Genomic DNA, 54,157 nt, shown 5'->3' with positions numbered 1-54,157 from the left:
GAGGATGAACACGACGCCGGTGAGTGTCGCGCCGATCGCGAATGTCGTCACCAATGTCAGGGCGAAGATGATTGCGGCCTGGCTTCCGCCGTGATCGAGCAGCTTGGCGACGGCGGGATTGGACAGGATCAGCGTGAGGCTGAAGGCGAGGCCGAGGGCTGCGCCCATCATCGCATGCGTCATCAGCTTGATGAGGCCGGTGGGAGAGATCAGGTCCGACGACTTTTTTGCGCGCATGGGAACCGCATCCCGAACTGACATGCAAACGCGGGCCATATTCGCCGGTTCCAAACGCATGAAGGAATTGTCATCACCGGCTTCATCCGACGTTCATGCCGGGCCTGCGAGGATGAGCGTCAGCAAAACGGGAACATTCGATATGGGTAAGGTAGTCTTTCTTTACCGCTCACTGGCCTATCGCAACGCGGCTGCGGACATGCTGCGCAAGGCCCGCAAACTGCCGCGCGGTGCGGAGCGAAGTGCGGCCCGCCGCTACGCGAGGGCGCTACGCGACCTCGCTCAGACGGAAGCCTGGCTCGAAGGACGCCTCGCCGAGGAAGCGCGGCCGCCGCGGCAAACCAGGATGGCGGCGTCGGGCTAAAGCATGATCCGGAAAAGTGCGCAGCGGTTTTCCGAAAAGATCATGCTCAAACAACAAACCAAAGCGCGATGACGCTTCATCCTGATCGCATCGCGCTTTAGCCCGAGGCGCGTTGCAATTCGGCTGAGCTGGGGGCGTCGAATTTTCCGGGGGCGGCCGTCGCCGTCTTGCGTGTCAGCGGCACCTTGAGGCGGCACAACAGTCCTTCGGCTCGCCAATCGAATTGCGCCTGTCCACCGAGCTGGGACTCGACGCTCGCAAGCAGGCTCCGCGTGCCGAAGCCGCGCGATTTCGGCGTCATGACGAGCGGACCGCCGGATTCCTCCCAGCTCAGCGTCAGCAGCTGGTCCTCGACCTGCCAGCCGATCGTGAGCCGTCCCGACCTGGTCGAGAGTGCGCCATACTTGGCCGAGTTGGTGAAGAGCTCGTGCAGCGCGAGCGCCAGCGTCTGGGCCGTCGCCGGCAGCAACTGGACCTCCGGACCCGCCAATATGATCTGGCCGCCGAGCGAATAGGGCGCAAGCTCCTCGTCGATCAGCTTGGAGAGCTCCGCGCCCTGCCAGCTCGACAGCGACAGGATGGTGTGCACGCGCGCCAGCGCATTGATGCGTCCTTCGACGGCGCTGACATAGGCCTTGACCTCGTCGGCGCGGGTGAGGCGGACGATCGACTGCGCCAGCGCCAGAGCATTCTTGGCGCGGTGATCGACTTCCCGCGCCAGCAAATTCTGCCGTTCCTCGGCTCGCTTGCGTTCGGTGATGTCCACGGTGACACCGCTCACGCGCACGACGCGACCGCTGTCGTCGACCGTCGCGGCCGCCGTGCCGACGCACCAGCGCACCTCGCCGTCGGGCCGCACAATGCGGAACTCGGTCTCATAGGCACGCGTGCCCTTGTTGAATTCGGCGATCGCCTTGCGCAACTGATCGACGTCGTCGGGATGCAACAGCGCCTGGACGTTGGCCGGATTGACCTCGAAGCTCTCCGGGCCGACGCCAAAGATGCGATATTGCCCCTCGTCCCACATCCAGTCGCCGCTGATCCAGTCCCAATCCCAGGAACCCATCTTGCCGGCCGCGATGGCCATGCTGCGCCGCTGCTCGCTTTCGCGCAGCTTCGCGGTGGAGTTCTCCAGTTCCGCCGTGCGTGCGCGGACGCGATCCTCGAGCTCCTGATTCAGCCGTTCCAGCTCGCGGGTCTTGCGGTAGAGCTCGGCAAACACCTTGATCTTGGCGCGCAGCACCTCCGGCACGACCGGGACCGGCACGTAGTCGACCGCCCCCATCTCGTAGCCGCGCAGCCGGTCGATGTCGCTGACCTGGATGGCGGAGATGAAGATCATCGCGGTCTTCTGGAAGCGCGGATGCTCGCGGATCATCGCGGCAAGCTCGAAGCCGTCGAGCTCGGGCATGCAGACGTCGACCAGGATCACCGCGATCTCGGTCTTGAGCAGCACCTCCAGCGCCTCGCGTCCGGACGAAGCGACCACGAGGTTCTCGCCGAGTTCCTTCAGGATCACCTCATAGGCGAGCAGCTTGGCCGGCTGGTCGTCGACGAGGAGGATGTTGACCTTTTCGTGGTCCATTCGCGGATCCAAACTCATCGGTGCAGCCACATGCGGATCGCAAGCAGCAATTGATCGGTGTTGACGGGTTTGGCGAGATAGTCGGACGCGCCGGCCTCCAGGCATTTTTCCCGGTCACCCTTCATCGCCTTGGCGGTCAGCGCGATGATCGGAAGGCGGGCGAAGGCCTGGTTTTCGCGAATGACGCCGATGGTCTGGTAGCCATCCATCTGCGGCATCATGATGTCCATCAGAACGATGGCGATCTCAGGATTGGATTCGACCAGGGTGACGGCTTCACGGCCGGTCGTGGCGGTCAGCACCTTCATGCCGCGCCGTTCCAGCACGCTCGACAGCGCGAAGATGTTGCGGGCGTCGTCGTCGACGAGCAGCGCGGTCTTGCCGATCAAATCCTCGTCGGAACTGTTCAGCTTCTCCAGCATGCGCTGCTTCTCGACCGGAAGCTCCGTGATCACGCGGTGCAGGAACAATGCGGTCTCGTCGAGCAGGCGCTCCGGCGATTCCACGCCCTTGACCACGATGCTGCGCGCCATGGTGTGGAGTTCCGCATCCTCCTCCGCCGAAAGCTCGCGGCCGGTGAAGACGACGACCGGGACGTTGGACAGCGCCTCGTCGTTGCGGATCTGGTCCAGCACCTCGAAACCGCTCATGTCGGGCAGCCTGAGGTCGAGCACCACGCAATCGCAGGGCGCCTCCCGCAGCGTCGAGAGCGCGCCGGCGCCGGTGTCCGTCGTCACGATCTCGATGTCGTCGTGGTGCAGCAGCTCGCGGATCGAAAGCTGCTCCGCCTCGTTGTCCTCGACGATCAGGAGCCGCTTGCGCCGCGGCCGTGCATACTCCTTGATCTGCGTCAGCGCGGCCGAGACGCCCTCGGTCGTCGTCGGCTTGTTGACGAAGGAGAACGCGCCACGCGCCAGCGCATGCTGGCGGTCCTCGTCGAGCGTGATGATCTGCACGGGGATGTGGCGGGTCAGCGGATTGTGCTTGAGCTGGCTCAGCACGGTCCAGCCGAGCATATCGGGCAGGAACACGTCGAGCGAGACTGCTCTCGGCTGGTATTGCTTGGCAAGCTCCAGCGCCTCCGCACCGCGGGCGGCGACCAGGACCTTGAATCCCTTGTCGCGCGCGAGGTCGACCAGTACACGCGCGTAATGCGGGTCGTCCTCGACGATCAGAAGGATGCTGTCGCCAGGCTCGAGGTTGAGCCGGTCGTCGGGAAGCTGCTCGATGACGCGCTGCTGCTCCGGCGCGGCGGCGGGCTGCAGCGCAGGCGGCTGATTGTTTTGCTGCGGCGCGGGTGCGGCGCGCGGTGCGAGCGTCGGGCCGGAATATTTGAGCGGCAGATACAGCGTGAACGACGAGCCTTTGCCCGGCGAGCTGCGCAGATGAATTTCGCCGCCGAGCAGGCTTGCCAATTCGCGACTGATCGCAAGCCCAAGGCCGGTGCCGCCATATTTCCGGCTGGTGCCGGCATCGGCCTGCTGGAACGCCTCGAAGATCAGCTTCTGTTTCTCCACGGGAATGCCGATGCCGGTGTCGGACACTTCGAGCGCGATCACCGCCGGCGCGGAATTCAGCACCGGATGATCGGTTCCCCAGCCGCTGACCGCGGCGGTGACATTCAGGCGCACCTCGCCTTCGGCGGTGAACTTGAAAGCGTTGGAGAGCAGGTTTTTCAGGACCTGTTGCAGGCGCTTGGAGTCGGTGACGATGCTGCGTGGGAGGTTCGGATCGACGTCGATCTTGAACGAGAGATTGCGGTTGTCCGCCTCGTGCCGGAACGGCCGTCCGACGGTCTCCAGCAGGTTCGCGGTGAGGATTTCCTCGGCGTCGACCGTCACCGTGCCGGATTCGATCTTGGATAGATCCAGGATGTCGCTGATGAGATTGAGCAGATCGGTGCCGGCGCCGTGGATGGTGCGGGCGAATTCGACCTGTTTGGCCGAGAGGTTGCCGTCCGGATTGTCGGTGAGCTGCTGCCCCAGGATCAGGATCGAGTTCAGCGGCGTGCGCAGCTCGTGGCTCATATTGGCGAGGAATTCGGACTTGTACTTCGAGGTCAGCGCAAGCTCGGTCGCCTTTTCCTCCAGCGCGCGGCGGGCCTGCTCGATCTCCTGGTTCTTGCGTTCGACCTCGACGTTGCGCTCGGCGAGCTGCTGCGCCTTCTGCTCGAGCTGGTCGTTGGTCTGCTGCAATTCGCGCTGCTGGGTCTGGAGCTCGCCGGCAAGCTGCTGCGACTGCTTGAGCAGGCCTTCGGTCTGCATCGTCGCTTCGATCGAATTGAGCACGATGCCGATGGAGTCGGTGAGCTGCTCCAGGAAGGTCATCTGCGAGGTCGTGAAGGAGACGAGCGAGGCGAGCTCGATCACGGCCTTGACCTGGCCCTCGAACAGCACCGGCAGCACGACGAGGTTCTTCGGTGCGACGCGGAACAGCGCCGAGTTGATCGGCACCACGTCGGACGGAATGTCGGCGACCACGCGCGGCCGCTTGTCGAGCGCGCACTGGCCGATCAGGCCGTCGCCGAACTGCAGCACGCGCTGATACGGATAGATGCCGTCGCTGGCGTAGGAGGCGAGCAGCAGGAGCTGCGGATTGTCCTCGCTCTCGATCTGGTAGATCACGCCGGTATGGGCGTTCACCAGCGGCGACAGCTCGGTGAGCAAGAGCCGGCCGACGGTGGTGAGGTCGCGCTGGCCCTGCAGCATGTTGGTGAATTTGGCGAGGTTGGTCTTCAGCCAGTCCTGCTCGGTGTTCACGTCCGTCGTGAGACGGAGATTCGTGATCATCGTGTTGATGTTGTCTTTCAGCTCGGCGACTTCGCCGCGGGCATCGACCTGGATCGATCGCGTCAGGTCGCCCTTGGTGACGGCGGTCGCGACTTCGGCGATCGCGCGCACCTGCGAGGTGAGGTTGGCCGCCAGGAGGTTCACGTTGCCGGTGAGGTCCTTCCAGGTGCCGGCCGCGCCCGGCACGTTGGCCTGACCGCCGAGCCGGCCTTCGACGCCGACCTCGCGTGCCACCGACGTCACCTGGTCGGCGAAGGTGGCGAGCGTCTCGGTCATGTTGTTGATGGTGTCGGCGAGCGCAGCGACCTCGCCCTTCGATTTCACGGTGAGGTTCTGCTTGAGGTCGCCATTGGCGACCGCGGTCACCACCTTGACGATGCCGCGCACCTGCTCGGTCAGGTTTGCCGCCATGAAGTTGACGGTGTCGGTGAGATCCTTCCAGGTGCCGGCGACACCGGGCACCTGCGCCTGGCCGCCGAGCTTGCCCTCGGTGCCGACCTCGCGCGCCACGCGCGTGACTTCGCCGGCGAAGGCGTTGAGCTGGTCCACCATGGTGTTGATGGTGTTCTTCAGCTCGAGGATTTCGCCCTTCACGTCGACGGTGATCTTGCGCGACAGGTCGCCGCGCGCGACCGCCGTGGTCACTTCGGCGATGTTGCGGACCTGGGTGGTGAGGTTCGCGGCCAAGAGGTTGACGTTGTCGGTCAGATCCTTCCAGGTGCCGCCGACGCCGGGCACGACGGCCTGACCGCCGAGCCGGCCCTCGGTGCCGACCTCGCGGGCGACGCGCGTCACTTCGGCGGCGAAGGAGCGCAGCTGCTCGACCATGGTGTTCAAGGTGTCCTTGAGCAGCAGGATCTCGCCGCGCACGTCCACCGTGATCTTCTTCGACAGGTCGCCGCCTGCGATCGCGGTCGCGACCTCGGCGATGTTGCGGACCTGGGCCGTCAGGTTCGAGGCCATGAAGTTGACGTTGTCGGTGAGGTCCTTCCAGGTGCCGGCGACGCCGGGCACCTCGGCCTGTCCCCCGAGCTTGCCTTCGGTGCCGACCTCGCGCGCCACGCGCGTCACTTCGCCGGCGAAGCCGTTGAGCTGATCGACCATCGTATTGATGGTGTTCTTGAGCTCGAGGATTTCGCCCTTCACGTCGACGGTGATCTTGCGCGACAAGTCGCCGCGCGCGACGGCGGTGGTCACTTCGGCGATGTTGCGGACCTGGGCGGTGAGGTTGCCCGCCATCGAGTTCACGCTGTCGGTGAGATCCTTCCAGGTGCCGGCGACGCCCGGCACGTTGGCCTGACCGCCGAGGCGGCCTTCGGTGCCGACCTCGCGCGCCACGCGCGTCACCTCGCCCGCGAAGCGGTTGAGCTGGTCGACCATCGTGTTCAGCGTGTCCTTGAGCTGCAGGATCTCGCCGCGCACGTCCACGGTGATCTTGCGCGACAGGTCGCCGCCCGCGATCGCGGTCGCGACCTCGGCGATGTTGCGGACCTGGGCGGTGAGGTTGCCCGCCATCGAGTTCACGGAGTCGGTCAAGTCCTTCCAGGTGCCGGCGACGCCGGGCACGCCGGCCTGGCCGCCGAGCTTGCCGTCGGTGCCGACCTCGCGGGCGACGCGCGTGACTTCGCCGGCGAAGGCGTTGAGCTGGTCGACCATGGTGTTGAGCGTTTCCTTCAGCTGAAGGATTTCGCCCGACACGTTCACTGTGATCTTCTTCGACAGATCGCCCTTGGCGACCGCGGTCGCGACCTCGGCGATGTTGCGGACCTGGCCGGTGAGGTTCGAGGCCATCGAGTTGACGCTGTCGGTGAGGTCCTTCCAGGTGCCGCCGACGCCGCGCACGACGGCCTGGCCGCCGAGCTTGCCTTCGGTGCCGACCTCGCGCGCGACGCGCGTGACTTCGCCGGCGAAGGCGTTGAGCTGGTCCACCATGGTGTTGATGGTGTCCTTCAGCTCCAGGATCTCGCCGCGCACGTCCACCGTGATCTTCTTCGACAGATCGCCGCCGGCGACCGCGGTGGTCACCTCGGCGATGTTGCGAACCTGCGCGGTCAGGTTCGACGCCATCGAGTTGACGCTCTCGGTGAGGTCCTTCCAGGTGCCGGCGACGCCGAGCACGTTGGCCTGGCCGCCGAGCCGGCCCTCGGTGCCGACTTCGCGCGCCACGCGGGTCACTTCGCCGGCAAACGCGTTGAGCTGGTCGACCATGGTGTTGAGCGTCTCCTTCAGCTGAAGGATTTCGCCCGAGACGTTCACCGTGATCTTCTTCGAGAGGTCGCCGCTCGCGATGGCGGTGGCGACGTCGGCGATGTTGCGGACCTGCGCCGTCAGGTTCGAGGCCATGAAGTTGACGTTGTCGGTGAGATCCTTCCATGTGCCGGCGACGCCAGGCACCTGCGCCTGTCCGCCAAGCTTGCCTTCGGTGCCGACCTCGCGCGCGACGCGCGTCACTTCCGAGGCGAACGAGTTGAGCTGGTCCACCATGGTGTTGATGGTGTCCTTCAGCTCCAGGATCTCGCCGCGCACGTCCACCGTGATCTTGCGCGACAGGTCGCCGCGCGCCACGGCGGTGGTGACGTTGGCGATGTTGCGCACCTGTGCGGTCAGGTTGCCGCACATCGCGTTGACGGAGTCGGTGAGGTCCTTCCAGGTGCCGGCGACGCCGGGCACGATCGCCTGGCCGCCCAGCTTGCCGTCGGTACCGACCTCGCGCGCCACGCGCGTCACTTCGGAGGCGAAGGAGCGGAGCTGGTCCACCATCGTGTTGATGGCTTCCTTGAGCTGAAGGATCTCGCCGCGGACGTCGACCGTGATCTTCTTGGAGAGGTCGCCGTTGGCGACCGCGATCGTCACCTCGGCGATGTTGCGAACCTGATTGGTCAGGTTGTTCGCCATCGAGTTGACGCTCTCGGTGAGGTCCTTCCAGACGCCGGTCACTTCCGGCACCTGGGCCTGGCCGCCGAGCTTGCCCTCGGTGCCGACCTCGCGCGCCACGCGCGTCACCTCGGAGGTGAACACGCCGAGCTGCTTGATCATGGTGTTGACGATGGTCGCCGACTGCAGGAATTCGCCCCGGAGCGGACGGCCGTCGACGTCGAGCTTGACGGTCTGGAGCAGGTCGCCTTGCGCCACCGCCGCGACCGCACGCGTCACCTCGCGGGTCGGCCACAGCAGGTCGTCGATCAGCGTGTTGACGGAGCCTTCCATGTCGGCCCAGGAGCCGCTGGCGAGGCCGAACTTCACGCGCTGGCGCGTTTTGCCTTCGCGGCCGACCACCTGGCCGACCAGCTCGAGCTGCTGCGCCATGCGCTGGTTGGCGGCGATGATTTCATTAAAAGTGTCGGCGATCTTGCCGTCGATGCCGAGATAGTCGCCGCTCATGCGGACGGAGAAATCGCCGCTGCGCATGGCCTGCAGGGCGAGCAGCAATTCGGCCCGGGAATCCGGATCCGATACACCGTTGGGCTTTGGCTTTGGGACGCGACGACCGGACCGTGATGCAGATCCGGGATCGAGGTCGCTCATACTGATTCCCCCGCAGGTGTCGGCCGAATCTATGGCCAGACGCGATTGGTCAACATAGAGCGTCAGCCAAATTCGAAATCAAGCGCCAACCTTGCGGCGCCAGCAAATGGAACCTGCTTTGCTCAGCCCGGCAAATATAACCACGATCCGCCGAATTGGTTCCATCCGAATTCGAAAAGGGCTGGCGTCCGCGATCCTGCGGCCCGCTCGTTCGTCCCCGCCACCCTTCGGAACGAGCGCCAACCCTCGCGGTTAGCCCGCAAAGACATGGAGAACGGATATGAAAGCAGGACTTGCCGCGATCGTCGTCGTGCTGTTTGCCGGGTCGGCCTTGGCGCAGGGCGGAGCGCCCAGCGGCCGCGGGGCGGTGACCGGCGATCCCGCCGCGAGCTCCGCCAGCCCGAGGGCGGATACTCCGACGACGGGGGCGGCGACCCGGTCGAACCCGAGCGGCAGCGGCACCTCGTCTTCGGGCGGCAAGGACGACAATGGCGATGCGGGCCGGGACCGGATGCCGGAGAGCGACCGCACCGTGCGACCGCAGAGCCAGCAACATCATCCGAACGACAAATAAATAGAGGGGGCTACTTGTCCGCCATGGTGCGCCCGGCGTCCTTGACCTGTGCGCGCAGCATCGGGAGCTGCTCGCGCGCAAACGTTGCGAGCGCCGCGTTATCGGGCGCCTTCAAATAGCGTTCGAGCAGGTCAATGGCCGATTCATATTCGGGAATCTGCGAGGCATAGAAGCTTCGGACGTAAGTCGGTCCGTCGGACGTTTCGGGCTCGACCAGGCCCGCGCTGACCGACGTCGTCTTGCCGATGCGCGGCTCCGCGCCGATCGCCTCCTGGATCTGCTTCAGCGCCTTGTCGCGCTTGGCCGCTTCCTCTGCACGCAAGGCGGCGAGGTTCTTGACCTCGGCGTTGCCCTTCAGATCGGTGCTCTCCAGGAGGCCCTGCTGGAAGCGGCTGAAATCATAGAGGCCGCTGATGACGTCGGTTGCGCTCGGAGGGCGGCCGCCAGACTTTCCGTTCACCGGTGCTGTCGGCAAGCGCTGCGGTGCTGATGAATGCCAGGGTGATCGCGACAAGAACTCGCATCGATATCAAACAGCCAATGGCGTGCGGAGTTCCCTGAACATTACGATCCGGCAAGCGGGTTGCGACCCGAGAGTTCCGTCCCCACGTCTTCAATATGAAACAGTCTGACATCTTCAGGGATAATGCCGACAACTGTCTTCAGCTCGCCGAGCGCGCCGAGGGACAACCCGCCCACAAGCGCTTTTCGCGCATGGCGGACGCCTGGACGGCGCTCGCCCACGAGCAGGATTGGCTCGACGGGGAAATTCCGCCTCTCGTAGTCCGTTTCCCTCAAAAGCGGGATGCGTGAGGGCTCTGCTTTTCGTGAATCCGCGTGTGAGACCGCTCACGGAATGCAAGCGACCAATCCAGGATGCTCAGGGGACAGTCGATCGCGTTGGTTTTCGCTTCCAGAAGGAGGTTTTGTGATGGCGCCACGTCTGGCTCTTCTTTCACTCATTCTCGCCTTTGGTGTCTCGGTCGCGTTCGCGACGGTGACGACGGTGCGCCAGGTTCATCTGGGGAATGCGTCGGCTGCGGTCCACGCGGCGCACAGCTAGCGCCTCGCCGGAACATTCGACGCCGCAGTGCGTAAGCGCTTCGACACATAGGAGAGGTGAAAGCACATCATGGCCCATTCCGACCACGGCATCGTCAAGGACAAACGGGCGGAGGAACAGCCGCGCGACAAGCAGCGCGCACAGTCCGTGCACAAGACGGATCCGCAACAGACGGGTTCGAAAGGCTCGCCGTCGCGGGAGGCGACGCGCGATCCCAAGCTCAACGACAACAGCAAGACGCCGGGCTCCGGCATGACGCCGGACGATTCCGGCGACGCGCCGAGCGGCTAGACGCAACGGATCAGCGCGAGGAACGAATCCTCGCACGACGAGTCGACAGGTTGCTCCCGGTTGTCATGCCCCCGGTGCGCCGGAAGCAATCTCCAAGACGGCCCTGGCACGCCCCGTGCCGGGGTCGTTTGCTTATGAACGGCTCCTGTGGGTCAGCCCCCGGTGCCGTTTTCGGGATCCTCCTGCGTATGCCCGTCGGGCCCGCGGCCGAACACGCCGAAGCTGCTCGACTTCACACCCGCAGTCGCGTCGACGCCGATGGCGGCCAATCCGAACTTGAGCAGTTCGCGGACCGCTGCCGCCCGCGTCGGCATGCGATGTTTGAACCGGAAATCGTCAACGGCGGCCAACTCTTCCGGCGTGAGCATGACCTGTAGGCGCTCGGCGCGAAGGTCGTTCATGGTCGATCACACAAATTGAGCAGGTTGAGTAGGTTACTCAACGAACCAACTTGGCGGGAGTTCCACAAGAGTCGAGAAAGACGCCAAATGAGTAAGAAAATACAACAAAATCAATGATTTATTATTGAAACGACTCCGGCGGTGGCGCATTCTCATGGAAAGGGAGAGAAGCCATGACGGACGAAGTCAGGTTGCCTCGCAAGCTTTCCGAAGAGCCGGAAGCCCCCAAGCCGGTGCGTCCCAGCCACCAGAAGGTCATCGAACAAGTCGAGCGCTGGGCCAACAGCCCGGGACTGCAGCCACCGAGGACGGAAGATGCGAAGACGATCTGAGCCACATACATTCGAACAGCGTCTCGGGGCGCAGAAGCTGCGGCTCGAGCATGAACTGTCGGGCCTGCCGGACGGCCGCCAGCGCGAAATTGTTCTTGCGCGCATCGATCAGCTTCAGACGGCCGCCGAGATGTACGGCTTTCTGATGCTACGGGAAGAGGTCGCGGCCCCTCGCTGATGGCCCCATGCGTTCGGTCTGCACGGTCCTCGAGGTGATGCGAAGCTTTCGCCGCAGCCACCAAGCCGACACCGACACGGCCGCCCATACCAGGATGGCGGTGACGAATGCGCCGATCACGGTTGTCGAAACCACGAGATAAAAGACTGCAGCGAACGCTGCGAGACCGATGCTCCCAAGGCCGGCCCCGGCAGCATCGAGCGCTGCGGCCTGCTGCCCGCGTCTGTCTCCGCTGAGGCCGGCCTTTTCCTTGGCGCGGCGCTCATGGCTTTCGATCAGCGTTGCGCTGGCGCAGAAGATGGCGGGGAGCGCGAGGAAGAGGCCGCCCACGGAGACGCCGAAACCTGCGGTCACGGCTCCCGCGAGGACCGTCGCCAGTCCGCCGAGCAGAAAGCGGATACCGTACTCGTACCACCGAGTCTGTTTCAGCGCCGATGCAGACATCTTGACCAGCATCAGGCAGCACCTCCGAAACCCGCGAGCAGAGCGAAGGCGACGACGAGCCATGCGGCAAAAGCGAGAATGGTGGCTGGCAGTGCGGAGAAATGAAACCTCATCAGGAGATGGCAGACGACGATGCTGTAGCAGCCGAGTGCGATGGCACCATAGATCATCGTCCAGCTTTCGGCGGCGACATATTGCGGGCCGTGCTGGACGACGGCGATGCTGAGGGTGGCCAGAGCGACCGACGGCGCCGCGCCGAGCAGGCCAGCAAAGCTCTTCGGCCGCAGCATGTCGCCCAGGATCGAGAAGGCAGAGACGATCAGGCCGCCGGCGATGAAGCGCAGGAGATATTCGGTCATGGCCGTGTCCGTGAGGCCTTGGGCCGCTGCTTCGCCAGCGTGAACGGCCTGAACAGTCGCTCAACGGCGACGCCGAGCGTGAAACCGGCCACCACATCGCTGGCCCAATGCGCCAGCACCACGATGCGCGTCAACGACAGCGCCACGGCAACGAAGCGGACCGCCTGACGCCGGGCAGGCGGCAACAGGTCGGCCGCCGAGGCGAGGGCGCCCATGTGCACGGCGTGACCGGAGGGAAATGCGTCGCGTGATCGCCCCGAGAAGGGCACGCCGCGCCAATGGCCCGTGACCGTCAGCCGGTCCGGCCTGGTCTGATCGAACACGGATTTGAGGACATGCGGCAGCACGGCTGTCGCCAGCGAGACCATGAGAATGTGATCTGCAACGCGACGCTGCTGCGGTTGCCGCAGCCGGGTGTAGAGCCATCCCGCGGCGGCCAGCGCGATGAGCACATGCTCGTCGGCTCCCCAGGTCAATGTCTGGGCGGCATGCTCGAGGCCGGAGTTGGTGTGGTGCGCGATCTCGTTCGCGATCGCCGTATCGATCCGGGTGGGTTTGACTGTTACGAGCGCCATCGGTTCGCAGGCGAGATGTTCTTCATGACAAATTTGTAAAGCCCGGAATCAACGAAGGTTCCTGAGTTCGGCCGCGTCGGCACCAGGCCCGCGGGGCGCCGGCCACGCCGGCGCCCTCGTTCGAGGTTTACTTCGCCTGGCCGACGCTCGGCGCCTTGCCGAGCTCCTTGGCCATGTCGAGATGGTGCTTGAGCGCCGGCAGAGTCTTGCCGGCCCAATCCTTCAGCGCGGAATTGTCGCCGCCCTTGGCGTAGCGCTCGAACAGCGACACGGCATCCTCATGGGCGCTCACCTGGTAGGAATTGTAGTCCGAGCTGAAGTCCTTGCCATTCGCGCTCTTGAGCTTGTCGAGCTTGCTCTGGTGCGAGCTGTCGAGCGCCGTCGGAAGGGTCGCCTGCACCTTGCCGTCACCGACGAGACCCTTGAGCTCGGTGCTGGTCTTGGTGTGGTCGGTCACCATCTGCTGCGCGAAGCTCTTCTCCTGCGCGTTGCCCTTTTGCGTAGCGAGCTTGCTCGACTCGATCTCGAACATGTCGCTGATGGCGGCCTGCTTGACGAAGTCGGCAGTCGTTGGCGCGACACCGAGCGCCGAATTGACGCCGGTTTTCTCGCCAAGAGATTGGGCGAGCGCGGGCCCTGCGACAAGCAGGCAGGCAAGGGCGATGATGGTGCGTTTCATGGTTCGGTCCCTCCGAGTGGGCGCGCGGCCTCTTGCCGCGCGATATTGCGCCGATCAACACGTCGTATGCGCCGAGGTTCCTAACGACTAATCCGCCGGATTCCGCCCGGTGCGCGGATTGATGGGATCGGTCGGCTTGCGTCGCAGCCGCTCGGGGAGAAACGGCTCGGCGGCGACGGCCGTGGCTTCGGCACGCACATCGGCATGGCGCTGCGCGCGCTCGTGCGGAGTCTTGTTGTCGTTGAAATGGTACGTTACATCGACGCCATCGACGGGATCGTTGACGCCGTGCTGGATGTCGCGAAAGTCGCTCATGGTTGACCTCATTGCTTTCCGGGCAGGATCGTTTCGAGCACCTGCCGCGCTGCTCCCTTGATCATCCCGCTCTCGTTCGGATCGCCCTTCAAGAGGGCGAGCGAGAAGTTCTTGGCCTGCTGAAGCGTGATATGCGGCGGCAGCGGCGGCACTTCGGGATCGGTCTTCACCTCCAGCACGACGGGCATCTCGCTTGCCAGCGCCTGCTCCCAGGCCGAGCCGAGCAGCTGTGGGGTGTCGACGAAGATGCCGCGCAGGCCGATGAGCTCGGCGAAGCGTGAATAGGAGACGTCGGGAATGCGCTGCGAGGCTTCGAATTTGGGATCGCCGTTGATGATGCGCTGCTCCCAGGTCACCTGGTTGAGGTCCTCGTTGTTGAAGACGCAGACGACGAAGCGCGGGTCGCGCCAGGAGCGCCAATATTTCGCGGCGGTGATCAATTCGGCCATGTTGTTCATCTGCATCGCGCCGTCGCCGACCAGCGCGATCACCGGACGGTCCGGATGGGCGTATTTGGCGGCGAGCGCATAGGGTACTGCGGCGCCCATCGAGGCGAGGCCGCCGGAGAGCGAGGCCGTCATGCCGCGGCGCATCTTCAGGTCGCGGGCGAACCAATTGGCGCAAGAGCCGGAATCGCTGGTGATGATCGCACGGTCGGGCAGGCGCGGGGACAATTCCCAGGCGACGAGCTGCGGATTGACGGGCGCCGCCGGCTGATGTGCCCGGCCATCCAGCGTCTTCCACCATGTCGCGACGTCAGCTTCGATACTTTGGCGCCAGGTCCCGTCGCTCTTGGGCTTCAGCCGCGGCAACAGAGCGCGCAGCGTCTCGGCGGCATCGCCCACGAGGCCGACCTCCATGGGAAAGCGGATCGACATCATGCCGGCGTCGATGTCGATCTGCACGCCGCGGGCCGCGCCTTCCTTCGGCAGGAACTCGGCATAGGGGAAGGCAGAGCCGACCATCAGCAGCGTGTCGCACTCCATCATCATGTTGTAGCTGGGCTCGGTGCCGAGCAGGCCGATCGAGCCGGTGACCCATGGCAGGTCGTCGGGCAGTGCTGCCTTGCCGAGCAGCGCCTTGGCGCAGCCGGCCGAGAGCCGGTCAGCGACGGCGATCACCTCGTCGGTGGCGCCAAGTGCGCCGGCGCCGACGAGCATCGCGACCTTCTTGCCGGCATTCAGCACTTCCGCGGCGCGATCGAGATCGGCCTCACGCGGCATGATGCTGGGCGCGCTATAACCAATGCCGGAATGCAGCGTGCCGTGTGCACGTGGCGGGCTCTCGTAAGGCTCTTCCTGCAGGTCGTTGGGCAGGATGATCACGGTCGGGGTCCGCCGCGCCAGCGCGATCCGCACGGCTCGGTCGATCAAGTGTCGCACTTGCGCAGGCGAGGATGCCTGCATGACGTAGGCACCGGCGACGTCCTTGAACATCGAGAGAAGGTCGATCTCCTGCTGATAGTGCCCGCCGAGAGCGTTGCGGGCCTGCTGGCCGACAATCGCCAGCACCGGCTGGTGATCGAGCAGCGCATCGTAGAGCCCGGTGATGAGATGCGAGGCACCCGGGCCCGAGGTCGCGATGCAGACGCCGAGCTGCCCTGAGAATTTTGCGTAGGCGCTGGCCATGAATGCCGCCATCTCCTCGTGCCGTGCCTGCACGAAGCCGATCTCGCCTTCCTTGCCTTGGGCCCGGTTCATCGCGCCGAACACGCCGTTGATGCCGTCGCCGGGATAGCCAAAGATGTGCCGCACGCCCCATTGATGCAGACGCTGGACGATGAAGTCGGAGACGGTCTGGGACATCGCGCGTGGCTCTCGGTTGTGCGTGAAGTTCAGAGAACGGCTCCTTCCCTGCGATGTTCCTGGTCCACTTCCGGGAACATCGGCGCCGGAACGATCGCTTGCTCATCCGGTTGATTCACATTGGCTGAGTGGAGGATTGAGATGCTGAATCAAGGCGAGCTGGGCCGCAGCGAGATGGGACGGCTGATCGGCAGCGACAAGGTCGAGGGAACGTCGGTCTACGGCGCCGACCGCAACCGAATCGGTTCGATCGAACGCGTGATGATCGACAAGGTCAGCGGCAGGGTGTCCTACGCCGTGCTTGGCTTCGGCGGATTCCTGGGCCTCGGCAACGACCACTACCCGTTGCCCTGGCAGTCGCTGAAATACGACACGGAGCTTGGCGGGTACGTCACCGGCATCACCACCAAGGAACTGGAAGGGGCGCCGAAATATGGCGAACGAAGCGATTGGAACTGGGGTGATGATGCCGCGGTGCGCGGCATCAACTCCTATTACGGTGTTCCCTTCGCTTGACGTTCACGGAAAGGGAGATCGATGAGCAAGGAACGGCCTAACGACGATCCCCGGCAGCAGAACGACTGGGGTTCGCACCGGCAGACGGACAAGCCCTGGAAGGGCAATCCGGAGAAGGAGCAGGGATCGGACGAGGAGAAGCCCGATCTCGAGAAATGGCACGAGACGAAGACGCACTGAGACAGGCGGGCTTCCCGTGAGACGTCAGGGACGAGCGCGGCACGCACTGTGCCGCGCTTCTTTTTGAGCCGTCGTTCACGACTGGCAGCGGGGCTCTCACGAGGTGTGGGCCTCGCGGACCCTCAAAATGGAGATCCCCCTTCGGAGAGAAATGGTGACCGCGGCGCAAAAGTCCGGCTAGACTGAACCCGATCTGAGCAAATTCCGGGAGGCGAATTAAGTGAAGACCGCGATCACCGAGCTGTTCGGCATCGAGCACCCCATCATCCAGGGCGGCATGCATTTCGTCGGCTTTGCCGAGCTGGCCGCCGCCGTGTCGAACGCCGGCGGGCTCGGCATCATCACCGGCCTGACGCAGAAGACGCCGGAATTGCTCGCCAAGGAGATCGCGCGCTGCCGCGACATGACCGACAAGCCGTTCGGCGTGAACCTCACCTTCCTGCCGACCTTCGCGGCGCCGCCCTATCCGGAATACATCGCGGCCATCGTCGAGGGTGGCATCAAGGCGGTGGAGACGGCGGGCCGCAGCCCCGAACAATACATGCCGGCGCTGAAGGCGGCGGGCATCAAGGTCATCCACAAATGCACCTCGGTGCGTCACTCACTCAAGGCCGAGCGGATCGGCTGCGATGCCGTCAGCGTCGACGGCTTCGAGTGCGGCGGTCATCCCGGCGAGGACGACATTCCCAACATGATCCTGCTGCCGCGCGCGGCGGAGGAATTGAAGATCCCCTTCGTCGCCTCCGGCGGCATGGCGGACGGGCGCAGCCTCGTCGCGGCATTGTCGCTGGGTGCCGCCGGCATGAACATGGGCACGCGCTTCATCGCCACCAAGGAAGCGCCCGTGCATCAGAACGTGAAGAATGCGCTGGTCGCCGCGACCGAGCTCGACACCCGCCTGATCATGCGCAGCTTGCGCAACACCGAGCGCGTGCTGAGGAACGCCAATGTCGATCGCCTGATCGAGATCGAGCGCGAGAAGGGCGACAAGCTGAAGATCGACGACATCCACGATCAGGTCGCGGGCGTCTATCCCAGGATCATGCTGGAAGGACAGATGGACGCCGGCGCGTGGAGCTGCGGCATGGTCGCCGGCCTGATCCACGACATCCCCTCCTGCAAGGAACTCGTCGATCGGATCATGACCGAGGCGGAACAGATCATCCGTAGCCGTTTGATGGGGTTCCTGGATGGGACGGGGGCGACGCGAAAGGTCGCTTGACACCGCTAAACTTCTTAACCACGGCGGCACTTGGCCGCTGGAATCGCGCGCGAGGCCTCCTAAATAAGGATAAAAATATCCCTTTCAAAATCAATTTCAGGAGGCGTCCGTGGTCCTGAAAAGCGTTCCTTTTGCAGTTGCCGTTGCCCTCGTGATCGCATGGGGCGGCTTCGCGCGCGCTGACGACTACAAGCCAGACGAATATCTCGGCCTCGATCTCTCCAAGGCCGTGCTGTCGCCGAAACGTCTCGGGCCCGAGACGCACTTCGCTCCGGTTGCGCTGGAAGCGCGCGGCGGCAATGAGGCGCAGGCCCGCGCCGCACCCGTCGACGCGCCGAAGAAGGTTGCGGCCGAACGCGTCCGTGCGGCCGAGCCGAAGGTTGCGCACGCCAGGCCTGCCCAGCCGCGCGGCGCAGCCCGGACCAAACTCGCGCATCGCCACGGCAATCCGCTGGATGCACAGGCGAGGGATACCCGCATCCAGACCTGGCCGTGCCGCTCCGGCGGCATCTGCAACTGGCAGCGTTAACCCGGTCTGAGCGTGTCATCGGCGCGTCGCAAAACCGTAGGCGCGGGGTCAAGAAACCGTAAGGGTAGGAGTCAAGGAGCGCAGGCACCTTCCGTCGCGATTCGACGAAGGTTTCCTGAATGGCAACGCTCCGCGCTTCGCGCGCATGGACCCGGCGGCAATTCCTGGTCCGCTCGACCTCCAGCCTCGCCGTCGCCTCGCTCGGCACGCTCGCAACGCCACACCTCAGCCGCGCCGCCGATCGGCCGCAGATCGCGGGCGGTATCCAGTCCGGCGACGTCTCTGGGGACTCCGCCGTGATCTGGGCACGCGCCGACCGCCCCGCGCGGATGCAGGTGGAATGCTCGACCGTCGAGAGCTTCAAGACCATCATCGCGTCAGCTTCGCGCGACGCTCTGCTTGATGCGGATTTCACCGCAAAGCTGCTGCTGAACGATCTGCCGCCCGGCCAGGATATCTTCTACCGCGTGCGCTTCGACGACATCGCGGCCGGCATTGCCGGCGAAAGCCGCGTCGGCCATTTCCGCACCGCCCCGGCCGCGGGCCGGTCGATCTCGTTCGTGTGGTCCGGGGATGTCGCGGGGCAGGGCTGGGGCATCGACGTTTCGCGCGGCGGCTATCGCAGCTATCGCACCATGCTCGATAACCGTCCGGATTTCTTCATCCACTCCGGCGATCACATCTACGCCGACTGCACGGTTCCTTCCGAGCAGAAGCTGCCGAACGGCGAGATCTGGCGCAACCTCGTGACCGAGGAGAAGTCCGAGGTCGCGCACACGCTGGCGCAGTTTCGCGGCAATTACAGATACAACCATCTCGACGAGAATTTTCGCGCCTTCCACGCCGAGGTGCCGATGTTCGCGCAATGGGACGACCACGAGGTCACCAACGACTGGTCACCGGCCGGCAGCCATGACGAGTCCGGTTATGAGGACGACGGCACCCCGCGCCTGGTCGCGCGCGCCGGCCGCGCCTTCTTCGACTTCATGCCGATCCGCGATATCGGCGCGCGGCAAGGCCGGGTCTATCGCAAGATCGCCTACGGCCCGCTGCTGGACGTCTTCATGATCGACATGCGCAGCTATCGCGACGACAGCTGGAACAAGGGCGGCGATCACCGCGGCTGGATTTTGGGTGCCGAGCAACTCGCCTGGCTGAAGCGCGAGCTCGCGGCCTCGCGCGCGACCTGGAAGGTGATCGCGGCCGATTTGCCGATCGGCCTGGTCAGCCTGGATGCCGTCGCGCTCGGCGATGGGCCGCCCGACCGGCGCGAGCACGAGATCGCCGAACTCCTGGCCTCCATCAAGCGCGCCGGCGTGCGCAACATCGTCTGGCTCACCGCCGACATGCATTACACCGCCGCGCATTATTACGATCCCGGCAAGGCGCAGTTTCAAGACTTCGAGCCGTTCTGGGAGTTCGTCTCCGGCCCGCTGCACGCCGGCACCTGGGGCCCGGGCGAGCTCGACAACACCTTTGGTCCGGTCGCGATGTACCAGAACGGCTGTAGCGCGGCGCAGGGCGAGAATTTGGCGCCGTGTTTCGGACTGCAATTCTTCGGCCGCGTCGACATCGACGGTGCCAGCGGCGTGATGACTGTGACCTTGAAGGACGTGGACAATCGCGACCTCTGGTCGGTCGATCTCGAGCCGCAGCCGCAGGCACGACCTGCCGTGGTGGCACAGCATTCGTGAGGGGCGGGGCGATTATGAGCCCAGTTGTCATGGCCGGGCTCGTCCCGGACATGACGGCTGAGAGGAATCGTGCGTGCATGCTAACCCGATCTTGATTGGCCGCGCTGCCCATGCCGGGCTATGCTCCTCACTCCCGCCACCTCTTTTCCATCACCGAAGAGTCTGCCCACGCGGCAACGCCGCGTGCATCCAGCGGGTTGAACGACGTCAGGAGCCTGTTCATGGACAATCTGAAGACCCAGGGCATCAGCATGCCCAAGCTCGGCCTCGGCACCTTCCGCATGCAGGGCGATGCCTGCCGCGCCGCAGTCGAGAGCGCGCTGTCGATCGGCTATCGCCACATCGACACCGCCGAGATGTACGCCAACGAAGAATCCATCGGCGCTGCCCTTGCCGCGGCTCGCCTGCCGCGCGGCGAGCTGCACGTCACGACCAAGGTCTGGCATGAGAACCTCGGCCCCGACGCGATCCGCCGCGCCTTCGATACCAGCCTGAACAAGCTCAGGCTCGATCATGTCGATCTCTATCTCGTGCACTGGCCGTCGAAGGCGGCGAACTGGGGTGCGGTGTTCGAGACATTGATGAAGCTGAAGCAAGAGGGGCGCACGCGGGCGATTGGCGTTGCCAATTTCACCACGGCGCTGCTCAAGACCGTGGTCGAGGACATCAGGGCGCCGATCGCCTGCAACCAGATCGAATATCACGCAATGCTCGATCAATCGAAGGTGCTGGCCTATCTCGCCGCGAAGTCGATCCCGCTGGTGGCCTATTGTCCGCTCGCGCAAGGGCGCATTGCCTCGGAGCCGGTGCTGGCCGAGATCGGCGCCAGGCACAACACAACCGCTGCGCAGGTGGCGCTGAAATGGCTGCTCGACCAGGACGGCGTCGCCGCGATTCCGAAGGCCTCGCGCCGGGAGAGCCAGCAAGCCAATCTCGATGCGCTGAAAATCACGCTCGACGATGCCGACCGCAACAAGATCGCGGCGCTGCCAAAGGACCGCCGCTGCGTCAATCCGGGCTTCGCGCCGGCGTGGGATTAGCTTCGTCAACACGCCCTGCGAACGCAGAATAATCGTAGGGTGGGCAAAGGCGCCCTTGCGCCGTGCCCACCACTTCTCCTTGATCACTACGGAAGCGGTGGGCACGCTTCCGCCGTCGCTCCTCGAGCTATGGCGGACAAGTCGCTTTGCCCACCCTACAAGACTGCGCGCAAGAGAAATGGCCCCGTGAGGGGCCATTTCCATATGCGCTCTGCATTAGTCCCAGTTGTGATGGCGATGGCTGCGCTTGATCACCACGACCTTGTCGCGATGATGGCCGCGATGCCAGCCGTAATCGCGATGGCCGCGGAATTCGGCGCGAGCGCCGTACGGCCCGTGATGATGGTGATGGTAGCCGCCGCGCTTGATCACCACCGTCTCTGCGTTCGCCAGCGTCGGCGCCGCGATCACAAGCGCACCCAGGGCCGCAACCACATAACCAAGCTTCTTCATGATGTCCTCCTCCAATCGAATGCACATTTAAACCGCGCATTGGCGCGAACGTTCCGGAGGAAACGCGGGAGAATTCTGAACAGCTGTTCAGGAGACTAATCGCAGCGTTGCTGCGCCGGCGTCGGCGCGCCGGTGGCGACGTACTTGCCGTCCCTGATCGTGTACTCGCCGCGCTCGCTGCGATTGTAGATCGCGCGCAGGCTGCTGCCGTCCTTCGCCAGCAGCAGCCCGAACTCACGGGCCTGGTGCAGCGAGGGGAAGTACACCATCACATTGAGCAGGCCCTCGGCGCTGACCCTGGCCGACACCACCTCGTTCTCGTCCCTGGCCTCGCCGAAATTGCGCCGGTACATCACCCGGCCGTCCTTCCGGATTTCGTAAGTCAGGAGCGCGCCCTTGTCGCGGTCGGGCCCGGTCGCGCAATCGACCGCCCACGAGCCGAGCAGGCCCCATTGCTCGACCGTCGCGGTCAGTGTCTCGGCACCTGCCGTGGAGGTGATCGCCGCCCACAGCATCGCAGCCGCGATCCAGCGGCTCAAACAACGCGTCATGTCCTGAAGAAACCCCGCCTCGAAGAATTCCAAAGTGTAGCATCCCGTCCGCCTCCGTCCATGGCTGCCGCCGATCGCTCGCGAATTTGATCCGCGTCAATGAGGCCGGTCTTTTCCGGCGTAGGATGGCGCTTCCCGAAGGCGAACCTGGATAGACCAATGCTGAATCAAGTCATGGATTTTGCGGGCGAAGTGCTGCCGGGGAGCTGCGCCGTGCCGCCTTATTCCGAGACCGCGTTTCTGACCGAGCTGGGCGATCGCTTGCGGTCCTCGCGCATGCGCTGCGACCTGTCGCGCCGCGAGCTGGCCCGCCGTTCCGGGATTTCCGAGCGCTATATCGCCCAGATCGAGGCCGGCAAGGGCAACGTCTCGATCGTGCTTCTGCTGCGGCTGGCTTCCGCGATCCACGGCAGCCAGCCCCAGAGCCAGCCTCAGGCGGCCTGACGCAAAAGGGGTGACCGTATGGGGCAGCTCGTCCTCGCCGCCAAGGTCACCCACGTTCCGTCGCTGATGCTCGGAGCTGTCAGGCAGCCCGTTACGCGCGGCGCGCGAGCCGGCGGTAACGTCCTTGCGCGAACTGGGGCGGCGGGCGAGAGAGCGCGGGGTCACCAGCTTCGTGGTGTTCGACACCCACTGGCTCTCCAATTTCGGCTACCACATCAACGCCAATCCTCGGCATCGCGGCGCGTTCACCAGCCACGAAGCGCCGCACATGATCCAGGATCTGCGCTACGACCTGCCGGGCGATACGAGCCTCGCCGAGGCCATCGCGGGCCGGGCGGCCGATGCCGACCTCAACGTCATCGCGCACCAGGTGGCGAGCCTCGGGCTCGAATACGGCACCATCGTGCCGATGCACTACATGAACCCGGACGGCTTCGCGAAGGTGGTCTCGATCGCCTCGCCGCTGTTCACCTCGTTCGAGGAGAGCCGGATCCTCGGCGAGGCGGTCCGCCGCGCCATCGACCAGTCCGGCGAGCGCGTCGCGATCCTCGCCAGCGGTTCGCTCTCGCACCGGCTCTGGCCTAACAAGAAGCTCGGCCCGGAGGCCTGGACCTCGATCGCCAGCGAGTTCAACCGGCAGGTCGACCTCCGCGTGCTTGAGCTGTGGCAGAGCCGTCGCTACCGTGAATTCCTCGACATGCTCCCGGACTACGCCACCAAGTGCAACGGCGAAGGCGGCATGGCTGACACCATCATGCTGTTCGCCGCGCTTGGCTGGTACGACTACCGCGGCGCCGCCGAGCAGCTCTGCGACTATTTTCCGTCCTCCGGGAGCGGCCAAGTCAACGTGGAGTTTCACGTCGAGGCGTGAGGCCGCGGCCTCAGGCCCGCTTCTCAACATTGGCACTCCGGGCCGGCACCCCGAATTCCTTGCGGCAGACCTCGGCCAGCACGGCGACGCCCTCGCGGATCTGCTGGTGCGTCGGACTCGCAAAACACAGCCTGAGGCGCGAGCTGGCATGGCTCTTGTTGGTCGACCATTCCGGCCCCGGATTGATCGAGACTCCGGCGGTGAGAGCGGCCTGATAGAGTTTCAGCGTATCGACCTGGTCGGGCAGCTTCACCCAGAGGAAGATGCCGCCCTTGGGCTCCTCGAACTCGGCGGCCGTCCCGAACTGCTCGTTCAGCGCCTCCATCAGCGTGTCGAGCTTGGTGCGCAGCGCCTTGGTCAGGGCCGGCACGTGGCTGGCGAAATGCGGCTTGCAATAGGCGGCGAGCACCATCTGCTCCAGCGCGCCGGAGCCGGCATCCGTCTTCAGCGCCAGCATCCGCGACATCACCTCCCAGGGCGCGACGATGAAGCCGACGCGCAGCGCCGGCGCGATCGACTTGGAGAACGAGCCGATATGAATCACGCCGCCGTTCGGGCTCATCGCATGAATCGCCGGCGGGCGCTGTCCTGACCAGACGAGGTCGGCATAGCAATCGTCCTCGAAGATGGGCACGCCATACTCGGTCGCGAGCCGTACCAGCTCGGTGCGTCGGCTCTCGGGCATGATGCTGCCGGTCGGGTTCTGCACCGTCGGAATGGTGTAGATGTATTTCGGCCGGATCCCGCGGCTCTTCAGGTCGGCCAGCGTCGCGGCCAGCACGTCCATGCGCATGCCGTCCTTGTCGAGGGGGACGCCGACCACATTGACGCCGAGCCGTGCCAGGCGGGTCAGCGAGCCCTGATAGCTGTCCTGTTCGAAGATCACTGTGTCGCCGCGGGTCAGCAGCGTCGCGTTGACGAGGTCGAGCGCCTGGAGCGAGCCGGACACGATCAGGAGATCGTCGACGGTGCAGTTGATGCCGGCATCGCGCTTGAGCTTCGTCACCAGGAATTCGCGCAAGGGCAGGTAGCCCTGCGGGCCATGCGCCAGACCGTAGGTCGCGAGCGACCGGCCTTCGCGCTGTAACGCTGAGGTGGTCGCCTCGATCAGGCCCTCGAGCGGCAGTTGCTCGGAATCGTTGTTGCCGCCCACGAAGCTGTATTTGGCAAGGCCCGTCCAGCGCGCAGAAGGGGCCGGCAGCCCTGCCGGAAACAGGGGTGCGAAATCGAAGCTGGACGTCATGGGGATGTTCCTCGTTTTGTTCTTGTTGAGCCAGCCGGCGTTGCGCCGGCCAGTCTTGTTTCCTGGCCAACCGTCCGGGTCGGACGGACTCCTTCCTGCCTGCCGTCCGGGTCGGACGGACTCACTTCTTTGTGGCCGTCCTAGTCGGACGGCCCTGGCTGATGAAAGCGTAATGCGCATTGGCGACGCCGCCAACCATCAGGGCCTCGACCACGGGCTCGGCGATCTCGCCTGTCGCGGCCCAGTCGACGAGGAAATTGGCCCCGGTCCCGCCGCGCACGTCGTCGGTCGGAATGAAGATCGAGACGGTGGCCAGCGGCCTCACGGCCACCGGCGCCTTCAGATAACTCTCGACCTGCTTGCCTGCGGTGTCGAAATAAGCGATGCGTTTGATCACCAGCGGCTGGGTCTCGGAGGCGTTGTGAACACTCAAGGTCACCGAGAAGTCGACGCGCAGCTTGCCCTGGCTCATTGCGACGCTGGAATAGGCAGGCACGTAGAATCCACCGGAGATTGCGAGTTCCTCCTTCGGCAGCGCGGTGAGGGAATCGGCAAAGTTCTGTTCGATATTGACCTTGGATTGTGCGACGGCGGGCACGGCAAAGGCGAGGGGACATAGCAGCATTGCTGCGAACAGCCCTTTTCGCATGTGACGAATTGCTCGCTTGCCGCGCCGCAACCCGCCTCTAGGGTGCGGCAAAACGGACCAATTTGGCATGCACGAGCTCATTCGCGACATCACTCTCTGTATTCTGTTTGCCTGGATGCTGGGCCTGCTCGCCCATTTCTCCCGGCAGCCGCTCATTCTGGCCTATCTTATCGCCGGCTTTTGCATAGGTCCATTCGGCGCCGGCTGGGTCCATTCGCAGGAATCGATCGGCGTCATCTCCGAGCTCGGCCTGATCTTCATGCTGTTCATGATCGGCCTGGAGATCGATCTGAAGAAGATCGTGCGGGCGGGAAAGGTGATCCTGTTCGCGGCGGGCGGCCAGCTCCTCGGCGGCTGCCTGCTCGGGGTCCTGTTCTTCGTCGGCATCGGCCTGTCACTCGGGGGCGGGCACTTCGATGCGGTCTATCTCTGCGTCGCCTGCGCGCTGTCGAGCACCGTCATCATCGTCAAGGTGCTCTACGAGAAACGCGAGCTCGACACGCTGCCAGGGCGCATCACGCTCGGCGTGCTGGTGCTCCAGGACATCTTCGCCATCCTGTTTCTGGCGGTGCAGCCGAGCCTCGCCAATCTGCAGGCCAGCGTCATCCTGCTCTCGATCGGCCGTGTCGCGGTGCTGGTCGCCGCAGCTCTGCTGGTCAGCCGCTACGTGCTGCCGCGGCTGTTCCACCAGATCGCCCGGCGGCCCGAGCTGATCCTGCTCGGCGCGCTGGCCTGGTGCTTTCTGGTCGCCGAGACCGCCGAGCGGCTGTCGCTGTCGCGCGAGATGGGCGCCCTGATCGCCGGCGTCTCGCTCTCGACCTTTCCCTACGCGCTCGACGTCACCGCCAAGGTCACCACGCTGCGCGACTTCTTCATCACCCTGTTCTTCGTCGCACTCGGCATGACCATTCCCGTCCCCGGCCTCTCCGTGATCGGGCTGGCGCTGATGATCGCGGCTTTCACGGTGGTGAGCCGCCTCGTCACCACCTTCACGCCGCTCTATCTGATGAAGCAGGGCTTGCGCGCCAGCCTGTTGCCGGCGCTGAACCTCGCGCAGATCTCCGAGTTCTCGCTGGTGGTGATCCAGACCGGCGTCGCCGATCACCATATCGCAGCGCAGACGGCGAATGCCGCCTCCTTCGCCTTCGTGGTGCTCGCGGTGCTCTCGACCTTTGCGATGAGCCGCAGCGACGAGATCACCCGCTGGGCGATCGGCCCCCTGAAGCGGATCGGCCTGCGCGACCTCGATCATGGCAACGGCCATGCCGAGGAGGGGCACGAGGGCGGCCATGGCGAGGCCCGCCGTATCGTCATCCTCGGTTTTTTCCGTGCGGCGAGCGCGCTGCTGGCCGAGATCGAACGGCAGACGCCGGTGCTGCTCGAGCAGATCACCGTGGTCGATTTCAACCCCAATGTGTACCAGACGTTGCTGTCGCGCGGCCTGCACGTGATCTATGGCGACATCAGCAGCGCGGATACGCTGCTCCATGCCGGCGTCGGCAAGTCCGAGATGATCATCCTCAGCGTGCCGGATTCGCTGCTGAAGGGCGCCAGCAACGAGAAGCTGGTCCGCCACGTCCGCGCGCTCAATCCGACCGCCCTGATCGTGGCCACGGCCGATCTCCTGTCGGACGTGGACGAGCTCTATGCGGCCGGCGCAAGCTACGTCACCGTGACCCGGCTCAGCGACGCTCATGAGCTGTTCACGGTCATTGAGGCCGCGCAGGCCGGCCTTCTGGCCGACAAGCGCGCCGAGCTCGACCAGCGGCTCGGCGAACGCCGCGAAGTGCTGCCCTGACGGCGTCGGCCGCCTTCCGCTCCGGCCGTCTGCGCCTATATCCCTGGTATCTTCGGTGCAAGGCTGGGGTGCAAGGCTGGGGTGCAAGTCTGGCCTCCGATGGCCCGCTGCCCGGAATATGCGGTTGCGTCCAGGACACTAGCGCCCCGGCTCAAGTCCGGCTAAGCCTCCCGGCATAACCGATAGAGATTGGGACATGCCCGATAGCGTTCAGGAAGTCTTGCAGGCCTTTGCCCGGGGTGAGCTCGTGGTCGTCACCGACGACGAGGACCGTGAGGGTGAGGGCGATCTGATCGTCGCCGCCTCGCTCTGCACCGCCGAGAAGATGGCGTTCATCATCCGCCATACGTCAGGCATCGTCTGCGCGCCGGTGACGACCGAGGACGCGCGCCGCCTGCGGCTCGATCCGATGGTGGCCCACAACGATTCCGCGCACACCACCGCCTTCACGGTGTCGATCGACTACAAGCCTGATGGCGGCACCGGCATCTCCGCCGAGGAGCGCGCCTCCTGCTGCCGCGCGCTGTCCAATCCCAATGTCGGCGCCAACGATTTCGCCCGGCCCGGCCACATTTTCCCGCTGATCGCCAAGGATGGCGGCGTGCTGCTGCGCTCGGGCCATACCGAGGCCGCCGTCGATCTCTGCAAGCTCTCCGGCCTGCCGCCGGTCGGCGTCATCAGCGAATTGATGAACGACGACGGCAGCGTGATGAAGGGCGAGCAGGTCGCGCAGTTCGCGGCCAAGCACAAGCTGAAGCACGTCACCATCGCGGACATGATCGCCTACCGTCAGGCGCGCGAGAAGCTGATCGAGCGGGTCTCGACCTTCGTCACCGAAAGCCCGATCGGACCCTTGCAAGGCTATGCCTACCGTTCGCCGTTCGATTCCATCGCCCACGTCGCTTTCGTCTATAACGGCGTCGGCGACGGCAAGAACGTGCTGACGCGCTTTCACAAGCCGAACATCGTCAAGGACATCTTCACCGGGCACAAGCGCATGGCCGCCGTGCTCGAGCATTTCAAGAAGTCCGGCCGAGGGGTGCTGGTTTACTTGCGCGACGGCGCGGCCGGTGTCCCCGTGGCGGCGCTGCCGGACGAGTCGGCGACGGAGGCCGACCGCAACCGCCAGTGGCGCGAGGTCGGCGTCGGCGCGCAGATCTTGCGCGACCTCGGCGTCACCTCGATCCGGCATCTCACCTCCTCGGTGCACGACTACAAGGGCCTGTCGGGCTTCGGCATCGAGATCGTCGCCAACGAACAGCTCGAGAGCTGACGACGCCGTTGCTGGGTTCGCGCCGTTGCGCGACCCGGAATGACCGAACCAGGATGCAATTGCACTTGTTGCCGCGGCGCTTTAGTTTGTCGGGCAATTTCTGACGGAACCAGACGAAAGGACGTTTCATGAGCGTGCGCCCTCAGGCCAAGGACAAGCCGGCTGCGGCTTCTTTCCAATGGGACGATCCGTTCCTGCTCGACGAGCAACTCACCGAAGACGAGCGCATGGTGCGAGACACTGCCCGCGCCTATGCCCAGGACAAGCTGCTGCCGCGCGTCTCCAAGGCCTATCTCGAAGAGACGACCGATCGCGAGATCTTCAACGAAATGGGCGAGCTCGGCCTGATCGGCATTACGCTGCCGGAGGAATATGGCTGCGCCAATGCGAGCTACGTCGCCTATGGCCTCGTCGCGCGCGAGATCGAGCGGGTCGATTCCGGCTATCGTTCGATGAACTCGGTGCAGTCCTCGCTGGTGATGTATCCGATCTACGCCTATGGCGACGAGAACCAGCGCAAGAAGTACCTGCCGAAGCTCGCCAGCGGCGAGTGGGTCGGCTGCTTCGGCCTGACCGAGCCTGATGCCGGCTCCGATCCGGCCGGCATGAAGACGCGCGCCGAGAAGGTCGCGGACGGCTACCGCCTCACGGGCAGCAAGATGTGGATCTCCAACGCGCCGATCGCCGACGTGTTCGTGGTCTGGGCCAAATCGGCCGCGCACGACAACCAGATCCGCGGCTTCGTGCTGGAAAAGGGCATGAAGGGCCTCTCCGCGCCGAAGATCGGCGGCAAGCTCTCGCTTCGCGCCTCCATCACCGGCGAGGTCGTGATGGACGGCGTCGTGGTTCCCGAAGACGCGCTGCTGCCCAACGTCTCCGGCCTCAAGGGGCCGTTCGGCTGCCTCAACCGCGCCCGCTACGGCATCTCCTGGGGCGCGCTCGGCGCGGCCGAGGACTGCATGCATCGCGCGCGCCAGTACACGCTCGACCGCAAGCAGTTCGGCAAGCCGCTCGCCGCGACCCAGCTCGTGCAGAAGAAGCTCGCCGACATGGAGACCGAGATCGCGCTCGGCCTGCAGGGCTCGCTTCGCGTCGGCCGCCTGATGGACGAGGGCAAGTTCGCGCCCGAGATGATCTCGATCATGAAGCGCAACAATTGCGGCAAGGCCCTCGACATCGCCCGTGTCGCGCGCGACATGCACGGCGGCAACGGCATCTCGATCGAGTACCATGTGATGCGCCACGTCCATAATCTCGAGACGGTCAACACCTACGAGGGCACCCACGACGTCCACGCCCTGATCCTCGGCCGCGCCATCACGGGCATTCAGGCGTTCTTCTGAGCTCGTAAGGTTAAGCGGCAGGAAACTCTTCGACGTCATGGCCGGGCAAAAGCGCGAAGCGCGTCTTCGCGCGAGACGACCCGGCCATCGACGTCTTAGGCCGCGCGAAGAACGTGGATGCCCGGCACAAGGCCGGGCATGACGAAGTCAGCAAGGTATGAGCAAGCCATGTCCGACAATGACGACGTCCCGTTCAACCGCAACTTTCCGCTCAAAGCCGGCATCGTCGAGGAAGTCCGACCCGGCGTGCGCCGCGTGCTCTGCAACAATCCGAGCCCGTTCACCTTCACCGGCACGGTCAGCTACATCGTCGGCAAGGGCAATGTCGCGATCATCGATCCCGGTCCGGACGATGCGGCCCATGCGGCTGCGCTGCTCGATGCCGTGCGCGGCGAGACGGTGAGCCATATCTTCGTCACCCACACCCATCGCGACCATTCACCGAACACCGCGCGGATCAAGCAGGCGACCGGCGCGCCGGTTTATGCCGAGGGCCCGCACCGGGCCTCGCGCCCGCGTTTCGAGAGCGAGAAGCACAATCCGGAATCCGGCGCCGACCGCGATTTTGCACCGGACGTCAAGGTCGCCCATGGCGATGTCGTCGAAGGCGACGGCTGGCGGCTCGAGGCCGTGGCGACGCCGGGGCACACCGCCAATCATCTGGCATTCGCCTGGCCGGAGCGAAAGTTCAACTTCGTCGGCGATCACGTGATGGGCTGGTCGACTTCGATCGTGGCGCCGCCGGACGGCTCGATGATCGACTACATGGACTCGCTCGACCGGCTCGCCGCACGCGAGGAGGATCTCTACTTCTCCGGCCATGGCCCCGAGATCCCCGACGGCCAGCGCTTCGTGCGCTTCCTGATCCGTCATCGCAAGGCGCGCGAGGCCTCGATCCTGCACCGCCTCGCCAAGGGCGAGACCGACATCCCGACCATGGTCCGCGCGATCTATATCGGCATCGATCCGAGGCTGACGACGGCCGCCGGCTATTCCGTGCTGGCGCACCTGGAAGATCTGGTCGCCCGCGGCGTGGTCGCGACCGAGGGCGATCCCGTGATTGGCGGGACGTATCGGATGGCTGGCGCGTAGCCTTCGCCGTCATTCCGGGGCTCGCGAAGCGAGAGCCCGGAATCCATTCATCGACAAACTCCGCCGCCCGATGGATTCCGGGTTCGTGCTTCGCACGCCCCGGAATGACAGCACGCTATTTCTTCACCGTCTTTGCCGGCGCCTTCGGCGGCGCCACCGGCGTCTTCTTCACCGGCTTGAGCGCGTCGGCATCGGCAGCGGTGTTGAGATCGTCGATGAATTTCTTGACGCGCGCGGCATTGCTGCCGAGATCACTGTCGAAATTGCGCGAGGCAGAGCGGATGTCGACGCGGGAATCATCGCCGTCCGGCACGAACCTTATCGAAATGTCCTCGCGAAAACCCATGATCGGCGTGCGCGCCACCGCCTCGATACGGCCGATACGGCGCGGCGGCTGCGGTGCGCGCTCGTCGATGACGATCCATTTGCGCTTGTTGACGAGTTGCAGCGCGATCGCATAGGCGCGGTCGACGGAAATCTCGAGCTCGACGGGCTCGATATCAGGGTAGAAATGGCGCTGCTGCTCCGCCGAATAGAGCCCGGCATACACCGCGGTGTTGGTGCCCTCGCCGGTGCGCAGGCGCGCCAGCGCGTCGAAACGCGGCGGATCGATCGGGTCGGTGGTGATGTCGTAGATCGCCGGCAGCTTGCGATATTGCAAGGCAAGATAGGCGGGATAGGCGAGGATCGCCCCGTCGATGAGCAAAGCGAGCAGGATGCGCGCCATGCCGCGCGAGCCGTTCTGCCAGATCGCGGCAAAGCCGGCGAGCCCGAACAGGATCGACAGGCCCGATATCGCGAGCCCGCCGAAGAAGGTCGCAAGCGCCGGCTTCGGCTCCAGGAAATCGAAGCGGACGATGATGATCGAGACCACCACCGCCACCACCGCGAACACGGCCAGATTGCGCGCCCAGCTCGCGAGGCTGGACACGGGCTCCGACTGATAGGGAGCGGAAAACCTGCGGGCCATCGAGTGAGCTCTGCCGGGGTTGGCGATGCCGGCCGATCTGGCGCGACGATGGGCCGTTGAGACCACGGCGCGGGGGCAAATTCAAGGGACTTACCCTCCCCTGGAGGGGGAGGGTCGATCGCGCGGAGCGCGAGCGGGGTGGGGTGACAGTGTCTCCATTTGAGGCGGTGACCGTGTGGAGAGATCACCCCACCCCGTCTCACATTGCGCTTCGCTTCATGTGAGCCGACCCACGGGCGAGCTCCGCTCGTCCCGGACCCTCCAGGGGAGGGTGGCCCCGAGCGCGCTTACGCCGCCGCGTTCGGGAAGCGATAATCCTTGAACTGGTCGCGCAGCGCCGTCTTCAGGATCTTGCCGGTGGCGGTGTGCGGAATACCTTCGACGAAGGCGACGTCGTCGGGCATCCACCATTTGGCGATCTTGCCGTCCATGTATTTGAGGATCTCCTCGCGGGTGGCCTGCTGACCCTGCTTGAGCTGCACGATCAGGAGCGGCCGCTCGTCCCATTTGGGGTGGAACACGCCGATCACGGCAGCTTCCGCCACGGCCGGATGGCCGACCGCGAGGTTTTCGAGGTCGATCGAGGAGATCCACTCGCCGCCGGACTTGATCACGTCCTTGGAGCGGTCGGTGATCCGCATGTAGCCGTCCTCGTCGATGGTCGAGACGTCGCCGGTATCAAAGAAGCCGTCCTCGTCGAGGATGTTGCTCTCGACACGGTAATAGGCCTTGGCGACGGCAGGGCCGGAGACCTTGAGGCGGCCGAAGGTCTTGCCGTCCCAGGGCAGCTCCTTGCCGGCATCGTCGGTGATCTTCATCTCGACCGCGAAGGGCGCATAGCCCTGCATCTGCAGCACGTCGAGCCGCGCATCCCCGGTGGCGTTCTGGAACGGTGGCTTCAGCGCCGCGACGCTGCCGATCGGGCTCATCTCGGTCATGCCCCAGGCGTGACGCACGTTCGAGCCCATGTCGAGGAAGGCCTTGATCATCGAGCGCGGCATCGCCGAGCCGCCGCAGATCACCATCTTCAGGTCCGGCAGCTTGAGATTATTGGCGGTCATGTGCTGGAGCAGCATCAGCCACACGGTGGGCACGCCGGCGGTGTGCGTCACCTTCTCGGTCGAGAGCAGCTCGTAGACCGAGGCGCCGTCGAGCTTGGCGCCGGGCATGACCAGCTTGGTGCCCTGCGAGGGCGCGGAGAAGGCGATGCCCCAGCTATTGGCATGGAACAGCGGAACCACCGGCAGCATCGTCTCGGACGCACTGGTGCCGAGCGCGTCGACATTGTTGGCCATCAGCGCATGCAGCACGTTGGAGCGATGCGAATACAGCACACCCTTCGGGTCACCGGTCGTGCCCGACGTGTAACACATCGCCGCTGCCGTGTTCTCGTCAAAGTCCTTCCATTTGAATTTGCCGTCGGCCTCCGCAATCCAGTCCTCGTAGGCGACCACATTCTTCAGCGTCGTCTGCGGCATGTGCGCCTTGTCGGTGAGCACGACGTAGCGTTCCACGCTCGTCAGCTTGTCGGCGATCTTCTCCAGGACCGGAACGAAGGTGATGTCGGTCATCACGATGCGGTCCTGCGCATGGTTGATGATCCAGGCGATCTGCTCGGGGAAAAGGCGGGGATTGACGGTATGGCAGATGGCGCCGATCCCCATGATGCCGTACCACACCTCGAGATGGCGCCAGGTGTTCCAGGCGATCGTTGCGACACGGTCGCCGAGCTTGATGCCGTCGCGCTCCAGCATCTGCGAGACCTTGAGCGCGCGCTTGTGGATCTCGGCGTAATTGGTGCGATGGATCGGTCCCTCGACCGAGCGAGTAACCACCTCCTGCTTGCCATGAATTTTGGCGGCGTGTTCGATGATCCGGTGGCAGAGCAGGGGCCAATCTTGCATCAAACCAAGCATTCCGACGTTCCTCCGAGAAGTCGCTGGGCGCGTTGTCGCTCTCAGCGTTGGGCCAAAGAATTGTCATGAGTTTTAGCCTGCCGGACTTTCGCCGCAAATGGTCTTGTCGCGGCTATATGTCCGCTGGCGCGGCAATGGTTACCGCTGTGCTCGGGCTGTCGCTCGTGCTCGCCGAGAGGGCAGAGGCGCGAAAATATACGTCCCCGCTGGATATCTTCGGTATCGCCGCACCACGGCCGCGCCCCGCGGTTCATTCCGCCAGGATCCCGCTGCCGCGACCGCGCCCCGAGGAGGCGCCCAAGGCATCGGACGAGGCCCCGCCGGAGGCGGACGGCAAGCCTTCGGCGGACAAGCCCGGCGCCGACAAGCCCGCCGAGGCTGCGGTACCGGCCCAGAAGCCGGTCTCGGCCTGCCGTCTCGCGCTGACAGAGGAGATCGCGATCGCACCCTCGATTCCGGATATCCGCGGCCCCGGCGCCTGTGGCGGCGAGGATCTGGTGCGGCTGGAAGCCGTCGTCCTGCCGGACAAGCGCAAGGTGACGGTCAAGCCGGCGGCGATCCTTCGCTGCACCATGGCGTCGGCGATCGCCGATTGGCTGCGCAAGGACATGGCGCCGCTGGCCACCAGCCTCGGCTCGACCATTGGCGAACTCGACAATTTCGATTCGTTCGAGTGCCGCGGACGCAACCGCGTCGTCGGCGCGCTGCTGTCTGAGCACGGCAAGGCCAACGCCCTCGACGTCCGTGGCATCAAGCTGGCCAATGGGCAGTCGATCGGCCTTACCGACCGCACCATGTCGCGCGAGGTGCGCGAGCGCGTGCTGCACTCGGTCTGCGCGCGGTTTTCCACCGTGCTCGGCCCGGGCTCGGACTGGTACCATGAGGACCATATCCATCTGGATTTGGCGCAGCGGCGCAACGACTACCGGATCTGCCAGTGGAACGTCTGGGATCCCCTGCCGCAGGTCGCCCCGCTGCTGCCGGCGGAACGCCCCGAGGAGGCGCCACCGCGCGAGGTCGCGGCCAAGCCCGAGGTCAAGCCCGAGGCCAAGCCTGAAGAAAAGGAAGGAGCTGACGACGAGGCGGTCCAGAAGTCCGCGGCGCCTGCGAAAAAGCCGGCGGCCGACGGCAGCAAGTCCCAGCCGCGCAAGCCGGCAACAAAAAAGCGCCGGTGAAACCGGCGCTTTTGGATCTCAGAGATCAGCAGGCGATCAGTAGCTGCCCGCCTGGCCGGTCTGGCTGCCGCCGAGCGCCAGCCGCGAATTGTAGGGCGAATCGCCGTGCTTCGGCTCGAGCACCACGACGAGGGTGCCGAGCTTGACGCGATCATAGAGATCGATCGCGTCCTCGTTGGTCAGGCGGATGCAGCCCGACGAGATCGAGGCGCCGATATATTCCGGCTGGTTGGTGCCGTGGATGCGGAACAACGTGTCTTTCCCGCCGGAATAGAGGTAAATCGCGCGAGAGCCCATCGGATTGTCCGGGCCGGGTGCGACATAGGTCGGCACGCCCAGGCGCGAAATTTCGCCGGGGGTGGGGTGCCAGGCCGGCCACTCGGTCTTGCTGCCCACCTTGGCGATGCCCGACCAGGCCATGGCCTCTTCGCCAACGGTGATGCCGTAACGGATCGCCTTGCCGCCATCCAGCACGTAATAGAGGTAGTGATTGTCGGAATCGACCACGATCGAGCCGGGCGATTCCTTGCGGTGGTATTGGACGATGGCGCGGCGGAACGGCTCCGCAACCGGGGTGTTCTCGTACCGAACCTTGGCGAGCAGTTCCTTGTCCTTCGGCTTGAAGGCTTTGGTGTCGGTCGCCTCGAAATGCGTGGCCTGCATGCAGCCCGACAGCATCAGGCCGGCGGCCAGAATTCCCAACTTAACTTTCAGCGACGACATGATTTGGTTCCAATCAAAACAATACCGTGCGGAAGGCCTGAGCTTATCGCCCAAGTTCCTCGACTCCGTTAATCCCATTATCGTTGAAATCTGCCACAATTCCAGCACTGAAGGCCTTATCCCGCGCTGCGAGACCCAAGCTGTGGCTTTTCTGCCGCAAGTTTTGCGGCCCCGTGAAGATTTTTGGGCCAAAGGGGGCCGGACTGTCGATTCCGTGCCACAGTTGAGCCATGGCACCGCCACAAATGCCAACGCTCCGTTCATGTGGTTGTCATCGTGAACTTGTCAGAATCGCGCTAAGGGCTGTCATTCTGTCGCAGGTTCTCTGGAGTCGTGCATGTTTTCGGTGTTTGTTCCCTCAGAGTCCGTCCTGAAGAAGGTTGTCATCGAAGATCTTACCGCGTTGCCGGAAAGCGCGGTCTGGATCGATCTCGTCAACCCGAGCGCGGCCGAGGACAAGGCGGTGGAGCGGCTCGCCGGCATCGCCATCCCGACCCGGGAAGACATGCAGGAGATCGAGATCTCCAGCCGTCTCTATATCGAGAACGGCGCCCGCTACATGACCGCGACGCTGATGTGCCACTCCGATACCGACATGCCCCGGACCACGGCGGTGACCTTCATCCTCGGCGACCACCGCCTGGTGACGGTGCGCTACGACCTGCCGAAGCCGTTCGCCCTGGTCGAGGCCAAGCTCGCCCGCTCCTGCACGCCCTCCATTACCGGCGAGATGGTGCTGATGGAACTGCTGGACGCCGTGATCGACCGCTGCGCCGACATCCTGGAGCGCTGCGGCGCCGAGATCGACCAGGTCAGCCACGACATCTTCGAGCCCGAGAGCGAGCGCCACGGTCACGCCAAGCAGTATTCCCAGATCCTGATCTCGATCGGCCGCAAAGGCGATCTGACCTCGAAGGTTCGCGAGAGCCTGGTGTCGATCGGCCGCGTCGTCACCTTCCTCTCGGCGGTGGTGGAGGGCGTGAAATGGTCGAAGGACATGCGCGAGCAGCTCAAGACCATGCAGCGCGACGTCGCCTCGCTGACTGACCACGCCTCCTATCTCTCCAGCAAGATCACCTTCGTGCTCGATGCCATGCTCGGCGTCGTCAATCTCGAGCAGAACAACATCATCAAGCTGTTCTCGGTCATGGCCGTCGTGCTGATGCCGCCGACGCTGATCGCCTCGATCTACGGCATGAACTTCAAGATGATGCCGGAACTCGAATGGGCGCACGGCTATCCGATGGCGCTGGTGATGATGCTTGTCGCCGCGATTCTTCCGTACTGGCTCTTCAAGTGGAAGAAGTGGCTCTGATCTCCCGCGCTCGGAAAATAGCTACCGAGACCTTACGCCGGTCGTACAGACACGGTGAATCGTGTCGCAGAATAGATCGGGATTGAGGCCGCGCCGTGATGTGTTCGCCGTGCCGCAATTCCTCCGGTAAAATTTGAGCGGTGGGCTGAACGTTTGCGCGAAACTTGTCTGCGATAAGCAGTGCGTAGCCGCGAGGAACAACCATGGTTGAAAAACACATAACGTCGCCCCGCAACGTCATCGACCTGGCGAACTATCGTCAGGTCCTGGCGAGCGGCAAGGCGTCGTCGATGTCGGCACGCATGTGCCGGCACTGTGGTGCTCCGCTGCTCGACGGTGAGAACGACGACGACTGCTCGACCGCATTCAGCACGGCCGCTCCGCGGCCGCGCGACAGGTCACGTCGGATTCGAATCGATTGAGGAACGGAAGGCGAGGGCGATCCAGGTCTTGCGGCGGCGTTGTCTGGATCGCCTTGCTTCCCTTTCTCTTCAGGACAATCGGCTGTGACGTCCGATTGGCGGGTGCGCTAGAGTTCGACTGAACCGCCCATCCAGCCAAAACGGGCCTGTGTCGCGCTCTGTCAATCCTCGTCGCCGAAAATATTCCACTTTACCGAAATTCGGTTTCGGCGTATGTGTTGCCCATCCCGGCTCACCAAGAGGGGCGATCATGTGTCGTCACGCATCGCGAGCCGGGCTTGCGGTGGACACGGCAGCGTCGGCACGAGAGGCGCGGGCAGGGCGGGTAGTCCCTGTGAGCCCGAGGCTTCGTGCGACGAGCGGCGCTGTCAGGCTTCGTCTCGTCTGTAAGTTTCCGGCTTTGTCGACAGGGCTCGGGAAAACTGCGGCGAAATGGCGGGCCGTGCGTACGGCAAAACCGTGTGGTCCTGGCCGTCGTTGCTACGGTCAAGTCCTGCGAAGGTGCGAGCGAGCCCAACCGGGCAGACTGCATCATCAATTCGCGGGGCGAGGGAGGCCAGAAGGAATGGTCGGCTCCCGGGAGATCACGGCATAAGCCGTCCAGCCACTGCGCAGGGAAGGCCGAGTGATTGGCACCACCTGTATGCTGCTGTGCGGTTCTTCTGCGTGTGCCTATTGCGCAGCAGACCGCGGGTGCGAGCTGGGCACCCGGCCTTCCCTGCGCCCTCTTGGATTTAGAGGGTAGCGAGACCAGGCAAAGCTCGGGCGAAATCCGCCGCGAGAATGCGAAGGCGTGTCTGCAACTTGAGCTGCGTGCCACAATCTCGATGTCGTAGGGTGGGCAAAGCGCAGCGTGCCCACCACTCTCCCGTATTGGTTAAATTCGTGGGCACGGCGCCATGCGCCTTTGCCCACCCTACGGCACCGCCGCTGGGATGTGCACTGGAGCATCGCAATGTGCGCCACACTCCGTTCTCGTGCCCCGGACGCAGCGCAGCGTCATCCCGGCGATGCGAAGCATCGTCCATGTGGACGGTGCGCTGCAGAGCCGGGGCCCACCTCGCCGCGTGCCGAGCCGCCCCTGGATCCCGGCTCTGCGCAGCGTCACTGCGTGCCGCAACGCGTCCGGGACACGAGAGAGCGAGGTTGTCGCCCTTGTTGCGTCACTGCAATGACGCGAACGGACTACACGTGCTGGCCGCCGTTGATGTGGATCTCGGCGCCGTTGACGTAGGACGAGGTGTCCGTGCACAGCACGTAGATGATCTTGGCCACTTCGTCGGGCGTGCCGAGCCGGTGCATCGGGATCTGCTGCTCGACGATCTTCTCGGTGCCGGGCGACAGGATCGAGGTGTCGATCTCGCCCGGTGCGATGGCGTTGACGCGCACGCCGACGCGGCCGAAATCGGAGGCCATCTCGCGCGTCAGCGATGCGAGCGCGGCCTTCGACGTGGCGTAGGCGGCGCCCGCAAACGGGTGCACGCGCGAGCCCGCGATCGAGGTGACGTTCACGACCGAGCCCTTGGCCGCCTTCAATTCCTCGATCAGCCCGCGCGCCATCATGATCGGCGCGAAGAAGTTGACATGGAAGACGTGCGTCCAGGTGTCGAGATCGGTGTCGACCGAGCCGAGCCTGGAGCCGCCCGCGCCCTTCGGCGAGATCGCGGCATTGTTGACCAGCGCATGCAGCGTGCCGCCTTCGAGCCGGTTGCGGATGTCGGAAATCGCGCGCGTGGTATCCGCGGGGTTGGCGAGGTCGACCTGGATGTGGTCCTCGGGCCCCGCGTCCCACGGGCAGTCCTCCGGAAACGGATGCCGCGAGCAGGTGATGACGCGCCAGCCCGCCGAGGAGAAGCGGATCACGGTGGCATGGCCGATGCCGCGGCTGGCTCCGGTCAGGAGCAGTGTGCGGCGCGGCGCATTGGACGAATGCGGCATGGACATCTTTCAGGTCGGCCTAAAGCTTAGGGGTACATCCGCGTCTTGGACCACTTCTGGCCCGCCGCGTCACGGCGAAATTCGATGCGGTCGTGCAAGCGGAACGGGCGGTCGTGCCAGAACTCGATCCGCGAGGGCGTGATGCGCCAGCCGCTCCAGCCCGGCGGCCGCGGCACTTCGCCGATGACGTATCTGGCCGCGACTTTCGCGATCGCCTGCTCGAAGGCGAAGCGGCTTTCCAGCTCCTGCGACTGCTTGCTCGCCCAGGCGCCGATCTGGGCCTGCTTGGGTCGGGTGGCGAAATAGGCGTCGGCCTCGGCCTCGGTCACCGGCGTCACGTTGCCGCGGATGCGGACCTGACGGCGCAGCGACTTCCAGTGAAAAAGTAACGCTGCCTTAGGATTTGCGGCGAGTTCGCGACCCTTCTGGCTGGCGATGTGGCTGTAGAAGACAAAACCCTCGGTATCGAAGCCTTTCATCAGCACCATGCGCACGTCAGGCAAGCCGTCGGGGTCGACGGTTGCGAGCGCCATGGCGTTCGGATCGTTCGGCTCGCTCTTGATCGCCTCGTTCAGCCAGGCCTCGAACAATGCAAATGGCTCGTCGGCGGCGGTGAAATCACCGGATGTTAAGGGTGTCTGGTGTTTCATCGAGGTCGTGTCGGTCATGTCTGGAGTCCGAGTTGCGTCCCGCGGCCCAAAACGCGTTGTCGTCCGCTTCCGCCCTATATAGGGCATGGGGACGCGTTGGCCTATCGGCGATCCGGCCGTCCGGCTTTGTCATGACGATCATTCTCATCGGGCTCGGTGCCGGAGGATGCAGCTTTTCCCGCAATGACAAGAGTGCCTACGCCAAGGCCGACGACAGCGACCTCACCGGTTCGATCGCGCGGCCGGCGAAGGACGCCCCGCCGACCGAGACCGATCTCGCCTTCGCCCGCAACGCCGCCTCCGACGTCCTCAGCAAGGGCGACAGGGATTCCAGCCAGCATTGGGAGAATCCGGAGACCGGCGCGCGCGGTTCGGTGACGCCGATCGCGCAGTCCTATGCCGCCGAGGACGGCCGCAAATGCCGCGATTTCCTGGCGAGCTACGTCAACGGGGCGACCGAAAGCTGGCTCCAGGGCGCCGGCTGCCAAAGCACCCGTGGCCGTTGGGAGATTCATACGCTAAAGCCGTGGCGGAGCTAGGATTCGGCGCGCGCCCCTAGTTGCAAAAATGCCACTCTCTCCCCACATGGATTGCAGGTGGGGCGGGGAGCCCTTTGAACAATTCGATTTCTTGAAGGAGACGTGACGGATGCGCGACCCCTATGAGGTCTTGGGGGTGCCGCGGAGCGCCAGCGCTGCCGCGATCAAGAGCGCCTATCGCAAGCTTGCCAAGAAGCATCATCCCGACAGCAACAAGGACGACCCCAAGGCCGCCGAACGCTTCTCCGAGATCAACTCGGCGAACGAGATCATCGGCGACGAGGACAAGCGCAAGCAGTTCGACCGGGGCGAGATCGACGCCGACGGCAAGCCGCGCTTCCAGGGTTTTCCGGGCGGTGGCGGGCCGCGCGGCCGCGCCGGCCCCGGCGGGTTCGAAAGCTATACGTTCCGCTCCGGCGGCGGCCCCGGCCAGGGCGGCGGCGCGTTCGAGGATATCCTCAACAGCATGTTCGGCGGCGGGATGCGCGGCGCCCGGCCTGGGGCCGGCGGCGCCGGGCAGTTCGAATTCGACACCGGCGGCGTCGGGCTCGATCTCGACGTGAATGTCGCCATGTCCGTCTCGCTGGAAGAGTCGGTCAAGGGCGGCGAGAAGCGCGTCCGGCTGCCGACAGGCAAGGAGCTCAACGTCAAGATTCCGGCTGGCGTCACTGAGGGCCAGCAGATCCGGCTCCGGGGGCAGGGCGAGTCCGCGCAGGGCCATCCGCCCGGCGATCTCCTGATCACCATCAACATCGCGCCGCACGCCCACTTCAAGGTCGAGGGTGCCGACTTGCGGATCGATCTGCCGGTGACGCTCTACGAGGCGGTGCTCGGAGCTAAGGTCCGCGTGCCCACCCTCGGCAATGCCGTGGAGCTTTCGGTTCCAAAAAACACCTCCAGTGGCCGGACCTTCCGCCTCAAAGGTAAGGGATTGCCGAAATCTGGCGGAACCGGGGATCTCTTCGTCACCATCAGGATTATGCTACCGGACGGGAACGACGCCGAGCTTGAAGCATTGATGGAGAAGTGGCGGGACCAACACCCCTACAATCCACGTAGCGGGCTCGGCTAGGGCGCTAGCCGAGGCATCCCGACGATCGGAGCATTCTCTTCTCAAAAGGATGATGCTCAACATACGCCTGAAGCGCGGCTCGCGCTTCGACGCTGACGTTCGAGACGTGTCGGTTGCCCGGCGGGGCAGCCGATAAAAAGGTGCGGCCTCGAGAGGGGGACCAGCGCGGTACCAAAAACCCCAATCGAGGCCGCCCGCGTCGATCGGCGGATCGAACGCTGCTCATTTTCGCGTGATCATCCGGTGCGATAATGAGACGCGCCGATGTCTTCATTCCAAATTTTCAATGACGGAATCTAGGCACCGCCCTCGAGCGGCTGTCTAGGTGCCGTTTTTCTCGGCCTGATCATACACCGCCTGCGCCACCCGGGTCAGCCGGTCGCGATCACCGCCGCCGCTGACGACGTAGCCGACGCCGCGCTCGGCCCAGAACAACGCGCCGTCCTTGTCCGTTTTGGCGTAGCGCATTTGCGTCGCACCATTCTCGGTCTTGGAGGTGTAGATCGTGTAGCGCTCGCCCGAGGCGCCCTCATACATCAGGAACGAGGCCGGACCGTTCGGTCCCGGCAACAGCCGGCCGCCGACGAGCTTCAGCCCGCTCGCCTCCAGGTTCGGCGCGAACACGGTCCAGCCGCAGCGCCGGGTCAGCCAGGCCTGCAGGTGGTCGCGCTCATTGCCGCCGACCTCGACGGGGTGGCGGACCTCCACGACATAGAGGCGGTGGGCGTCGAGCGCGTCCGCCGTAAAGCTCCGGAAGGTGGAGGGGGCATTGGCGGCGCCATGCCCGACCCAGCCGGCGGCGCCGCCGGCGACGAAGGCGACCAGCACGGCCGCCGCGGCGCCATAGAGCCATTGCCGCGGGCGGCGTTCCAGCCGCTCGAGCTCCAGCCGGGCCGGCACCGGCTCCTGGGCGACGGCATCGTAGCGGGCGTGCAGCATCTCCGCCATGGCGCGCCAGGACTGCACGCGCTCGGCCTCTTCAGGATGGGCGGCGAGCCAGGCCTCGACGTCGGCGCGGCGCTCGGCCGGCAGCTCGCCGTCGACATAGGCGTGCAGTTCGTCCTCGGTCACTGGGATATTGCGGTCGTTCATATCAATCGTCTCTGGCTCTGTGGCCTTAAATGTCGTTCAAAGCTCGACGTCGCGTAGCTCATCTTCATGCTGCTGGCGGATGACACGCGATGCATCAACCCTGCCATCATTTCACCCGCCTGAGCGTCGGTCGCTCGCCCTCCAGCGAGGCCTTGACGTGGGCGCGGGCGCGGGCGAGGCGCGACATCACGGTGCCGATCGGCACGCCCTGGATGTCGGCGACCTCGCGGTAGCTCATGCCTTCCAGCATGACCAGGAGCAACACCGAGCGTTGCTCCTCGACGAGCGTCGCCAGCGCCCTCTCGATGTCGCGCCCTTCGGCTTCGGTGCCGCTGGCATCCGGGTTGTTCTCCGTCAGCTGCATGAACTGCGGCCGCCTCGCCAGCGAGCGCCGCCGGTTCTTGTTGAGGTTGGTCAGGATCGTGTAGAGCCAGCTCCTGACGTCGCCTCCGAGAAACAATCGCTCCGAACGCAGTGCTCGCACCAGCGTGTCCTGCACCAGATCGTCGGCCGCGTCCGCGTCGCGCGTGAGCGCGCGGGCGTAGCGGCGCAACGCCGGGATCATGGCTTCCACACTCTGGCGAAACGCACTCATTGCGGTCTTGACGTCCTGGTATCAGGCGCGAGCGCCTATAGCGATCATAACACCCGAACGGAACGGCTATTCCGGCGCTCGAAACAGCGTTAACGCGGCGTATTAGGGCTGTACCGCAGGGGAGGGCTGGTGTACCTCCAGACCTCACCAAGAGTTCGACGGGACGTTCAAAAATGGCGCAGAATTCGGGTCTGATGCAAGGAAAGCGCGGAGTGGTCCTCGGCGTTGCCAACAACCGCTCGATCGCCTGGGGCATCGCCAAGGCATGCCACGCCGCCGGCGCCGAGCTCGCCTTTACCTATCAGGGCGATGCGCTGAAGAAGCGCGTCGAGCCGCTCGCCGCCGAGATCGGTGGTCTCGTGCTCGGCCATTGCGACGTCACGGATGCCGCGACCATCGATGCCGCGTTCGCGGTGCTGAAGGAGAAGTGGGGCAAGATCGACTTCCTAGTGCACGCGATCGCCTATGGCGAGCAGCTCGACGGCCGCTACGTCGACACCACGCAGGAGAATTTCTCCAAGTCGATGCTGATCTCCTGCTACTCGTTCACGGCCGTGGCGCAGCGCGCCGAGAAACTGATGACCGACGGCGGCTCGCTGATCACGCTCAGCTATTACGGCGCCGAGAAGTGGATGCCGCATTACAACGTGATGGGCGTCGCCAAGGCGGCGCTGGAGGCCAGCGTGCGCTATCTCGCCGCCGACCTCGGCGAGAAGAACATCCGCGTCAATGCGATCTCGGCAGGTCCGATCAAGACGCTCGCGGCGTCCGGCATCGGCGACTTCCGCTATATCCTGAAGTGGAACGAGGCCAACGCGCCGATGCGGCGCAACGTGTCGACCGAGGACGTCGGCGGCAGTGCGCTGTATTTCCTCTCCGACCTCTCGCGCGGCGTCACCGGCGAAGTGCATCACGTCGATTCCGGCTATCACGTGCTCGGCATGAAGCGCCCGGACGCGCCGGACATCTCGTTCGGCGGCAAGGACTAGCCTCAAATCCGGAATGCCCGTGCCCACGATCTATTACCTTCGCCATGGTGAGACCGAGTGGAATGCGCTCGGGAGGCTTCAGGGCACCAAGGACGTTCCGCTGAACGCGCGTGGACGCGGTCAGGCCGTGCAGGCCGGCAGCATTCTCGCCGATCTGTTCAAGCGCGAGGGCCGCGACAAGGCGGCGTTACCCTATGTGTCGAGCCCGCTCGGCCGTGCGCGCCAGACCATGGAACTCGCGCGCGCCAAGTTAGAGCTGCCGGTGGCGGATTACGCGCTCGACGATCGCCTGCGCGAGATCGGCTATGGCGTCTGGGAAGGTCTGACGTTGGCCGAGAGCGAGGCGAAGGATCCCGGCGTCTATGCCAGACGCCTCGCCGACAAATGGACGGTCGGCCCCGACGGCGGGGAGACCTATGCCGACGTGCAGGTCCGCGTTCGCGCCTGGTACGACCAGCTGCGGACCGACATCGTCGCGGTCGCCCATGGCGGGACCTGCCGGGCCCTGATGGTGTCACTCGGCCTGGAGACCCCCGTCAGTGCCGCCGAGCTCTATATCGAGCAGGGCGCCGTCTACGTGTTCCGCGACGGCCGGCTGGAGAAGCATAGCTAACGGTGCCGCCCCAATCTCCGCCGTCATGCCCGGGCTTGTCCCGGGCATCCACGGACTTTCGCGCTCGCGGCAGCTAGAACGTGGATGGCCGGGACAAGCCCGGCCATGACGAATGTGGTACGCATTTGACCCTCCATCGAGGGCGCGTTACCACACGCCGGAACCGAGCCAGCGAGCAGCGATGTCCTTCAACACCTTCGGCCACATGTTCCGCGTCACCACTTTCGGCGAGAGCCATGGGGTGGCAATCGGCTGCGTGGTCGACGGCTGTCCGCCCATGATCCCGCTCACCGAGGCCGACATCCAGCAGGACCTCGATCGCCGCCGGCCGGGCCAGTCGCGCTTCACCACCCAGCGCCAGGAGCCGGACCAGGTCAAGATCCTCTCCGGCGTGATGGCGCATCCGGAGACCGGCGTGCAGGTGACGACCGGCACGCCGATCGGGCTCCTGATCGAGAACACCGACCAGCGCTCCAAGGACTATTCCGAGATCAAGGACAAGTTTCGGCCCGGTCACGCCGACTTCACCTATGAGGCCAAATACGGCCTGCGCGATTATCGCGGCGGCGGCCGCTCCTCGGCGCGCGAGACCGCGACGCGCGTTGCCGCCGGTGCCATCGCGCGCAAGGTGCTGCCCGACGTGAAGGTGCGCGGGGCGCTGGTGCAGATCGGGCCGCACAAGATCGACCGCGCCAAATGGGACTGGGACGAGATCGCAAGAAATCCGTTCTTCTGCCCGGACAAGGACAAGGCCGCGTTCTTCGAGACCTATCTCGACGGCATCCGCAAGAGCGGCTCCTCGATCGGCGCGGTGATCGAGGTGGTCGCCGAAGGCGTGCCGGCCGGCCTTGGCGCGCCGATCTACGCCAAGCTCGATTCCGATCTGGCGGGCGCGATGATGACCATCAACGCGGTGAAGGGTGTCGAGATCGGCGCCGGTTTCGGCGCCGCCGAGCTCACCGGCGAGGAGAATGCCGACGAGATGCGCACTGGCAATGACGGCACGCGCTTTCTCTCCAACCATGCCGGCGGCGTTTTGGGCGGCATCTCCACGGGGCAGCCGATCGTGGTGCGTTTCGCGGTGAAGCCGACCTCCTCGATCCTGCAGCCGCGTCTCACCGTCGACCGCAAGGGCGCCGACACCGAGATCTTCACCAAGGGCCGTCACGACCCCTGCGTCGGCATCCGCGCCGTCCCCGTCGGCGAAGCCATGATGGCCTGCGTGCTCGCCGACCACTTTTTGCGCGATCGCGGGCAGGTGGGGCGTTGATGCCGCGGTACTAGCCCACCGCGCAGCTTGACGGCGCTACAACTTCGTCCGCAAATGCGGGCATGCAAAGCTCCGAGCTCCAGCGCATCACCAACTGGCTGATCGACGGCGCGCGGTCGTCAGGCACCCCGGCCGAGATGATCGCGGACGTCTGCGAGCATCTGGTCGACGCCGGCCTGCCGCTGTGGCGGTTCGGCATCTTCATCCGCACGCTGCATCCGGAGATCTTCGGCCGCAACTTCATCTGGCGGCAGGGCGAGGAGGTCGAGATCGGCACCGTCGATTTCGAGATCCTCGACACGCCCGAATTCGCCGCGAGCCCGCTCCGCATCGTGTTCGAGCAGGGGATCGAAGTCAGGGGGCGCATCGGCGATCCCGACAACAAGCGGTTTCCGATCCTCGACGACCTGCGCGCCGAAGGAGCGACCGACTACATCGCGGTGCCGATGCCGTTTCTCGACGGCTCGGTCCACGCGACGAGCTGGGTGACACGGCATCCCGGCGGCTTCACTGACGACCACATCGCGGCGATCCGCTCCATCGTGACGCCGCTGGCGCGCGTCAGCGAGATCATCAGCCTGCGCCGCACCGCCGAGATGCTGCTCGACACCTATGTCGGCAACCGCGCCGGCGCGCGCATCCTCGGCGGCCAGATCCGCCGCGGTCACAATGACACCATGCAGGCCGCGATCTGGCTGTCGGATCTGCGCGGCTTCACCGCGCTGTCGGACCGGCTGCCGGCCGAGACCGTGGTCGAGATCCTCAATCACTATTTCGACTGTCAGGTCACTGCGATCCGCGGCCATGGCGGCGAAGTGCTGAAATTCATGGGCGACGGCCTGCTCGCTGTGTTCCCGATCGACGAATATGTCGGCGATGCCGCCCATGTCTGCACGCGCGTGCTGGAAGCGGCGCGCGAGTCCCGCGCCAGCGTCGAGGCGCTGGCCTTTCCGGTTGGCAAGGCCGTCGAGCGCTTCCGCTTCGGCGTCGCGCTGCACGTCGGCAACATCCTCTACGGCAATATCGGCGGCGGCAACCGCCTCGACTTCACCTGCATTGGTCCCGCCGTGAACCTTGCCGCAAGGCTCGAGAAGATCACGGGCCGCCTGGGGCGGACCGTCGTTGCCTCGGAAGGTTTTGCCAATGTCTGCCGCCACGACTGGCGCGAGCTCGGCGAGTTTCCGATCGCGGGGTTTTCCAAGGCGCAGCGCGTGTACGGGCTCGGCGAGGAGACACCGGTTGTGATGGCCTAGCGGACGGCACCGTCGGCGGAACTAGTCAGCGCGCACATACGACTGCCTCAGCCCAAGCGTCAGGATCGTCAGAGTGATCCACAGCCGCAGCATGGCAAAGCTGAAGATGAAGACGAAATAGATCAGGTTCTTGCTGAACTGGGTCGCCGACGAGGTCTGCCAGAAATTCCAAATCGCGCTGCGCACCGTTTCCTGTCCATAGGCGAGGGCGACGTTGACGCTGCCGAGGACGATGACGGCGGCGCCGAGCCACAGTCCGCGCCGCGCGAATTCGCCGATGGCGGCAAACAGGGCGACCTTGCCGTCGTCGCGCTCGGCACGGACGATCATGAGCAGCACGAGTGCGGCGATCCATGCGCTCCAGAATCGACCGGGATGGGTGAACTGGTCGAATGCCATGCCGTCGAGGCCTGCCATCAGATGATACGAAGCCTCATAGCCGATCGCTGCGGCGCTGAGCGCCGCCGCGATCATCACGAGCATGATCCGCCACAGGATCGAGAAGGAGAGCTTGAACTGGTCGCCCAATGTCAGCGTGCCGAGCGAGGATTGGCCGCCGGCCGCCTCGATCGATTGTCGTGCCGTCGCAAAGAACGCCAGCAGCACCGAAATGTCGGAAACGATGATGGCCGGCAGTGCCACGGCGCCGCCGCCGAACGCGATCACCCGCATTGCAGCCGCCAGGATCAGCCAGGGCAGGGCATGCAGGAGCTTGAACGGACCGAACGAGGTTTCGGGGCGGGCGGGCTCGAGCGCGAGCTGTTTGCGCAGTGCGACTGTCATCGCGTTGTGGTGACACAGGAGATTGAACCTGCGGTAGCGCGGATCGCTAAAATTGACCCGAAGCGGGCAGATAGCGCCGCTACTCCTCCGGCTCCGTCGTGAACAGCAGCGGATAGCCCTTGGCGCGGCCGGCGTGGGTGGCGCGGGTGGCCTTGGTCTCGGCGACGTCCCTGGTGAACACGGCGACGACGCAGGCGCCGAGCTTGTGGGCAGTGATCATCACCTTGTAGGCCTGATCCTCGGTCATGCGGAATTCGGCCTTCAGGATCATGGTGACGAATTCGCGCGGCGTGTAGTCGTCGTTGATCAGGATGACCTTGTGCAGCTTCGGCCGCTCGACCTTGGTCCTGGTCCGCGTCTTCGGCTTGGTGACAGTGTTGTTCATTCCGCCTCCCGGACACGGCGGGCTCGGGTTCCCCGCCGGAGCGATCAGCCTGCGGCCTTCGCACCATATTGCAGGACCTGCACCTTCTCCAAGGTGATCAGCCCGCTCGACATCATGCCATCCAGGATGGGCAGGAATGCGTTGATGTTGTCCTCGCTGTCGACGATCTCGATCAAGAGCGGAAGGTCTTCCGACAGCCGCAGGATCTTCGAGGTGTGCAGCCGGCTCGACTTGCCGAAGCCCATGGGGCCGCGCAGCACGGTGGCGCCGGCAAGGTGCCGCTCGCGCGCGGTCGTCACGATCGCTTCATAAAGCGGCTTGCCGTCGAAATGGTCGCTCTCGCCGATGAAGATCCGGAGCGAAACTGCCTGATTGGGGATTTGCATGGTCAGTTCCTCGTCAAGCGGTTGTACCGGCTCGCCATCATATGGCCTGCCCACACCGACACCAGCCAGCAGATCACCGACGCCGCGATATAGGCGAGCGCGGTGTATCTCATGCCGCCGTGGAACAGGCGGAAGGTCTCCAGGCTGAAGGTCGAAAAGGTGGTGTAGCCGCCGCAGAACCCGGTCATGACGAATTGCCGGTGCTCGGGCCGCGCCAGCAGACGGCCGTCGGGGCCGGTCAACGTCGCGTAGAAGCCGATGATCAGCGAGCCCGTTGCGTTGATGAACAGCGTCGCCAAGGGAAAGCCCGGCCCGGTGTCGAGCGCGAGCCCGACGAGATAGCGCGTCAGCCCGCCGACGATGCTGCCGGCGGCAACCCAGCCGTAAAGCATCGCAGTGCGCCAGCGCTCGGCGGGAGAGTTCATCGGCCTCTAGCCCTTCTCCCTCTCCCCGCGCGCGGGGAGAGGGTCGGGGTGAGGGGGGCTCTCCACGAGGGAGGTGGCAGTTGGACTCGCGGAGAGTCCCCCTCACCCGGAATCTGCGTTTCACGCAGATTCCGACCTCTCCCCGCAAGCGGGGCGAGGTGAAGCCGCGGCCTGGCCAACGCTTCGACAAATGCCATCGCGTTAGCCTCCCAGACCGTCCGCAAGGAGGAAACCGCAGCTGACGGCGGCAAGGCAGAGCCCGACCGAGAACACGACATTGCCGAGCGCATGCATCGGTTCGCCGCTCCGCACGAGCGTCAGCGTCTGCAGGCTGAACGAGGACACCGTGGTGTAGCAGCCGAGAAATCCCGTCACCGCGAACAGCCACGGATTGGGCGCGGCGAAGGCCGAGCCGGGATGGGTCGCCAGCGCGCCGAAAATGCCGATCAGGAAGGCACCGGTGACGTTGATGGTCATGGTGCCCCACGGAAACGTCTCGCCCAGCCGCCGCGCGATCACGCCGGAAACGAAATAGCGTGCGCAGCCGCCGAGCACGCTGCCGACCATGATCGCGATTGCTCCGCTCAGCACGACGAACGACCTCTCATCCTCATTTGTCCTCCGCTGCCAGACCGTTGCCGACGGCCAATAGTCCCACGAGCGAGACCAGCGCGAAGCCGAGCCCCGCAAAGAACGTTCCTGCCGGACCATAGGCGTCCCACAGCGCGCCGGCGATCACGCTCGCGGCCAGCAAGGCAAGGCCGGTGAACAGGTTGAAATAGCCGAACGCGGTGCCGCGCAGGCTGGGCGGCGCGGCGTCGGCGACGAGGGCCGAGAGCAGGCCTTGCGTCAGTCCCATATGCAGCCCCCACAGCGCGACGCCGAGTGCGAGTCCGCCAAGGCTCGGCAGCAGCGCCAGCGCAAGATCGGCACACGCGAGGAAGACGAGCCCGAGCGCGAGCAGGCCGGTCCGGTTGATCCGGTCCGAGAGCACGCCGGCCGGATAGGCCGACAGCGCGTAGACGATGTTCATCAGCACCAGCACCGCCGGCACCCACATCGCATTGAGCCCGATATTCTGTGCCCGCAGGATCAAAAAAGCCTCGCTGAAGCGCGCGAGGGTGAAGACGACGCCGACGGCCACGACGCGCCAATAAACCGTGCCGAGCTGCCGCATCGCGGCGAGATTGAGCGGATTCCCTGCAGGCTCCCGGCTCGGATCCGGCTCCGGCTCGCTCACCGCGAACGCGATCAAGCCGAACGACAAGAAGGCCGGCAGCACCGCCACCCAGAACACCGCGGTAAAATCGTCAGCGGTCCACCACATCAGGCCAATCGCCACGAGCGGTCCGACGAAGGCGCCGATGGTGTCGAGCGATTGCCGCAGGCCAAAGCTCGCCCCGCGCAGGCCGCGAGGCGCGATATCGGCGATCAGCGCATCGCGCGGCGCGCCGCGAATGCCCTTGCCGACGCGGTCGATGAAGCGCGCCGCCACCAGCCATCCGACGCTGGGGGCAAGCGGGAACAGCGGTTTGGTGAAGGCCGCGAGCCCGTAGCCGAGCGCTGCGAGCAGCTTGCGCCGGCCGAGCCAGTCGGACAATGCGCCGGAAAAGATCTTGGTGATCGAGGCCGTCGCCTCCGCGATGCCCTCGATGAAGCCGACGGTGAGCGTGGACGCGCCGAGCACGGTGACGAGATAGACCGGCAGGAGCGCGTGGATCATCTCGGAGGAGATGTCCATCAGCATCGAGACGAAGCCGAGCACCCAGATCCCCCTGGGTAGGGCGCTACGTGCAGCATTCGGTGTCGTCGTCGTCACGTCTTCGCCTTCTCCCGGCTTTCGTCGCCAGACAACAAAAAACCCGCCATCGGCGGGTTTGTCCATGCTCCCGCCGAAGGCAGAGGCCCAAAGTTTGCCCCTCCTCAAGCAGGAGTCATCAGCCCACCACGGTCATCGACCGGCGGGCGGTTATCGGGGGACTCCATCCCCATCTGTATGGCCAACCTAGCATGGAAATCGGGCCGGACAAGTAGGTGGGGCGCTCTCTCCCGCGGCTCGTCGTTCCGGCTTTGCGCAACGCGAGCCCCGATGATGCGAGCAATCTGGCGCGTTCCATCGGCGCGAGCGCGGCAACACGGCGGCAGCTTCGCGCAAGGGCGTGCACAGTCCCGACCCGCAGCTTCCTAACTCGAATGTGAAGCGCAAGCGATCTTCGCCCTTTGCGGCTCGGCGATTGCATGTCACCATCGCGTCATACGACGGGAGACTGCGATGCGTTTGCTGTTCTCGATCGGGGCTGTGCTGGTTGCCGGCATGTTTGCCGGAGGAGACGTCGCGGGCATCGCGGCACCAGGACCAAAATTTGAACCGCCAAAGAACCAGCCGCAGCGGTTTGCGGCCGACAGGGACGCGCAGACGGTCGACGTCGAGCTGATCCTCGCGGTCGACGTGTCCTACTCCATGGACATGGACGAACTCGCGATCCAGCGCGAGGGCTATGCGCAGGCGATCCAGTCGAAGGAATTTCTTCAGGCGCTGAAACTCGGACCGAACGGCCGGATCGCGGTGACCTATTTCGAGTGGGCCGCCTCGAGCGACCAGAAGATCATCATTCCCTGGCGGCTGATCGACGGCCCGGAGACGGCGGATGCAGTCGCCGCCGAGATCATGAAGACGCCGATCCGGCGCGCCTCGCGCACCTCGATCTCCGGTGCGATCACGTTCGCGATGCCGCTGTTCGACGAGGATCCCTATCGGGGCCTGCGCCGTGTGATCGACATTTCCGGCGACGGCCCCAACAACAATGGCGGTCCGGTCACGGTGGCGCGCGACGCCGCGCTGGAGAAGGGCGTCGTCATCAACGGCCTGCCGATCATGGTCAAGGAGCCGTCCTATTCGACCATGGATATCGACAATCTCGATTTCTACTACGAGGACTGCGTCATCGGCGGTCCGGGCTCCTTCGTCATCACGATCAAGGACCGCGACAAGTTCAAGGAGGCGATCCGCACCAAGCTGCTGATGGAGGTCGCCGGCCGCACGCCGGAGCGCCCCGTGATGCCCGTCGCCGACAAGGAGCCGCGCGTCAACTGCCTGATCGGCGAGAAGATCTGGTCGGACCGCTGGGGGCGCTGAGCGGCGTGCTACGTCGCCAATGCTCGCTGCCGTCTCGTGGCGACGATCGCGATGACGGTAGCGTCGCAGTCGGCTTTGTGGCGGATTAGCCACAACCCGGGCGAGCCGCGTTCGACCCGGTTCCAACTCAATTGCCGGCCGTTGCAAAGCAACCTAAGAGTTGAGTGTTCGTTTCTCTTCGTTTCCCATCTCGCACACGCAATTGCCGCATCATTCCCAGCACACATGGCTTCGAAAATTGGCGCCGTAGCAGCACGCTGCGTGGCGATCGCCGCCGCCTGCGCTTCCGTCTCGATGCTGCTGACGGCACGGGCCGAAGCCGCATGCACGCCCGCGGCCGGAAACGATGTGTCGGCCGTCTGCACTGGCGCGACGGCGGGCGGCTACGGCGGTGCCGGCTTCACCAATCTGAATGTCACCGTGGACACCGGCGCCACGGTCACGGCGGGTGCCGCGAGCATCACCTTCAATACCGGGAGCCTGCTGAATCGCGGCACGGTTAGCGGCGTCACGTCCGGCGTTCTCGGCGCCACGGCCACGATCACCAATTCCGCCCTGATCTTCGCGAGCGGAGGCACCGCCATCGATCTCAGCGGCAGCCTGACGTTGACCAATTCGGGATCCGTGCAAGGCAGCCAGAACGGTGTCCGCGCGGCGACTGCGACCATTGCCAATTCCGGCTTGATCGTCGGCACGTCCGGCCAGGCGATCAGCCTGAGCGGCTTTGGCGACATCACCAACAGCGGCAACATTTCCGGCAATTACGGCATTCTCTCGTTTTCCACCGTCAAGCTCGCGAACCGCGGATTGGTGTATGGCGACAATGCCGCCTTGTCGGTGAACGGCGCGACGATCGACAATAGCGGCACGATCCTGTCCGGCGGCACCGCCGTCGATTCCGCGGGCGCAACGATCGCCAATCGCGGCACGATCAGTGGCGCCAGCATCGGCATCGGGACCTCCGGCTTCACCTTGAACCTCGACAATTCCGGCAGCGTTTCGGGCCAGTTCGGCATCTTCACCAACGTTGGCAACATCGTCAATTCGGGCACGATCAGCGGCACCGGCGGCACCGCCATCGATGCATTCGTCAACCTCGCGCTGGTCAATTCCGGCGTGATCAGCGGGCAGACGACGGCGATCTTCGCACCGACCGCCGCCATCACCAATTCGGGCTCGATCGCCGCGGCCACCGCGGCGGCGATCGATGTTACTGCCCTCACCCTGGCCAATTCCGGATCGATCAGCGGCGTGACGTCAGGTGTTCACGGCGCCACGGCCACCATCGCCAACTCCGGCTCCATCACCGCCACCGGCGGCCCCGGCATCGATCTCAGCGGCAGCCTGAAGCTGACGAATTCAGGCTTGGTGCGCGGCAATTCCGACGGCCTCAGTGCCGCGAGCGCGACCATCGTCAATTCCGGCTCGATCGTCGGGAATTTGCGGGCCATCAACCTCGTCGGGGCCGGCGACATCACCAACAGCGGCAGCATTTCCGGCGGCTCCTACGGCATCGCTTCGTTTTCTGGCGTCAAGCTCGTCAATGGCGGCACCGTCTCGGGAAGCGTCTCCGCCGTTTCGGTGAGCTCGGCGACTATCGACAATTCCGGCGCGATCCTCTCCAACTCGGTTGCGATCGATGCCGGGATCGCCGCGATCAACAATTCCGGCACGATCGCGGGGCGGGGCATTGCGATCACAACCGTCGATCTCACGCTCTTCAACACCGGCACGGTGTCGGTCAGCGATCCCGGCGCTTCGGCGATCTATGCGTTGAGGGCCGATATCAGCAATGCCGGCCTGATAGCGGCGGCGAATATCAGCAGCCTGGCGATTTCCTTAAGTTCTGCGGCCGATACGCTCACTTCGTTCGCCGGCTCCCGGATCATCGGCCGCATCGATCTCGGCGGCGGCGCCGATCGGGTGGATTTCCGCGGTGGCAACTTCAATTACACTTTCAACTCGCTCGCGGGCGTGACCGTCACTTCGGCGGGGCCTTACATCGTGCAAGGATCGCGGGTCGTCACGGTCGATCCCACGCCTTTCGCGGCGACCAACCGCAACATCCTGGCGTTCTCCGCGGCGGTGACGTCGGC

57 protein-coding genes, 1 pseudogene and 1 riboswitch (2 of these 59 only partly in view) are annotated in these 54,157 nt (G+C 64.9%); of the genes and pseudogenes, 30 read left to right on the top strand and 28 right to left on the bottom strand.

The window, feature by feature from the left end; genetic code table 11:
* Positions 1-237, bottom strand: partial view of a hypothetical protein gene (locus XI03_RS20000; protein WP_028144050.1) — the 5' portion only. The gene continues 21 nt to the left of window position 1, outside the view; the window shows 237 of its 258 coding nt (coding positions 1-237); its start codon is at positions 235-237; its stop codon lies off the left edge, out of view.
* A 142-nt stretch (positions 238-379) separates the two neighbouring features.
* Here XI03_RS20000 and XI03_RS19995 point away from each other — a divergent pair, with 142 nt between their 5' ends.
* Complete coding sequence (locus tag XI03_RS19995; RefSeq protein WP_028144049.1) at positions 380-601, top strand: hypothetical protein; 222 nt, start codon at positions 380-382, stop codon at positions 599-601.
* Between the two features lie 97 nt (positions 602-698).
* Here the strand turns inward: XI03_RS19995 and XI03_RS19990 are convergent, their stop codons facing one another.
* Both XI03_RS19990 and XI03_RS19985 read right to left on the bottom strand, forming a co-directional pair.
* Positions 699-2,186 carry an HWE histidine kinase domain-containing protein gene (locus tag XI03_RS19990; RefSeq protein WP_028144048.1) on the bottom strand — a complete coding sequence of 496 codons (1,488 nt, stop codon included), beginning with the start codon at positions 2,184-2,186 and terminating at the stop codon, positions 699-701.
* Between the two features lie 14 nt (positions 2,187-2,200).
* A complete protein-coding gene (locus XI03_RS19985) occupies positions 2,201-8,500 on the bottom strand; it encodes a HAMP domain-containing protein (RefSeq protein WP_271593008.1) in 6,300 nt (2,099 codons plus the stop codon).
* Positions 8,501-8,780: 280 nt separating this feature from the next.
* Here XI03_RS19985 and XI03_RS19980 point away from each other — a divergent pair, with 280 nt between their 5' ends.
* Positions 8,781-9,074: a hypothetical protein gene (locus tag XI03_RS19980; RefSeq protein WP_028144046.1), complete on the top strand. Its 294-nt coding sequence runs from the start codon at positions 8,781-8,783 to the stop codon at positions 9,072-9,074.
* Positions 9,075-9,084: 10 nt separating this feature from the next.
* Here the strand turns inward: XI03_RS19980 and XI03_RS19975 are convergent.
* Positions 9,085-9,598: pseudogene (locus XI03_RS19975) on the bottom strand (DUF4142 domain-containing protein).
* A 94-nt stretch (positions 9,599-9,692) separates the two neighbouring features.
* Between XI03_RS19975 and XI03_RS19970 the strand changes: the two are divergent.
* From XI03_RS19970 to XI03_RS19960, 3 genes are all read left to right on the top strand, one after another.
* Complete coding sequence (locus XI03_RS19970; RefSeq protein ID WP_028144044.1) at positions 9,693-9,887, top strand: hypothetical protein; 195 nt, start codon at positions 9,693-9,695, stop codon at positions 9,885-9,887.
* 118 nt (positions 9,888-10,005) lie between these two features.
* Entirely contained in the window at positions 10,006-10,137 is a 132-nt protein-coding gene (locus XI03_RS19965; RefSeq protein WP_256379439.1) for a hypothetical protein, read from the top strand.
* Positions 10,138-10,206: 69 nt separating this feature from the next.
* Positions 10,207-10,428 (top strand): hypothetical protein, encoded by a 222-nt coding sequence (locus XI03_RS19960; protein ID WP_271593007.1) that lies wholly within the window; start codon positions 10,207-10,209, stop codon positions 10,426-10,428.
* Between the two features lie 152 nt (positions 10,429-10,580).
* Here the strand turns inward: XI03_RS19960 and XI03_RS19955 are convergent, their stop codons facing one another.
* Entirely contained in the window at positions 10,581-10,829 is a 249-nt protein-coding gene (locus tag XI03_RS19955; RefSeq protein WP_271593006.1) for a hypothetical protein, read from the bottom strand.
* Positions 10,830-11,002: 173 nt separating this feature from the next.
* Here XI03_RS19955 and XI03_RS19950 point away from each other — a divergent pair, with 173 nt between their 5' ends.
* Both XI03_RS19950 and XI03_RS19945 read left to right on the top strand, forming a co-directional pair.
* Positions 11,003-11,161: a hypothetical protein gene (locus tag XI03_RS19950; protein ID WP_018321736.1), complete on the top strand. Its 159-nt coding sequence runs from the start codon at positions 11,003-11,005 to the stop codon at positions 11,159-11,161.
* Positions 11,145-11,339 (top strand): hypothetical protein, encoded by a 195-nt coding sequence (locus XI03_RS19945; protein ID WP_049824255.1) that lies wholly within the window; start codon positions 11,145-11,147, stop codon positions 11,337-11,339. The genes XI03_RS19950 and XI03_RS19945 overlap by 17 nt, the downstream gene beginning before the upstream one ends.
* Here XI03_RS19945 and XI03_RS19940 read toward each other — a convergent pair.
* The 6 genes from XI03_RS19940 to XI03_RS19915 all read right to left on the bottom strand — a co-directional run bounded on the left by XI03_RS19940 (position 11,310) and on the right by XI03_RS19915 (position 15,516).
* Positions 11,310-11,795 carry a hypothetical protein gene (locus XI03_RS19940; protein WP_271593005.1) on the bottom strand — a complete coding sequence of 162 codons (486 nt, stop codon included), beginning with the start codon at positions 11,793-11,795 and terminating at the stop codon, positions 11,310-11,312. The two genes, XI03_RS19945 and XI03_RS19940, sit on opposite strands and share 30 nt — an antisense overlap.
* Positions 11,795-12,142, bottom strand: a complete 348-nt coding sequence (locus XI03_RS19935) for a DUF3147 family protein (protein WP_028144041.1) — start codon at positions 12,140-12,142, stop codon at positions 11,795-11,797. Before XI03_RS19935 ends, XI03_RS19940 begins: the two co-directional genes overlap by 1 nt.
* Positions 12,139-12,717 (bottom strand): phosphatase PAP2 family protein, encoded by a 579-nt coding sequence (locus XI03_RS19930; protein ID WP_271593004.1) that lies wholly within the window; start codon positions 12,715-12,717, stop codon positions 12,139-12,141. Before XI03_RS19930 ends, XI03_RS19935 begins: the two co-directional genes overlap by 4 nt.
* Positions 12,718-12,844: 127 nt before the next feature.
* Positions 12,845-13,396: a DUF4142 domain-containing protein gene (locus XI03_RS19925; RefSeq protein ID WP_271593003.1), complete on the bottom strand. Its 552-nt coding sequence runs from the start codon at positions 13,394-13,396 to the stop codon at positions 12,845-12,847.
* Positions 13,397-13,483: 87 nt separating this feature from the next.
* Positions 13,484-13,711, bottom strand: a complete 228-nt coding sequence (locus tag XI03_RS19920) for a hypothetical protein (RefSeq protein WP_271593002.1) — start codon at positions 13,709-13,711, stop codon at positions 13,484-13,486.
* A gap of 8 nt (positions 13,712-13,719) precedes the next feature.
* Positions 13,720-15,516 (bottom strand): thiamine pyrophosphate-requiring protein, encoded by a 1,797-nt coding sequence (locus tag XI03_RS19915; protein WP_271593001.1) that lies wholly within the window; start codon positions 15,514-15,516, stop codon positions 13,720-13,722.
* Between the two features lie 141 nt (positions 15,517-15,657).
* Between XI03_RS19915 and XI03_RS19910 the strand changes: the two genes are divergently transcribed.
* From XI03_RS19910 to XI03_RS19885, 6 genes are all read left to right on the top strand, one after another.
* Entirely contained in the window at positions 15,658-16,032 is a 375-nt protein-coding gene (locus tag XI03_RS19910; RefSeq protein WP_028144036.1) for a PRC-barrel domain-containing protein, read from the top strand.
* A gap of 21 nt (positions 16,033-16,053) precedes the next feature.
* Positions 16,054-16,212 (top strand): hypothetical protein, encoded by a 159-nt coding sequence (locus XI03_RS19905; RefSeq protein ID WP_018321727.1) that lies wholly within the window; start codon positions 16,054-16,056, stop codon positions 16,210-16,212.
* Between the two features lie 220 nt (positions 16,213-16,432).
* Complete coding sequence (locus XI03_RS19900; protein WP_038972660.1) at positions 16,433-17,434, top strand: NAD(P)H-dependent flavin oxidoreductase; 1,002 nt, start codon at positions 16,433-16,435, stop codon at positions 17,432-17,434.
* A gap of 109 nt (positions 17,435-17,543) precedes the next feature.
* A complete protein-coding gene (locus XI03_RS19895) occupies positions 17,544-17,963 on the top strand; it encodes a hypothetical protein (protein WP_038950578.1) in 420 nt (139 codons plus the stop codon).
* Between the two features lie 119 nt (positions 17,964-18,082).
* Positions 18,083-19,657 (top strand): alkaline phosphatase D family protein, encoded by a 1,575-nt coding sequence (locus XI03_RS19890; protein ID WP_271593000.1) that lies wholly within the window; start codon positions 18,083-18,085, stop codon positions 19,655-19,657.
* Positions 19,658-19,878: 221 nt separating this feature from the next.
* Positions 19,879-20,697: an aldo/keto reductase gene (locus tag XI03_RS19885; RefSeq protein ID WP_271592999.1), complete on the top strand. Its 819-nt coding sequence runs from the start codon at positions 19,879-19,881 to the stop codon at positions 20,695-20,697.
* A gap of 216 nt (positions 20,698-20,913) precedes the next feature.
* On the opposite strand, the gene XI03_RS19880 is transcribed toward XI03_RS19885, so the two are convergent.
* Positions 20,914-21,150, bottom strand: coding sequence for a hypothetical protein (locus tag XI03_RS19880; RefSeq protein ID WP_038950575.1), 237 nt, complete (start codon positions 21,148-21,150; stop codon positions 20,914-20,916).
* 95 nt (positions 21,151-21,245) lie between these two features.
* A complete protein-coding gene (locus XI03_RS19875) occupies positions 21,246-21,701 on the bottom strand; it encodes a hypothetical protein (RefSeq protein ID WP_028144030.1) in 456 nt (151 codons plus the stop codon).
* Positions 21,702-21,860: 159 nt separating this feature from the next.
* On the opposite strand from XI03_RS19875, the gene XI03_RS19870 reads away from it, so the two are divergent.
* Both XI03_RS19870 and hpaD read left to right on the top strand, forming a co-directional pair.
* The gene (locus XI03_RS19870) at positions 21,861-22,145 is read left to right on the top strand and encodes a helix-turn-helix domain-containing protein (protein ID WP_271592998.1); all 285 of its coding nucleotides are present in this window, start codon (positions 21,861-21,863) and stop codon (positions 22,143-22,145) included.
* A 124-nt stretch (positions 22,146-22,269) separates the two neighbouring features.
* Positions 22,270-23,016 (top strand): 3,4-dihydroxyphenylacetate 2,3-dioxygenase, encoded by a 747-nt coding sequence (gene hpaD, locus XI03_RS19865; RefSeq protein ID WP_271592997.1) that lies wholly within the window; start codon positions 22,270-22,272, stop codon positions 23,014-23,016.
* A 10-nt stretch (positions 23,017-23,026) separates the two neighbouring features.
* On the opposite strand, the gene XI03_RS19860 is transcribed toward hpaD, so the two are convergent.
* Together XI03_RS19860 and XI03_RS19855 are read right to left on the bottom strand one after the other, a co-directional pair.
* Positions 23,027-24,259 carry an aminotransferase-like domain-containing protein gene (locus XI03_RS19860; RefSeq protein WP_212429112.1) on the bottom strand — a complete coding sequence of 411 codons (1,233 nt, stop codon included), beginning with the start codon at positions 24,257-24,259 and terminating at the stop codon, positions 23,027-23,029.
* Between the two features lie 121 nt (positions 24,260-24,380).
* Positions 24,381-24,908 carry a DUF3124 domain-containing protein gene (locus XI03_RS19855; RefSeq protein ID WP_028144027.1) on the bottom strand — a complete coding sequence of 176 codons (528 nt, stop codon included), beginning with the start codon at positions 24,906-24,908 and terminating at the stop codon, positions 24,381-24,383.
* 67 nt (positions 24,909-24,975) lie between these two features.
* On the opposite strand from XI03_RS19855, the gene XI03_RS19850 reads away from it, so the two are divergent.
* The 4 genes from XI03_RS19850 (at position 24,976) to XI03_RS19835 (ending at position 30,414) form a co-directional block, all read left to right on the top strand.
* Positions 24,976-26,706, top strand: coding sequence for a cation:proton antiporter (locus XI03_RS19850; RefSeq protein ID WP_028144026.1), 1,731 nt, complete (start codon positions 24,976-24,978; stop codon positions 26,704-26,706).
* Between the two features lie 196 nt (positions 26,707-26,902).
* A complete protein-coding gene (gene ribB, locus XI03_RS19845; protein WP_038950571.1) occupies positions 26,903-27,979 on the top strand; it encodes a 3,4-dihydroxy-2-butanone-4-phosphate synthase in 1,077 nt (358 codons plus the stop codon).
* A gap of 128 nt (positions 27,980-28,107) precedes the next feature.
* The gene (locus XI03_RS19840) at positions 28,108-29,322 is read left to right on the top strand and encodes an acyl-CoA dehydrogenase (protein WP_028144024.1); all 1,215 of its coding nucleotides are present in this window, start codon (positions 28,108-28,110) and stop codon (positions 29,320-29,322) included.
* Positions 29,323-29,490: 168 nt separating this feature from the next.
* A complete protein-coding gene (locus XI03_RS19835; protein WP_028144023.1) occupies positions 29,491-30,414 on the top strand; it encodes an MBL fold metallo-hydrolase in 924 nt (307 codons plus the stop codon).
* A 115-nt stretch (positions 30,415-30,529) separates the two neighbouring features.
* On the opposite strand, the gene XI03_RS19830 is transcribed toward XI03_RS19835, so the two are convergent.
* A complete protein-coding gene (locus XI03_RS19830; RefSeq protein WP_028144022.1) occupies positions 30,530-31,384 on the bottom strand; it encodes a DUF1499 domain-containing protein in 855 nt (284 codons plus the stop codon).
* A gap of 287 nt (positions 31,385-31,671) precedes the next feature.
* On the bottom strand, positions 31,672-33,300 hold the full coding sequence (locus XI03_RS19825) for a fatty-acid--CoA ligase (protein WP_028144021.1): 1,629 nt from the start codon (positions 33,298-33,300) through the stop codon (positions 31,672-31,674).
* Positions 33,301-33,365: 65 nt separating this feature from the next.
* Here XI03_RS19825 and XI03_RS19820 point away from each other — a divergent pair, with 65 nt between their 5' ends.
* Positions 33,366-34,475 carry an extensin family protein gene (locus XI03_RS19820; RefSeq protein ID WP_271592995.1) on the top strand — a complete coding sequence of 370 codons (1,110 nt, stop codon included), beginning with the start codon at positions 33,366-33,368 and terminating at the stop codon, positions 34,473-34,475.
* 36 nt (positions 34,476-34,511) lie between these two features.
* On the opposite strand, the gene XI03_RS19815 is transcribed toward XI03_RS19820, so the two are convergent.
* On the bottom strand, positions 34,512-35,198 hold the full coding sequence (locus XI03_RS19815) for a L,D-transpeptidase (RefSeq protein ID WP_018321707.1): 687 nt from the start codon (positions 35,196-35,198) through the stop codon (positions 34,512-34,514).
* Between the two features lie 337 nt (positions 35,199-35,535).
* On the opposite strand from XI03_RS19815, the gene XI03_RS19810 reads away from it, so the two are divergent.
* Together XI03_RS19810 and XI03_RS19805 are read left to right on the top strand one after the other, a co-directional pair.
* The gene (locus XI03_RS19810) at positions 35,536-36,513 is read left to right on the top strand and encodes a magnesium transporter CorA family protein (protein ID WP_271592994.1); all 978 of its coding nucleotides are present in this window, start codon (positions 35,536-35,538) and stop codon (positions 36,511-36,513) included.
* 203 nt (positions 36,514-36,716) lie between these two features.
* Positions 36,717-36,935, top strand: a complete 219-nt coding sequence (locus tag XI03_RS19805) for a hypothetical protein (protein WP_038972668.1) — start codon at positions 36,717-36,719, stop codon at positions 36,933-36,935.
* 1,185 nt (positions 36,936-38,120) lie between these two features.
* Here the strand turns inward: XI03_RS19805 and XI03_RS19800 are convergent.
* Positions 38,121-38,873 (bottom strand): SDR family NAD(P)-dependent oxidoreductase, encoded by a 753-nt coding sequence (locus XI03_RS19800; protein WP_038950565.1) that lies wholly within the window; start codon positions 38,871-38,873, stop codon positions 38,121-38,123.
* Positions 38,874-38,899: 26 nt separating this feature from the next.
* Positions 38,900-39,541, bottom strand: coding sequence for a pyridoxamine 5'-phosphate oxidase (gene pdxH, locus XI03_RS19795; RefSeq protein WP_018322567.1), 642 nt, complete (start codon positions 39,539-39,541; stop codon positions 38,900-38,902).
* Between the two features lie 113 nt (positions 39,542-39,654).
* On the opposite strand from pdxH, the gene XI03_RS19790 reads away from it, so the two are divergent.
* Both XI03_RS19790 and XI03_RS19785 read left to right on the top strand, forming a co-directional pair.
* Positions 39,655-40,062 carry an RT0821/Lpp0805 family surface protein gene (locus XI03_RS19790; protein ID WP_161966502.1) on the top strand — a complete coding sequence of 136 codons (408 nt, stop codon included), beginning with the start codon at positions 39,655-39,657 and terminating at the stop codon, positions 40,060-40,062.
* 109 nt (positions 40,063-40,171) lie between these two features.
* Positions 40,172-41,134 carry a DnaJ C-terminal domain-containing protein gene (locus XI03_RS19785; protein ID WP_028144184.1) on the top strand — a complete coding sequence of 321 codons (963 nt, stop codon included), beginning with the start codon at positions 40,172-40,174 and terminating at the stop codon, positions 41,132-41,134.
* Between the two features lie 321 nt (positions 41,135-41,455).
* On the opposite strand, the gene XI03_RS19780 is transcribed toward XI03_RS19785, so the two are convergent.
* Both XI03_RS19780 and XI03_RS19775 read right to left on the bottom strand, forming a co-directional pair.
* Positions 41,456-42,226, bottom strand: a complete 771-nt coding sequence (locus XI03_RS19780) for an anti-sigma factor family protein (protein ID WP_271592993.1) — start codon at positions 42,224-42,226, stop codon at positions 41,456-41,458.
* Positions 42,227-42,332: 106 nt separating this feature from the next.
* Positions 42,333-42,821 (bottom strand): RNA polymerase sigma factor, encoded by a 489-nt coding sequence (locus tag XI03_RS19775; protein WP_028144186.1) that lies wholly within the window; start codon positions 42,819-42,821, stop codon positions 42,333-42,335.
* A 173-nt stretch (positions 42,822-42,994) separates the two neighbouring features.
* Between XI03_RS19775 and fabI the strand changes: the two genes are divergently transcribed.
* From fabI to XI03_RS19755, 4 genes are all read left to right on the top strand, one after another.
* Complete coding sequence (fabI, locus tag XI03_RS19770) at positions 42,995-43,810, top strand: enoyl-ACP reductase FabI (protein ID WP_092259949.1); 816 nt, start codon at positions 42,995-42,997, stop codon at positions 43,808-43,810.
* A 13-nt stretch (positions 43,811-43,823) separates the two neighbouring features.
* Positions 43,824-44,423 (top strand): histidine phosphatase family protein, encoded by a 600-nt coding sequence (locus tag XI03_RS19765; protein WP_028144188.1) that lies wholly within the window; start codon positions 43,824-43,826, stop codon positions 44,421-44,423.
* A 181-nt stretch (positions 44,424-44,604) separates the two neighbouring features.
* Positions 44,605-45,693 carry a chorismate synthase gene (gene aroC, locus XI03_RS19760; protein ID WP_271592992.1) on the top strand — a complete coding sequence of 363 codons (1,089 nt, stop codon included), beginning with the start codon at positions 44,605-44,607 and terminating at the stop codon, positions 45,691-45,693.
* A gap of 62 nt (positions 45,694-45,755) precedes the next feature.
* Positions 45,756-46,946, top strand: a complete 1,191-nt coding sequence (locus XI03_RS19755; protein WP_271592991.1) for an adenylate/guanylate cyclase domain-containing protein — start codon at positions 45,756-45,758, stop codon at positions 46,944-46,946.
* A gap of 21 nt (positions 46,947-46,967) precedes the next feature.
* Here the strand turns inward: XI03_RS19755 and XI03_RS19750 are convergent, their stop codons facing one another.
* From XI03_RS19750 to XI03_RS19725, 6 genes are all read right to left on the bottom strand, one after another.
* Positions 46,968-47,729, bottom strand: a complete 762-nt coding sequence (locus XI03_RS19750; RefSeq protein WP_038950559.1) for a hypothetical protein — start codon at positions 47,727-47,729, stop codon at positions 46,968-46,970.
* Positions 47,730-47,808: 79 nt separating this feature from the next.
* Positions 47,809-48,114, bottom strand: a complete 306-nt coding sequence (clpS, locus tag XI03_RS19745) for an ATP-dependent Clp protease adapter ClpS (RefSeq protein ID WP_271592990.1) — start codon at positions 48,112-48,114, stop codon at positions 47,809-47,811.
* A gap of 44 nt (positions 48,115-48,158) precedes the next feature.
* Positions 48,159-48,500 (bottom strand): DUF190 domain-containing protein, encoded by a 342-nt coding sequence (locus XI03_RS19740; RefSeq protein WP_247429645.1) that lies wholly within the window; start codon positions 48,498-48,500, stop codon positions 48,159-48,161.
* Between the two features lie 2 nt (positions 48,501-48,502).
* Complete coding sequence (crcB, locus tag XI03_RS19735) at positions 48,503-48,925, bottom strand: fluoride efflux transporter CrcB (protein ID WP_271592989.1); 423 nt, start codon at positions 48,923-48,925, stop codon at positions 48,503-48,505.
* A gap of 201 nt (positions 48,926-49,126) precedes the next feature.
* The gene (crcB, locus tag XI03_RS19730; RefSeq protein WP_028144194.1) at positions 49,127-49,516 is read right to left on the bottom strand and encodes a fluoride efflux transporter CrcB; all 390 of its coding nucleotides are present in this window, start codon (positions 49,514-49,516) and stop codon (positions 49,127-49,129) included.
* A 19-nt stretch (positions 49,517-49,535) separates the two neighbouring features.
* A complete protein-coding gene (locus XI03_RS19725; RefSeq protein WP_271592988.1) occupies positions 49,536-50,744 on the bottom strand; it encodes an MFS transporter in 1,209 nt (402 codons plus the stop codon).
* A gap of 102 nt (positions 50,745-50,846) precedes the next feature.
* Positions 50,847-50,924, bottom strand: a riboswitch (Fluoride riboswitch).
* 273 nt (positions 50,925-51,197) lie between these two features.
* On the opposite strand from XI03_RS19725, the gene XI03_RS19720 reads away from it, so the two are divergent.
* Positions 51,198-52,061 carry a DUF1194 domain-containing protein gene (locus XI03_RS19720; protein WP_028144196.1) on the top strand — a complete coding sequence of 288 codons (864 nt, stop codon included), beginning with the start codon at positions 51,198-51,200 and terminating at the stop codon, positions 52,059-52,061.
* Positions 52,062-52,322: 261 nt separating this feature from the next.
* Positions 52,323-54,157: the 5' portion of an autotransporter outer membrane beta-barrel domain-containing protein gene (locus tag XI03_RS19715; RefSeq protein ID WP_271592987.1), read on the top strand. 988 nt of this gene lie beyond the right edge of the window; the window shows 1,835 of its 2,823 coding nt (coding positions 1-1,835); its start codon is at positions 52,323-52,325; its stop codon lies beyond the right edge, outside the window.

The organism is Bradyrhizobium sp. CCBAU 65884 (genome assembly GCF_028128835.1).
Taxonomy (GTDB): domain Bacteria; phylum Pseudomonadota; class Alphaproteobacteria; order Rhizobiales; family Xanthobacteraceae; genus Bradyrhizobium; species Bradyrhizobium ottawaense.
This window is presented reverse-complemented; position numbering and strand designations above follow the sequence as displayed.

Bases quoted from the DNA above. Each gene is read 5' to 3' on its own strand.
- XI03_RS19995 (WP_028144049.1), top strand. From the start codon at position 380: ATGGGTAAGGTAGTCTTTCTTTACCGCTCACTGGCCTATCGCAACGCG.
- XI03_RS19990 (WP_028144048.1), bottom strand. From the start codon at position 2,186: ATGGACCACGAAAAGGTCAACATCCTCCTCGTCGACGACCAGCCGGCC.
- XI03_RS19985 (WP_271593008.1), bottom strand. From the start codon at position 8,500: ATGAGCGACCTCGATCCCGGATCTGCATCACGGTCCGGTCGTCGCGTC.
- XI03_RS19980 (WP_028144046.1), top strand. From the start codon at position 8,781: ATGAAAGCAGGACTTGCCGCGATCGTCGTCGTGCTGTTTGCCGGGTCG.
- XI03_RS19970 (WP_028144044.1), top strand. From the start codon at position 9,693: ATGAAACAGTCTGACATCTTCAGGGATAATGCCGACAACTGTCTTCAG.
- XI03_RS19965 (WP_256379439.1), top strand. From the start codon at position 10,006: ATGGCGCCACGTCTGGCTCTTCTTTCACTCATTCTCGCCTTTGGTGTC.
- XI03_RS19960 (WP_271593007.1), top strand. From the start codon at position 10,207: ATGGCCCATTCCGACCACGGCATCGTCAAGGACAAACGGGCGGAGGAA.
- XI03_RS19955 (WP_271593006.1), bottom strand. From the start codon at position 10,829: ATGAACGACCTTCGCGCCGAGCGCCTACAGGTCATGCTCACGCCGGAA.
- XI03_RS19950 (WP_018321736.1), top strand. From the start codon at position 11,003: ATGACGGACGAAGTCAGGTTGCCTCGCAAGCTTTCCGAAGAGCCGGAA.
- XI03_RS19945 (WP_049824255.1), top strand. From the start codon at position 11,145: ATGCGAAGACGATCTGAGCCACATACATTCGAACAGCGTCTCGGGGCG.
- XI03_RS19940 (WP_271593005.1), bottom strand. From the start codon at position 11,795: ATGCTGGTCAAGATGTCTGCATCGGCGCTGAAACAGACTCGGTGGTAC.
- XI03_RS19935 (WP_028144041.1), bottom strand. From the start codon at position 12,142: ATGACCGAATATCTCCTGCGCTTCATCGCCGGCGGCCTGATCGTCTCT.
- XI03_RS19930 (WP_271593004.1), bottom strand. From the start codon at position 12,717: ATGGCGCTCGTAACAGTCAAACCCACCCGGATCGATACGGCGATCGCG.
- XI03_RS19925 (WP_271593003.1), bottom strand. From the start codon at position 13,396: ATGAAACGCACCATCATCGCCCTTGCCTGCCTGCTTGTCGCAGGGCCC.
- XI03_RS19920 (WP_271593002.1), bottom strand. From the start codon at position 13,711: ATGAGCGACTTTCGCGACATCCAGCACGGCGTCAACGATCCCGTCGAT.
- XI03_RS19915 (WP_271593001.1), bottom strand. From the start codon at position 15,516: ATGTCCCAGACCGTCTCCGACTTCATCGTCCAGCGTCTGCATCAATGG.
- XI03_RS19910 (WP_028144036.1), top strand. From the start codon at position 15,658: ATGCTGAATCAAGGCGAGCTGGGCCGCAGCGAGATGGGACGGCTGATC.
- XI03_RS19905 (WP_018321727.1), top strand. From the start codon at position 16,054: ATGAGCAAGGAACGGCCTAACGACGATCCCCGGCAGCAGAACGACTGG.
- XI03_RS19890 (WP_271593000.1), top strand. From the start codon at position 18,083: ATGGCAACGCTCCGCGCTTCGCGCGCATGGACCCGGCGGCAATTCCTG.
- XI03_RS19885 (WP_271592999.1), top strand. From the start codon at position 19,879: ATGGACAATCTGAAGACCCAGGGCATCAGCATGCCCAAGCTCGGCCTC.
- XI03_RS19880 (WP_038950575.1), bottom strand. From the start codon at position 21,150: ATGAAGAAGCTTGGTTATGTGGTTGCGGCCCTGGGTGCGCTTGTGATC.
- XI03_RS19875 (WP_028144030.1), bottom strand. From the start codon at position 21,701: ATGACGCGTTGTTTGAGCCGCTGGATCGCGGCTGCGATGCTGTGGGCG.
- XI03_RS19870 (WP_271592998.1), top strand. From the start codon at position 21,861: ATGCTGAATCAAGTCATGGATTTTGCGGGCGAAGTGCTGCCGGGGAGC.
- XI03_RS19860 (WP_212429112.1), bottom strand. From the start codon at position 24,259: ATGACGTCCAGCTTCGATTTCGCACCCCTGTTTCCGGCAGGGCTGCCG.
- XI03_RS19855 (WP_028144027.1), bottom strand. From the start codon at position 24,908: ATGCGAAAAGGGCTGTTCGCAGCAATGCTGCTATGTCCCCTCGCCTTT.
- XI03_RS19850 (WP_028144026.1), top strand. From the start codon at position 24,976: ATGCACGAGCTCATTCGCGACATCACTCTCTGTATTCTGTTTGCCTGG.
- ribB (WP_038950571.1), top strand. From the start codon at position 26,903: ATGCCCGATAGCGTTCAGGAAGTCTTGCAGGCCTTTGCCCGGGGTGAG.
- XI03_RS19840 (WP_028144024.1), top strand. From the start codon at position 28,108: ATGAGCGTGCGCCCTCAGGCCAAGGACAAGCCGGCTGCGGCTTCTTTC.
- XI03_RS19835 (WP_028144023.1), top strand. From the start codon at position 29,491: ATGTCCGACAATGACGACGTCCCGTTCAACCGCAACTTTCCGCTCAAA.
- XI03_RS19830 (WP_028144022.1), bottom strand. From the start codon at position 31,384: ATGGCCCGCAGGTTTTCCGCTCCCTATCAGTCGGAGCCCGTGTCCAGC.
- XI03_RS19825 (WP_028144021.1), bottom strand. From the start codon at position 33,300: ATGCTTGGTTTGATGCAAGATTGGCCCCTGCTCTGCCACCGGATCATC.
- XI03_RS19820 (WP_271592995.1), top strand. From the start codon at position 33,366: ATGAGTTTTAGCCTGCCGGACTTTCGCCGCAAATGGTCTTGTCGCGGC.
- XI03_RS19815 (WP_018321707.1), bottom strand. From the start codon at position 35,198: ATGTCGTCGCTGAAAGTTAAGTTGGGAATTCTGGCCGCCGGCCTGATG.
- XI03_RS19810 (WP_271592994.1), top strand. From the start codon at position 35,536: ATGTTTTCGGTGTTTGTTCCCTCAGAGTCCGTCCTGAAGAAGGTTGTC.
- XI03_RS19805 (WP_038972668.1), top strand. From the start codon at position 36,717: ATGGTTGAAAAACACATAACGTCGCCCCGCAACGTCATCGACCTGGCG.
- XI03_RS19800 (WP_038950565.1), bottom strand. From the start codon at position 38,873: ATGCCGCATTCGTCCAATGCGCCGCGCCGCACACTGCTCCTGACCGGA.
- pdxH (WP_018322567.1), bottom strand. From the start codon at position 39,541: ATGACCGACACGACCTCGATGAAACACCAGACACCCTTAACATCCGGT.
- XI03_RS19790 (WP_161966502.1), top strand. From the start codon at position 39,655: ATGACGATCATTCTCATCGGGCTCGGTGCCGGAGGATGCAGCTTTTCC.
- XI03_RS19785 (WP_028144184.1), top strand. From the start codon at position 40,172: ATGCGCGACCCCTATGAGGTCTTGGGGGTGCCGCGGAGCGCCAGCGCT.
- XI03_RS19780 (WP_271592993.1), bottom strand. From the start codon at position 42,226: ATGAACGACCGCAATATCCCAGTGACCGAGGACGAACTGCACGCCTAT.
- XI03_RS19775 (WP_028144186.1), bottom strand. From the start codon at position 42,821: ATGAGTGCGTTTCGCCAGAGTGTGGAAGCCATGATCCCGGCGTTGCGC.
- fabI (WP_092259949.1), top strand. From the start codon at position 42,995: ATGGCGCAGAATTCGGGTCTGATGCAAGGAAAGCGCGGAGTGGTCCTC.
- XI03_RS19765 (WP_028144188.1), top strand. From the start codon at position 43,824: ATGCCCGTGCCCACGATCTATTACCTTCGCCATGGTGAGACCGAGTGG.
- aroC (WP_271592992.1), top strand. From the start codon at position 44,605: ATGTCCTTCAACACCTTCGGCCACATGTTCCGCGTCACCACTTTCGGC.
- XI03_RS19755 (WP_271592991.1), top strand. From the start codon at position 45,756: ATGCAAAGCTCCGAGCTCCAGCGCATCACCAACTGGCTGATCGACGGC.
- XI03_RS19750 (WP_038950559.1), bottom strand. From the start codon at position 47,729: ATGACAGTCGCACTGCGCAAACAGCTCGCGCTCGAGCCCGCCCGCCCC.
- clpS (WP_271592990.1), bottom strand. From the start codon at position 48,114: ATGAACAACACTGTCACCAAGCCGAAGACGCGGACCAGGACCAAGGTC.
- XI03_RS19740 (WP_247429645.1), bottom strand. From the start codon at position 48,500: ATGCAAATCCCCAATCAGGCAGTTTCGCTCCGGATCTTCATCGGCGAG.
- crcB (WP_271592989.1), bottom strand. From the start codon at position 48,925: ATGAACTCTCCCGCCGAGCGCTGGCGCACTGCGATGCTTTACGGCTGG.
- XI03_RS19720 (WP_028144196.1), top strand. From the start codon at position 51,198: ATGCGTTTGCTGTTCTCGATCGGGGCTGTGCTGGTTGCCGGCATGTTT.